This window comes from unidentified bacterial endosymbiont (assembly GCF_918320885.1).
Lineage (GTDB): Bacteria > Pseudomonadota > Gammaproteobacteria > Enterobacterales.
Genome location: NZ_OU907312.1, coordinates 1,036,529 through 1,092,616, shown reverse-complemented (window position 1 = coordinate 1,092,616; position 56,088 = coordinate 1,036,529). Strand labels below are relative to the sequence as shown.

Genomic DNA, 56,088 nt, shown 5'->3' with positions numbered 1-56,088 from the left:
TGCGCTACCGGGCGCCCAATGGTCCGGTGTTTCGGCGACTGACTCCGAAATCAGCCCGCTATGGCAACGTTACAGTGGCCTGGTCTAGTGCCGGAGAAGCGGCCTTTACCGCGGCCGCCCGCCAGCTCCGCCCGCGCCTGTTGACCGTTTTGGCTCAAGAGGTGAACTATGCGATCCACCAAGCATTGGCTAAAACATGAATCACCCCACGACGCTGATCTCCTTGGCCAGTTTGCACCAAGCCATTGTTCATGGCCTACAGTGCAAGTTAACAGCCCCCGTGTGGATTGCCGCCTATCCAGTGATTCAACGCACGCTAGCCTTGCCAGCCGTGCTGATCGAACTGACTGAACTAGAGCCTGGCGACGATCCGGGTACCGGTGAAACGGCGCTAGTCGCCCACCTACAGGCGAGAGTGATGGTCGATCCTAATCGGCCGCAGGCAGCGCTCTCCGTGCGCGAGCTCGCAGCTCAAGTAGTCGTCGCCCTAACCCATGAGCAGTGGGGTTTGCCGATCACCCCAGCCAAGCTGAGCCGGATGGGTGAGGCGCTGATTAAGCCTGATTTAGAAGGCTATCTGGCCTGGAGTGTGGAGTGGTCGCATGAACTGCATCTAGGGACGGTAGTCTGGCCCTACAGGGATGAGAGTGAATTGACCCTAGCAGTGGGGTTTACTCCGGATGCCGGGCCTCCTGTTGATCACCAGCTGATTAAGGAGCGGGCATGCTAGCAGGATTTGTGGTGGCTGAGCTGGATCGACGGCTAGCAGCGATGATTCAACCAGGCACTATCGCGGCTATCGACTATACCACCGCTCGCGCTCGGGTACGAGTCGGTGACTGGATCTCAGCTTGGCTGCCTTGGCAGAGCCGTGCCGGTCAAGTCACCAGCTGGTGCCCGCCAACAGTCGGTGAGCAGTGTCTGCTGCTCTCTGCCTCTGGCATGCCTGAGCTCGGCTTTATTTTGACCGGATTCTACACCGAGACCTATCAGCCAGCCGATCAGCAGCCGCAAACGATAGCGCTCCGTCTGCCCGATGGTGCCCAACTGCTGTATGACTGGCAAACCAGCACTTTGGAAGTGGCGGGGATCCAAACCATCAAGATCAGCAATGCACAGATGATCACAGTGGAAAGTAGTGACACTGTCACAATTAAAGTCCCGCAACTGCTCCTTCAAGGGGAACTGCGGGTAGAGGGCTCAATCCAGGCGACTGGGGATATCCAAGCGGATGGCATTAGCCTGCAGCAGCATCGCCATCAAGCCCAGGGCAGTAACGCCGAGACCAGTCCACCACAGTGAAAACCAGATATTTTAATAGTGATATCGGCATTGGACGATAGTAGTGGTTTTATCGGAAAATTTGTAAACCAGTCGATGTTCACGATCAATTCGACGTGACCAGTAACCAGCCCACTGGTGCTTCAACGGTTCGGGATCGCCTATCCCTTGGAAAGGCTGCCTTTGGATCGCCGTTATCAGCATGTTGATTCTTTTGAGCAGTTGTTTATCCTGTCGTTGCCAATAGAGATAATCCTCCCACGCGGCAGCTGTCCAGGCGACGATCACGCTTCGATTAACCCCTGCTGAACAGCATTTCCAGCCTCTGCTTCAGCAATAGATTGACTCAATCTTACCGCATTTTTAGGACTGGCCATTAAATAGGCTGTTTCCTCATAAGATCTAAAATCTTCGAGAGACATCACAACTGCTGGCTTACCAGTTTGTCGCGTGATCAGTACGGGTAAATGGTCATCGTTCACTTTATCTAAGGTGCTTGCCATATGACTACGAAAAAAAGAGTAACTCAAACTCTGCATCAGGGTGATCTCTTGTTTACTATCGGTACTTATTATTGTACCTATATTTTTTGATTGTACCAATGGAATTAACTGGCATGCATCGCAGTAGTGGTGCCCCGCTGTCTGGGATCGCCCATCTGCAGCAATCCATTAAAGATATTTTGACCACCCCGCTCGGCAGCCGCCGCATGCGACCAGAGTATGGCTCAGAGCTACCACGCTATGTCGATTTACCAATTAACCGCGGCTGGATCTCCGCGGTGCAGGCAGAAGCTGCCCGGGCCATCAGCCGCTGGGAGCCGCGGCTCAAACTCACGGCAGTCCAGGTGGAAGCCATTGTTGAGGGCTCCATTCATTTTAATATCCGGGGCCACTATGCGGCGGCGCCAATCGTTTTAGTGATGGCCTGGTGATCGATCTGGCACAACTGCCACCCCCTGAGGTGGTGGAGTCTCTAGACTTTGAGACCCTTTATCAGCAGCTGTTAGCGCTGTTTCGTACTCTGATGGGCGAGCGCTGGGAGGCCCCACTGGAATCCGATCCCGTGATCAAACTACTAGAGCTGGCCGCCTACCGGGAACTCCAGCTGCGAGCCCGCATTAATGATGCCGCCTGCTCCGTGTTATTGGCTTTTGCCGTCGGTGCCGATTTAGAGCAGTTAGCGGCTAACGTCAATGTCTCCAGGCTACTCGTGACTCCAGGCGATCCTCAGGCTAACCCGCCCGTGGCGCCCTGCTATGAGAGCGATAGCAGCCTGCGCGCTCGGGTACCGCAGGCGTTTGAAGGGCTATCGGTGGCTGGCTCCCGCGCCGCCTATCGCTATCGGGCCTTGTCAGCCGATGGCCGGGTGATTGATGCCAGTGTCGAGAGTCCTCAACCCGCCACCGTGGTTGTCACCCTGCTCTCCAGTGAGACTAGTGGCGCCGCTTCCACAGAGTTACTGACCACGGTTGAGCAGGCGCTCTCCGGTGAGGCGGTTCGACCAGTGGCCGATCGGCTAACCGTCCAAGCTGCCGAGATCGTCCCCTATCGCATCAACGCCGGATTATGGCTCTATCCAGGACCAGCCATCGAGCCCATTATGGCCGCCTCCCGGCAACAGGTGATCCAGTATACCCAGCAGCTGCAGCGCTTGGGGCGGGATATTCGCTGCTCAGCGCTGTTTGCCGCCCTGCATGTAGAGGGGGTACAGCGGATCGAGCTGATAGCGCCCACGGACGATCTAATTTTAAGTAGTCAACAAGCCGCTTATTGTGAACAGATTGACCTCAGCTACCAAGGTGCTGATGAGTAGCCAGCTGCTGCCACCTAATGCCACGCGCTTGGAGCGCGCACTAGCCGATACCCTCAATCAGCCCTGTCCGCTGCCGATTACCCAGCTCTGGAGCCCGGAACACTGCCCCTTAGCGCTGCTGCCCTATCTCGCCTGGGCCCGTTCGGTAGATCGTTGGGATCCCAACTGGCCAGAAGCTACCAAACGCTTGATGGTCAGCAACGCCTTCTATATCCATCAGCACAAGGGCACCCTCAGCGCCTTAAAACGGGTGATCGCCCCCTTTGCCGGGGATTTTAAAATTACTGAGTGGTGGCAAACCACGCCACCAGGAGCGCCCGGGACCTTTACTATTGTATTGTCTGTCATAGAGACCGGGATCTCTGAGGAGACCTATCTCGAGCTGCAACGGCTACTCGATGATGCCAAACCCGCCAGCCGCCCCTATGCGCTCACCATCGCTGTTAAATCGTTAGGTCATTGCTCCGTGCAACTGGGTTGTTTTGACGGCGATCTGCTGGTGATCCAAGCATTGCTAGGCCCCATCGACGATCCAGCCCTACCCGCTCTCTATTGTGCGACAGTAGGCTGTTTTGACGGTGATCTGCTGGTGATTCACCCCCTAGACTCACTTCATGGAGAATAGCAGTGTCACAACACTACGGGGCATTATTAACCGCGCTGGGCGAGGCTAAAATCACCGCAGCGATCGCTCATCATGCCCAGATACAACTCACCCACTTAGCGGTGGGCGATGGTGACGGCCAGCTGCCACCGCTTCATTCAGCACAAACTACCTTAGTGCACGAACAGTATCGAGTGGCTCTTAGTAGTCTCACCATCGATCCAGACAACCGTAGCCACCTGATCGCCGAGGCCATCCTCCGGGAAGAGGTTGGCGGTTGGTGGATCCGCGAAATTGGTCTGTTTGATGAGCACGGGGAGCTCTGTGCGGTGGCTAACTGCCCAGAGACCTACAAGCCCAAGCTAGAAGAGGGTGCCGGTCGAACGCAGGTGATCCGCCTGGTCTTGATCGTCAGCAGTGCGACTGCTGTAGCCCTCACCATTGATCCAGCTGTTGTGTTAGCCACCCGGAAAGAGCTTGTTGATGTGCTCAATCAACATGTCTCAGAGCCTGATCCACATCACCAATATTTAACTAGAATTGATCCTGTTCTACAAGGTCACCCAACAACCCCAACACCACAGCCATTTAGTAAAGATTCATCGATTGCGACGACTGAATTTGTGCAAACCGCCTTAGAAAATAATTCAGGAGTATTCTTTTTTGATAAAAGGAGAAATAGTTCAAATCAATTAGTAGATAATAAATATTCAGAAAATATTCTATCTGAAACAGAAATTGAGTTATCAGAAATACATGTTGGATCATTTATAATATTTTGGGTTGATAGTAAAATAAATATTAAACTACCCACTTCTGTCCCTAAAGGTTCTAAATTTTGTATTGCCAACCATGGTGCAAGTGGTGCTTCACTTGAAGTAGGCTCCAATTCAATATATTCACCTGCTCATGCTCATAATTCCGGTATATTCGAAATGCCCGCCGCTTCACATGCGGAATTTATTTATTGTGGTCAGGATACTGTATTAAGTTATTACTTTGTAATAAATTTCCTTGCTCAACATAATCCATTAGCATAAATAATTTTTCTGGTTATCTAAAAGAATATGAATTTCTTTAAAGATTAATAACTTATTGTAAACTTTTTTAGAGAGATACTGTTCATGACCAGTGCTTTTTTCCATGGGGTGACGGTAACGCTGATTGATAGTGGACCACGCCCGATAGCCACCCCCGCCGCTTCAATTATTGGTCTCGTGGACACCTATACCCCGGCGACCGCATTAGCCCCGCCACACCAACCGGTGTTACTCACCAACCAGCGGGAGGCAGTACAACAGTTCGGGGCAGGTAGTGCTATCGCTCAATCTGCTCGCGGCATCTTTGCCCAATCCGCCGCCGTGGTGGTTGCGGTGGGGGTACCCTTAAACCCTACCGAGCACGCCCCTGAAGCAGCAGAAAAACCCGCTCGCAAATCGACTGCCACTACAGAGACCAGCCCACTGATGACTGCTCTGATTGGTGGGATCGGAGCTGAGGGGCAGCGCACCGGGATGCAGGTGCTGTTGGATGGCAAATCAGTGCACAATGCCCAACCCCGTTTAATCCTCTGCCCGGGCCACTCAGCACACCCAGCCGTCGCCACGGCGATGCAGGCTTTAGCCGATAAGCTAAAAGCCATTGCCATTATTGATGGCCCCAATCGCGATGATCAGGCTGCTATTCAATATTTTGCTGAAATCAGCAGTCAACGGGTCTACGCAGTCGATCCTTGGCTAAAAATTTGGGATGCCGAGAGTGACACGATGCAGATCGTCCCCGCCTCCCCCGCGGTCGCTGGCCTGTTTGCTAAAACCGATCGCCAAGTTGGTTTTTGGGCCTCACCCTCCAATAAAGCGCTGCTAGAGGTGATCGGCACCGCCCGACCGATTGAATTTATTGAGGGCGATGACACCTGCCGCGCCAACCTGCTCAATAGCGCCCATATCGCCACCATTATTCGGGAGGGCAGCTATCGCTTATGGGGGAATCGCAGCTGCTCCAGCGATCCCAAGTGGGCCTTTATCACCCGCGTACGCACCGTCGATATGGTGATGGAGGCCCTTCTGTTGGGCCATCAATGGGCTGTCGATCGCTCCATCACTAAAACCTATCTCAAAGAGGTGACCGAAGGCGTACAAGCCTTTATGCGCGATTTAAGAGCCCAGGGGGCTATCATCAACTTCGAAGTCTATCCTGATGAAGCCCTCAACAGCCCTACTCAGCTAGAGCAGGGACGTGTCTACTGGACCATTCGCTTTACGGATGTGCCCCCAGCCGAGAACCCTAACTTTAGGGTTGAAGTAACCAACCAGTGGATTAGTGAGATCATCGACTTATGATTCCGCAAACCCTTTACAATATGAATCTGTTTATCGACGGCATCAGCTTTGCGGGTGTCGCCACCCAAGTCACCCCACCAAAGCTCAAAATCAAAGCCGAAGAGTATCGCGGCGGCGGCATGGATGCGCCGATCAAAATGGACTTAGGCCTGGAGATGTTAGAGGCCAACTTCTCACTATCCACCCTAGCCCCGCAAGCGCTGCAGTGCTTTGGTGTCGCCGATCAAAGTGCGTTTAATGGTGTCTTTAGAGGGGCGCTGCGCGACCACAAAGGCGCCGTACAGGCCTGTATCTTAACGATGCGTGGGATGCTCACCGAAGTCGATATGGGCGACTGGAAACCTGCGGAAAAAGCTGAAAGTAAATTTACGCTGGCCTGCAGTTACTACAAATTCGAATTGGATGGCGCCCTCCTCTATGAGATTGACCCCCTAGCCTCGGTACGAGTCATTGATGGCCGCGATCAATTAACCGCTATTCGAGTGGCCTTAGGCCTTTAAGGAGTTACTGGATGGAACAGTTAACCGTCACCCTAGAGTACCCCGCCCCCTTTGATGGCGTGCTGCGCGATCGCCTAAGCCTGCGAGCACCAAAAGTGCGGGATATGCGTAGTGCTGCCAAACAGGCGCCACAAGATATTGAAGAGCGCGAGCTGATTCTGTTTGGGCTATTAGCGGAGGTATCGCCCAAAGAGTTAGAGGGACTGCACTTTACCGACTATCGGCGGTTGCAGGAGGGCTATTTTCGCCTGGTCTCCCCTAGCACAGCTGCCAATCCAGTCGCTGTGCCGACTGATGAAACGGCTCGCCCGCGAGCTGCACTTCCAGCCCTCGGAGATTGACCAACTCACCCTAGAACAGGCCCTGTGGTGGCTAGAGGAGTAACCGATGGCACGTGATATCGCAATGGGATTGGTCATCGGCGGTGCGGTCGATGGCTCACTTGGCAAAGCTGTCAAACAGGCAGGCTCACAGCTTGAGGCGCTACAGCAGCAAGCCGCCAAACAGCGACTCTGGCAACAGACCATTGGGGAGACCCAACAGCTACAGCGCGATTTCCAGCGGCTAAAACTCAGTGGGGATGATGCCGCTACCGGCATCCAGCGGCAGCTGGAAAGCAACCTCCTCACGCTAAAAAAAGCGGGCATTGAGCTACAGAGCCTGGATCAGGCCTATCAGCAACTGGGGCGGACTGCCAAAGGATTAGAGCTGCGGGCCAGTGGTCATCAACTCATCAGCCAGGGGATGGCTCAGGGGAAACAGGCCCTTGGCGATGCCCTAAAATTAACCGCCACCGTAGCGGTACCGACCCTGTTATCAGCCAACTACCAAGATTTGATCCGCGATATCGTGATCAAAGCCGGGCAGGCCGGCACGGCTGAGGAGGCCCGCATTGGCCAATTGATTGCTAAGACCGCCTCAGAGGTTGGGATAGCGCGCAATGAACTGGCCGAAGCGCTCAACCAGATGGTCGGGGCCGGGATGGAATTGCAGCAAGCAGTCCAATTGGCACCCAGTCTGGCCAAGTTCTCCGTCAGCCAACGCTCGGAGAGCAGCGATACCGCCCGCATGATGACCGCCATGGTGCAGAATGCCGGCATTGTCGATCCGCAACAGATGCAACAGGCGTTAGAGTCAATTGCCTATTTGGGCAAAGAGGGCTCATTTGAGGCCTCCGATATGGCCAAATGGTTCCCACAAATCTTAGCGGAGACCAAGAAGCTAGGCATTACTGGCGTTGAAGCCATAGTCAAAGCCGGGGCTGCCTTACAGGTGATGATGAAGGTCTCTGGCTCCAGTGATGAAGCGGCCACCATCCTGAAGAACTGGATGTCCAAGATGGGTGCCATGGAGACCAAAGAGCGCTATACAAAGGTTGGCATTGACTACCCAGCGGTGATGCAGCAGTTTATTCAGAAAGGCTGGGATCCCCTACTGGCCTCCTTTAAGCTCGTCCAGCTGTATATTGAGAAAAGCGATCCCGAAGAAGCTGCCAGGATGTCCAAAACCCTGGCAGCGATCGACCAAGAGAGCAATCAGGCGAAAAAGCAGGCGATGCTGAAAGCCTTCGCTGAATCGATGAAAGCGGGCGATCTCTTTACCAACCAATACACCAAAGCCGCTCTCACGGCAGCGATGCAAAATGAGGCCCTGCTACATCAACTGGTAAAGGGAGCAAGCGGGGTGAGCGGTGAACTAGACAAAGATTTACGCGATCGCCGCGTGATGTCCAAACAGATCTGGGCTGAGGTTGTGCAAGCCTGGGATGAAGCCGCACGACAGGTGGGGGATGCCCTACGCCCCCTGACCGACACCGTTGGCAGCCTGCTGAAACAGCTCGGCCTAGGGCTAGCTAACCTAGCAGAAAAAGCACCGCTGGCGATAGCCGCCATCACCACCTTAGCTGGTGGCTTTATCGGCTTAAAAGCCCTACAAGCCAGCTGGAGTATCGGCAAAGGCGCAATGGCAGTCGCCAAGGGCACCTTATTAGGAGGGATAGCTAAAGTCCAACCAGGGGGTATCAGCAATTTAGGCAAATCCACACTAGGTAAAGTGGGAGGTGCCCTTGGCAAAGCTGGCGGCTATCTGGGGGGTGCCTTAGCTCTCGGGAGTACGGCTTATCAAATCTATGACACTGCTCAGCACGCCACCACCAGTGCCGAAAAAGGGGCCGGTTACGGCGATGCCGTCGGCGGCTTAGCGGGGGGGCTTAGCTGGTGCTAAATTAGGCGCCTTAGTCGGCGCCTGGGGCGGCCCCATCGGTATCGCCATTGGCGGGGTACTCGGTAGCGTGGTGGGCACCCTAGGCGGTGGTCAATTAGGTGGCTGGTTAGGGAAATCACTATTTGGCAGTGAATCCCCGCTGCCAGAGGCAGCTCATCCAGCTATCAGCGTACCCGATAAGCCGCCAGCAGCGGTCAATCAGCAGCTACAGTTTTCACCAACGGTACAAGTCACCGTGCAGGGTGAGATGAAAGATCCCAAGCAACTCGCCAACGATCTGATGCCCCACTTGCACAGCCTATTCGAACAATTTCACCAGCAGCAACAGCGCACCGCATGGTATGATACCGCTTACTAGTGAATAGGCACACTGTGTTGTAAACTGCTATCGTGGTGAGAACAACTGAATGTCAGAAACAAAAATAACACACCCCCACGACCGGCTGTTTAAGCGGTCAATGCAACAAATTAAGATCGCCATTGATCTCTTTCGCTCCTGCTTGCCCCCAGCGCTGGTCAATGATATTGATTGGTCAACCCTGACGCTGATTAATAGTGAGTACCTGCTTCAAGGGCTGGAAAAATTACAGAGCGACTGTGTTTACAGCTGTAAAATCAGGGGAGAAGAGGGTTATATCATTTTTGCCAGTGAGCATCAAAGCACTGAAAAGGCCATGATGAGTTACCGCATGCTGCGTTACGGTGTAACTATTATGGACCAACATCTTGCCCAAGGCCATCAGAAGCTACCCATCGTATTGCCCATCGTGATGTACCACGGCACAGTGTCGCCTTACCCCTATTCCTGTGAGATATGGGACTGTTTTAGCCATCCAGAGCTCGCTAAACAGTGGGCGCTTAAACCCTTTCAACTGATCGATTTAACGGTCCTATCGGATGAAGAGATTGAGCAACATGGCCTGGCCAACGTCCTAGAAATGCTGCTTAAGCATTCGCGTCAAGAGCGGGTATTGGGGTGGCTGAAAAAGATGATTGCTGCGGGCAAACTGACTATAATCTACTCAGAGATTGGCCCAGATTATGTTAGGGACATTGGAAAGTATATTATCAAAGCGTGTGGTGATGAGAAATACCCCGAAGAGCGTGATCAGGCCATAGCGCTACTGGCCAGCGCAGTACCAGAAGTAGGAGAGGATATCATGACTTTTGCACAACAGTTTAAGCAAGAAGGGATTCGACAGGGTATGCAGCAGGGTATGCAGCAGGGTGTTCAACAAGAGAAGCATGAGATTGCCAAGCGTCTGTTGGAGAGAGGGATGTCACCAGAGGATATCGTGCAGATCACTGGACTTGCTAAGAAAGAGTTAAAAGCGCTGCATTGATGCAGCCGCAGTGCTATCAAACTCAATGAATCGCGGGCAACCAGGCCGCGAGGTGTTGTATGCCAAACACCTCGGTTATTAACCTTATCTCTCAATCGACCACCGCCATTGCCGGCGCTGCCGGCCAGACCCATCGTTTTAGTGAGCTAGTCACGCAATCCCACGCCGAGGGCAGTGCACTACGGGTGGCTGCCCAGAGTAGCTCAGCACTCTCTGGAACTGCTGGTCAATTATCCACACTGGCTAAGCTGGTCTCAGCCGGGGGGAGCTCTTCGGCTGATCGGAACGCCATCACGCGTGGGATCGCACGGATGGGCGCTGGATTAGCGGAGATCGACCGCAGCCTGCGGCAGGTAAATCAAGGGATCAACACCGCGGTCAACGCCAACAGCCAGTTAAGTGCCTCTGCCCAATCAATCAGCCAAGCTAAACAGGCTGTCAGCAGCAGCTTACAGGCCCTGCAGAGCAAGCTGGGGAGTGGCCAAGAGCTGGGCCAACGGCAGAGCATCGTTCAACGGAGCTCAACTTTAATGCCCACGCTGACCGGGCCTCGCTCCCATTTGCTGGTCTTGATCGCTGAACAGGGACAGCGCTACTTTTTTGGATTAACGACTGCCGCCTTTGACAAATTACAGCGCAAAATTAGCTATAACGTGATCGCACAAGAGCGTTTGGGGAGACCTGATGCCTTGCAAGCGGTTAATCAAGGGGGTGAAACTATTACCTTGAGTGGCGTGGTCTTTACCCAGTTTTCTGGTATTGCTCAGTTAGATGCGTTGCGAGAGATTGGCTTCCAAATGAAGCCGGTCGAATTGGTGATGGGCTATGGGGATGTCTTGGGACGCTGGTATCTCACGGCCATTGATGAGGAACAGCAAGCGCTACTAGCGAATGGCGTGCCCCGCAAACAGAGCTTCAGCGTGGAGTTTAAACGCTATGGCGACGATTATACGAAGTTCTGAAGGGGATCTCTTAGATACCCTGTGCTACGCTCATTACGGCCACTTAAACGGCACGGTAGAAGCGGTACTGAGGGCGAATCCTGGGTTGAGTGCCCTACCGCAACCCTACCCAGCAGGCGTCACCCTGCGCTTCCCTGAGCTGGCAGCTGCACGCAGCGAGACCATCCACCTCTGGAGCTGATCGATGCGGCCCCTATTTCAAGTCATCGCGGATGCCCAGGATATCACCCCCCTACTTCAAGATCGGCTCCTGAGCTTGCAGGTGATCGATCGGGTCGCTTTGGCGGCAGATAGCTGTGAAATCAAACTAGATGATCGTGATAGCAAGATTGCTTTTCCGCGCAAAGGTGCTTGCTTAACCCTCTCCTTGGGCTGGCAAGGCAGCGGTTTAACAGTAATGGGCCACTATACTATCGATGAAATTGAACTCACGGGCCCACCGCGTACAGTAACACTACGGGGCACCTCGACCGCGATGGCGGGGACCGCTAAAAACAGTCGCTCGCAAGCTTGGGAACAGGTGACATTGTCACATATCGTCCAAGCGATTGCCGCCCGCCAAGGTTGGATAGCCACTTGCCCGATTGAAACCCTGGTGACCCGTGCTGATCAAGTGGGGGAATCTGATTTAAATTTTTTAAGCCGTTTAGCCCGCCAATACAACGCCACCGCCACCCTCAAGGCGGGAAAATTGCTGGTGCTACCCCGGGCGGCTGGCAAGCAGGCTAGTGGCGGAGAGTTACCGCTGGCGAGCTTAACCCTCCATGAGGTGGCTAATTTTCGGTTGCTGTTTCCTAATCGAACGAGCGTCGCCAAGGTCCTTGCCAAAGCCCATGATAGCCAAACCGGACAGCAGGTGACCATTGAAATCCCCAATCCAGAGGCTCCCATCACTTCAGCAGGGGCAGTACATGCTGAACGGCATACCTACGCGAATGCCAGCCTAGCTACCGCAGCGGCCCAGGCCGCCCTCGCCCGCTTAAATCGAGAGACTGCCAGTGGCACGCTGGAGCTGCGCGGCCGTGGAGACTTAGTGGCAGAGAAGTTCATCAAACTAAGTGGTTTTAAAACAGAGGCAGATGGAGTTTATCTCATCGAATCAGTGACCAACCACTTTACACAGCGCAGTTGGACTACCTCAATTGAGATTTCAGCAGGTCAATCAGGGAAAGCAAACCTGGGGCAGCCCTCAAAACCACAACCACCCCTGCTGATTGAGATCCCTGAAGCGCCTCAGTAAGGATCGCTGGCCATCATCGCTTGGTAGACTATATAGTTGCCCTAGGGATCTATTTGAATAATATGATCAAAGACTTTCAAAAAATAAAGTCTATAGGAAAATAGAAACAATTTTTATAAGTTATTTAGACGGGTTTTAAGTAAATCTTTTTAATACAATTGATATTCCATCAAACGGTCGATTGTTGTAAACATGCCTTGCAATTTGGCCAATTTCATGAGTGCGAAAATTGTGATTAAAGCAGATTTAGCGGTAGGCCATTACAGCCAAGGTTTCCCCAAACCAGCAATATACACATCCACCCTCACTGGCTATTATCCATTGTGGAGAGCGGGTTGGTTGCCGGCTGCCGCTGCTCCACCAATCTCCAGGCCTCAGCCGTTCTCTGCTGAGGTTTTTTTTTCGCCCAACCCCGCGCCATTGGGCACGCGCTGCTGATCGTTCCGGACTTTGCCTTCCAGCTCCCCTACCCCGTTAAGCCCTTATTTTGCTCTCTGAGGACCGATGTTCTCCAAAACGAGAGCGCCGAGAAATGTCGAAGTCCGGACGCACCTATTTTTTTATCCCTTTAAAAACAACCGATTACTTACAGACTCAGCGATGCCATTTATTCCCAGCATTGCCTAGCAACCCAAAATCACTAACCATCCATTAATATTGTTCAATCATTAATTTTATTGTCACACCAAAATATTCCAGCTAGAATTTCACCTCATTACGAACTTTTCGGTTTATCACCAGGGAAGGTATTTAGTTGTTATCTTCTAGCCTGACTACACTTTGGCGACACCGCTTATTTGGCCTTAACGCCATCAGACGCTCCCTTATCTCACTGATCCTGAGTGCCCTGCTAGGCACCTCACTACCAGCCTCTGCGGTAGCGCCCGAGCCTGCTGCCCAACAGCAACAAGCGCGTGAACAGGAGCGTGAACTGCGGCAACAGCAAGAGAGCGTCCCTGATGTACACCTACAGCCGACCCCCTCACCCGAGCTGCTGCAGCGCCTTCCTGCTGACGAAACCCCTTGCTTTAAGATTAAACAGCTGCAACTCCAGGGCGAGGCCGCTCAGCAGTTTCAATGGGCCTTAGCCGCCGCTCACCGCGCGGGGAGTGCTCCAGATAGCCCGCTGGGTCGCCGGCTGGGGGCTAACGGCATCAACTTGATCCTCAAGCGGGTGCACCATGCCATCGTGCAGCGCGGCTTTATCACCACTCAGGTGGTGGCAGAGCCACAAAACCTGGCCAGTGGCACCTTGGTGCTCACACTCATTCCTGGACGCTTGCATCGTCTCTATTTTTCAGAAAAGTCTGATAAGCAGGCTAGACACTGGAACGCCCTGCCCGCCAAGCCTGGTGATCTACTCAATTTACGGGATATCGAGCAAGCCTTAGAGAACTTTAAACGACTCCCCAGCGTTACCGCCACCTTCCAAATTGCCCCTGCCAGCGATCCAGAGGCTCCAGCGGGCACCAGCGATCTGATAATCACCTGGCAACAGCAGCTGCCGCTACGCGGAACGCTCTCTTTAGAGGATTCTGGCAATCCGCTGACTAAAAAACACCAAGGGGGCTTTACCCTAGCCTACGATCAACCCTTGGGGTTCAACGATCTATTTTATATCAATCTGCATCAAGGCTTCGGTGGTTGCTCGGTAGGCCGGGGGATCACCCGCGGGCATACCCTGCACTATGGGCTACCCTGGGGCTACTGGTTCTTAGAGTTCACCCACACGCAAGAGGCCCATGACTACAGTCAACGGCCCGATCGCCTCGATCTCCGCAGCGGCGGCAGTGCTCGCTCAGAGGCCAAGCTAGCCCGCCTGCTCTACCGCGATGCCCGGCGTAAAACCACCCTCTCCTTCAAAGGCTTTCGCCGGAACAATCACAGTGGCTATAAACTTTTAGGCATCGACTCACCTCTCCAGCGGCACGCGCTCGGCGGCTGGGGCAGCACACTGGCGCATCGGGAATTTATTGGCAAGGCGATCCTCGATGCCAGCCTCAGTTATCAACGGGGCACCGGTGCTTTTGGTGCCCAAGCGGTTCCTGAGAACACCCGGGAGGGAACCCCGCGCTTTAAAGTGATCACTCTAGAGCTCTCCTGCAAACTGCCGGTGCAGATTGCACAGCTGGCCTGTCACTACCACGGCAATTGGAACGCACAATACAACCGTACACCATTGCCTCCCTCAGAGCGCTTTAGTATCGGCAGTCGCCACACCGTCCGGGGTTTTGGGTATAGTGATCCGCTGCTCCCACTCTCCTCGGAGCGCGGTTGGTGGCTACGCAATGAGTTTGGTGTCGCCTTGGGTCACACCGGCTCTGAGCTCTATCTGGGGCTGGATTACGGCCAAGTCAGCGGCTCCCTCGCCCACGATTTAACAGAGGGCCGCCGCCTCGCCGGTGCTGCCCTCGGCCTGCGAGGCAATTTAAAGGGCCTAAGCTATACGCTGTTTACCAGCTGGCCGCTGAAAACAACCCGAAACTTTACCGGCTCCCGCAATCTCTGCGGCTTTAGCCTGCTCTACAACTTTTAGGAGCACGGTGCCCAATAGCGTGGTCCAGTCATAAATACCCTTGATAGGGACATTAGGAGTCAGGTATGAATCAGCGCTGTTTTCGGGTTATCTTCAATCGACCACGCGGCCAAGCGATCGTCGTCGGCGAACTGGCGCGGACGCCAGGTCACGTGAGTAGCGCTGGCAGCGTGCCCAGACAGTCCCGGTGGCGCTGCTGTACCCTGCCTCTCGTTTTGATCGTCACCCTCGGCTGGATGCCTGGAGCGGACGCCACTATCGTCGCCGATGCCAACGCCCCAAGCGCCCAACAGCCCAACGTCGTCACCGCCCCCAATGGGGCCTCACCCCTGGTCAATATTCAAACACCCAATGCCGCCGGGATCTCACATAACACCTATAGCCGCTTTGATGTCGAGCCAGCAGGGGCCATTCTCAATAACAGCCGCCAAGCGGTGCACACCCAGTTAGCCGGCACTATCGCTGGCAACCCTCACCTCACCACTGGCCCCGCCCAGATCATTCTGAATGAAGTCAACTCCAGCAACCCCAGCCTGTTGCGGGGCTTTATCGAGGTGGCCGGGCAACGAGCCCACGTGGTCGTAGCCAATCCCTCAGGGATTTATGTCAAAGGGGGTGGCTTTATCAACACCAGTGGTGTCACCCTGACCACCGGTACCCCACAATTGCAAAATGGGCACCTCGACAGCTATCGGGTGATCGGTGGTCTCATTAAGATTGATGGTGAGGGGTTAGATGCCCGCTCCGCCGACTACACCCAAATCTTTGCCCAAGCGGTGCAACTGAATGCGGCAGTGCACGCCAAAAAACTGATGGTCACCACCGGCAATAACCTCGTTAAAGTGGATAACGAGAAAGCTACTCCAATCGCCAGTAATACTGAAGCACCTGAGTTTGCGCTTGATGTCGCTAAACTGGGTGGTATGTATGCCCATCATATTTTCATCGTGGGTACTGAAAACGGCGTTGGCATGCGTAATAGCGGCACACTGCAGGCAACTTCTGGCAACCTGAAAATTGATAACCAAGGCTGGTTAACTAACCATGGGAATCTACAGAGTTACGGTGATCTGCAAATAAAACTGAACGGTAATGACCATACTCAGAGCTTCTGTGATCCACAAGTAAGAATGGCCGGTAGTAAACGGACTGTCCGTACCACCATTGCTGCCGATGCTACTGCACCAAAAACGCAACAGCCAAGTGTATCAATGGCAGTTAATAAGGTGCCGCTGGTAGATATTCAGACACCTAATGCCGCTGGGGTCTCTTATAATATTTACAGCCGCTTTGATGTAGAACGACAAGGTGCTGTTCTAAACAACAGCCGTGATACAGTAGAGACGCGCTTAGCGGGCACCATTGCTGCTAATGCTAACCTGACTAACGGCCCCGCCCGCCTCATTCTTAATGAGATCAATTCAAGTGATCCTAGTTATCTGCGTGGTGCCCTCGAGGTAGCGGGTCAAGGTGCTCAAGTGATTATTGCCAACCCCTCAGGGATTTATGTTGAAGGGGCTGGCTTTATCAATACCAGTGGCGCCATGCTCATGACCGGTAAACCACAGTTCCGAGAGGGTCATCTGGATAGTTACTGTGTAACTGGTGGTATCGTTCATATCAGCGGGAAGGGATTAGATACACGGGGTACCGACCATACTCAGATCTCGGCACAAGCTGTGCAACTGAATACTAAATCACATGCGGAAAAGCTAACGATTACTACCGGCAACAACCTTATTAAAACAAACAATGGCCACAATACCCCGATTGCCAGCAGTAACCAGCCTTCTGCCTTTAACCTCAGTGTGCTTAGACAGGGGGGGATCTATGCCAAACAGATTTTTATCGTTGGCACCCAGGTAGGAACGGAGATTCGCAATGACGGTATTTTGCAGACCAAGAACGGTGATCTGAACATCACTAACCAAGGATGCTTAACCAGCCGTGGTGTCCTACAGAGTGGCCGTGATCTGAAAGTAAAAGTGATCGGTCGTAACCACACTTTCAGGATCACCTCGTCGGAACTCCGTGCTGCCAGCGAACTAGAATTAGATACCGAAGGCAAGCTTGATATACGTGATAGCAAGATAATTGGTCATGCTAAGGGTGAGGTCACATTGAGCAGGAGCGATTGCTGCCCGGGATTACTGGTCATCCCGCTCTTGGACCACAACAACATCAATATTAAACGGTTGCAAACCGACAGTACCTCTCTAGCAGCTCCCAGAGGGCTGAATAACTTTGGGCTGCTACAAGCAGGCCACCAGTTAACTCTGCAGGCTAACGCTATCCGCAATCATGCCGAAGGCGTTATCAACGCTACCCATACCCGGGTGCTAACGGATAAAGGCGAGAGTGGCTGGTTAAATAATCGCGGGCTGATTGATGGTCAAACCACCGAGGTACGCGCCCACAGTCTAAATAATCTCGGCAGTGGGGTCATTTACGGTGACCAACTGCTGCTAGGTGCACACACCCTGACCAATCATCGCGGACAGGTCAATGCCAATAATAAAGCGATCATCGCTGCCCGTCAGCAATTGACCATCGGTGCCCAGCATATTCTAAACCAGGAGGGAGCCCTTATCATGAGCGCCGGCCCGATGGCAGTCGGTGAACGTCTTGATGAGCAGCAACAGCTGGTAGGCCAGACTCTAGAGCTGAATAACAGTTCCGCCACCATCGATGTCCAAGGCGATGCTCACTTTAATATCACTACCCTGAATAACAGTGATATCCATTTTAAGACCCACGAGGTACAAGTGAGCCATACCCAGGGACATCGACGTGTGGAGCGCAGCCCGCATATTGACAGACCGAATGACTACACCGCCTACGATTACAATACCACAATTACTGAAACCAGAATCGCCCAGCAAGATCCCGCAAAATTATTAATTGGTGGCAACCTAAGGCTGGAGGGTCATTGTCTTAACAATGATAAAAGTCAGGTCATCATGGGAGGAAGCATGACTGGCCCTTTGAAAACCATCAACAATCTCAATGAATCAGGCACTCGAATTATTGAAGATAGTGGTACAGCGCAATGGACTTATACTCGATGGCGGGGAGGCTTTAGACAATATACTCAACGCTACTGGGATAACGCAGTACCCTACCATGCCCGCAGTCAGGAGCCTATCCAGATAACAGTAGCCCTAGAGCAGCGCAATACCCGGCCCCTTGGCAGTGGAGTAAAAATAACTGACCGCCCAGAGATTGTATTAGTCCAACCGACCGTAATCAGCGTGGCCGCTCTGAACCCTCGGGAGCAGGATAGCTCTCTCAACACCAATAACACTGAGGCGGTGCCTACCCCAAATGATTTATCCACTGCACGACCCATTGTGCTTGAGCAGCCAAGTCTGCCTGCTGATCTTGAGGCGGATTTGGCGACCATGTCCCACTAAAATCATTATTCTCAGGTTGAAATCGATGCAGATTTCACTGACCATTTCAATCAATAGAAGTTATTACAGGACTAATCACTAGTCTATAACCAGTAGCTAGGGATCTCAGGAGCATCATATGAATCAGGGCTGTTACCGGGTAATCTTCAATCAAAAACGTGGCCAAACGATGGTGGTGGGCGAACTAGCCAGAACGCCAGGCCAAGCAAGCCGTTCGAGCACTCCAACCGCCCGGTGGCTACGCTGTGCCCAGCCCCTGGTGTTTACATTCATCCTCGGTTGGAGCGCCCTCACCCAGGCAGCCATCGTGGCCGACAGCAACGCCCCAGCCGCGCAACAGCCCAGCGTCGTGACCGCCCCTAACGGGGCCCCGGTGGTCAATATTCAAACCCCCAATGCCGCAGGTGTCTCCCACAACACCTATAGCCGCTTTGATGTTGAACAACCCGGCGCAGTCCTCAATAACAGCGCCGCCGCCACCCAAACCCAGCTCGCGGGAGCGATTGCCGGCAATGCTCACTTGGCCAACGGCACCGCCCGCCTCATCCTCAACGAAGTCAACTCCAGCGATCCCACGGTGCTGAGCGGGATGATTGAAGTGGCGGGACAAGGCGCCCACGTGGTGATAGCCAACCCCTCAGGGATTTATATCAATGGGGGCGGCTTTATCAACACGACGGGAGCCACACTGACGACCGGTCAACCACAGTTTAAAAACGGGCAGCTCGACAGCTATCGGGTGACCAGCGGTACCATAAAGATTGAGGGTCAAGGCTTAAATAGTCGCGATACCGACTATACGGCGATTATGGCACGAGCGGTTGAGGTGAACAGCCACCTCCAGGCCAAAAAATTAACGATAACTACCGGTAGCAACCAGGTGCAGGCCGATAATAACCAAGCAACGCCGATAACCACGACTGAAGCTGCCCCCACGGTAGCGCTGGATGTCGCCCAGCTGGGTGGTATGTATGCCGAGCATATTTTTATCGTCGGCACGGAGGCTGGTGTTGGCATCCGCAATGCGGGGCGACTGACAGCCTCTACCGGCTCTGTGGTGGTCAATAGCGACGGCTGGTTGACACACACCGGTCTAGTGGTCGCCAGAGAGAACGTCAATCTACAGGCCCAGCAAACGCTCACCCTACAGGGAGAAATAAAATCGGGTGGCACACAAAGCTATCAGGGCAGCACCCTAGAGGGGATGGGGGTTACCTTAAAAGGCCAATCGCTCACCCTGCAAGCCACCCAGGGCGCGCTGCAGCTACCCGGGGCCACTCTGGAATCCCAGCAGACCCTAACCTTAACCACCCCAACCGTCCTGAACACGGATGCCGCCACCCTGAGAGCCGAAAAACTACAACTGAGTGCCCGGGACTTAAGCAATATTGGGGGTAACTTAGTTCAGCATGGCCCAGAAGATTTGCCATTGAAAATGACTGGGACCCTGGATAATAGCAACGGTCGGATTGCCAGTAACAGTCACCAGCTGACTCTCCAGGCACAAACGGTGAACAATCAGGGCGGCCGAATCGAGCATGCCGGGCAGGGTGATCTACAGATAGAAGCACAAACACTTTTAGGACAGCGGGGTCATTTTGGCAGTAACAGTGCCGTCGTCCTTCGCACCGCACAAGCCGAGCTGCAGCAGGCCACCACCCAGGGCACCCAAGTCACCCTCAACGGCAAGCCTTGGCAGCCCAGCCACGAGGCGCTAGCAACGCTAGGCAACCAGAGCCTGCAGCCCTACCCGACCGCTTTACGGGAACGGGTCTCCACTCTGCCGTTAGCGCTGACGTTGCCGACTAGCGGCCTGTTCTCGGTCAATACCCAGCCTGGAGTTCCCCTAGTCACCACCGATCCAAAATTTATACGGCAGCGGCAGTATGTCAGCTCTGAGCGGTTACTGAGAGCGCTCAAGGTCGACTTGAAAAACCTACCGAAGCCCTTTGGCGATGGCTTTTATGAGCAGCAGCAGCTGCGTGACGCCGTCATTCAAATGACTAGCCAGCGGTTTATCGGCGATTACCAGGATGATGATACGCAATATCGAGCGCTGATAGCCAATGCCATTAGTGCGGCTAAAACGCTGCAGCTACAGCCTGGCGTGCCGCTATCCAACACCCAGATGGCTCAACTCACCCGGGATATCGTCTGGCCGGTACAAGCCTCAGTCCAGGCACCCGATGGCAGCCAGGTGCAGGTTTTAGCACCACAGCTCTATCTAAGAGTTCCCGAAGGCACTATTGGCGCTGGGTACGGCTCACTGATATCGGCGAAGAACATCCTGCTTGATCTCAGTGGTAATTTCACCGGTAACGGGACGACGCTGGCCCGCGACACCCTATCCATCACTGCTGAAAACATCCACCATCAGGGCGGAACACTCTACGGTGGAAAGACCCACCTCAAGGCGCGCCAAGATATCAACCATCAGGGCGGCCTAGTGAGCGGCGACACGCTATTACAAGTTGAGGCGGGCAGAGACGTCACGGCGGAAACTACCACCGTCACCACCACTGGCGGCGATCCCAACGGCAGCAGTTATAGCAGCCATACCAATTTAGGCCAACGAGCAAAGCTGCTGGTCAGGCAAGCAGGCGGTGTGATGGCGGTCCAGGCGGGACGCGACGCTAACCTGGTGGCTACCCAGATATTGAACGCTGGCGAGGGCGGCCACACACAGATAAGGGCTGGCCACGATCTCAAGCTGAGCACTGCCCAGGTCGGACAACACGAGCAACTCATCTGGGATGAGAACAACCACCGGGTTGAAGGGGGCTACCGAGATGTCGGCAGCCAAATCAAAACCGTCGGCACCCTGCAGCTCCACGCGGGCAATAAACTCACCGCCACCGCTGCCCAGGTAGCCAGTGGAGTTTCCGCCCAGTCAGTCGCCGCGCTCGTTCAGGGGCCCCTTGCCCTAGAGCAGGAGGGCAGCGGTGCTGCCCCTCTCGTGTCGACCGAGCAGTCCCTGGAGGCACAACTCGCCGCCGGCACGTTACAGATGAGTGCTAAAAGCATTGAAATTCTTCCTGGTCAAGCCACTCGCTACTTGGATGAAGCGCACCAGAAAACCCATAGCGGGCTTTTTAATGATAAAACGACCACCTCACGCATCGTCCAGCAAGAGACCATCGCTTTGGGGAGCCAATTCATTGGCACACAAACGGAGATGGTTGCCACCGAAGGCGATCTGCGAATCCACGGCTCCAGCGTCCTGGGAGAGCAAGGTACTACCTTGATAGCCCAAGAGGGCAATATAAAAATCACCAGTGCTGAAAATCGCCAACGGCAAATCAGCTACCATCAGGTAGAAGAGAGTGGGCTACTCACCGGGGGAGGCGCTGCTTTGACCTTAGGCGAGCGCGAGAGCAGCCAGCAGCAAGAGCTCGAGGGCACTCAGCAGCAGAGCAGTGCGGTGGGCAGCCTGTTGGGTGATGTGCGCATCTGGGCCAAGCAGAAATTCCAGCAACTGGGCAGCCACCTGATCACCCCCCAGGGTGATATTAACGTCTCAGCGGCCACGATAGAGGTCCTAGACACCCACCACCAGCAGCAACTCACCCAGGAAAGTAGCAGCAGCACCAGCGGCTTCACCATGAGTGTCAGCAACCCGGCCGTGAGCGCTCTCCAAACCGCTCAACAGCTGCAGAGCGCTGTCGGCCAGACTAGCGACCCCCGGATGCACGCCCTAGCTGCCGCGGCCGGCGGCCTGGCCGCCAAGAACACCTATGATGCCCTGCAGTGCAATCCGCAACAACTAGGTGGAATTAACGTCACCACCACCTTCGGCAGTAGTGAAAGTCACAGTGAAAGCAGTGAGCATCACACCACCTCCCAGCGCTCGCTGGTGTCCGGCCGCAGGGTTATCATTCAAGCTAGAAGCGGAGATGCCACGATACAGGGCGACCTGCAAGCTCAGGAGCTAGCAAGGATAGCCGCCGCCGGCAATCTAAAACTACTGGCCAGTGAAAACCGCGGCCAGCAGGAGAGCAGCCAGAGCTCCAGCAGCCAGTCATTCGGTGTTGGCCGAGGCATCGTAGTGGGAATGAGTGAAGGCGAAGGCAGCAGCCAAGGGGAGAGCTGCCGGTACCAACTCGCCCAGGTACACGCTGGCCAGAAAGTCGAGTTAGAGAGTGGCGGCGATACCCTCGTGCAGGGGGTGGTGAGCGCCCCGCAAATCCAAGCGGCTATTGCCGGCAACCTCACGATTGAAAGCCTGCAAGACACCGACCACCAGGAGGGCGAACAGCAGCAGATTGGGATAAACCTAGATATCGGTCCCATGGTGAGTGGCAGCCTGAATTTCAACCAAAGTGACTACCGCAGCGATTTTAAAAGCGTCCAGCAGCAGGCAGGCCTCGAAGCGGGCGACCTGGGTTATCAACTGGATGTTAAAGGCAACTTCCACCTGGGAGCCGGCGGCCTCAAAAGCAGTGCAAAGGCAGTGACCGCCGGCCGCAATAAAGCCAGAGCCAGCACCTTAACCCAGAGCCAGCTTGACAACTATGACAAGCATAACGCCCAGAGCATCAGTGGCAGCATCGGTTTTAGCCAACATCCCCAGAAGCCAGGGCAGCCCGCCCTGCAGGATGGGGGTGTTGGCAAAAACCAGTCAGGGCAAGCCGCTCCAGGAGCCCTGCAGGTACCGGGCAGTGGGCTGCCGAGCCACCATGGCCTCTCCGCTACCATACCCATCGTCACAAACGCCCGCGGCAGCGCCAGCAGTACCACCCGCAGTGTGATTAGTGGCGCCAGGCAAGCCGTGACCATTACCAATCCCGCTGCTCAACTAGCACTCACCGGCCAAACTCCAGAGCAGGCCATCGCCGCCTTCGATGCCAGCGTCACCAGTGATAAGGACAGCAGCAACGCACTGTCCAACAGCTTCAACCTAGAAGAGATAAAAGCGGGCTTCCAGATTGTCGAGGCTCTCACCCGCGAAGTCGGCACTTTCCTAGACAATCGAGCTAAGGAGCAGACGAAAACGCAAACGGACTTAACCGAGGAGCAAGGCAAAGCGCTCGAGCAGCAAAATACCCAAAAAATAGCAGCGCTACAGGAGCGCTTACAAGAGAACCAGCTGTGGGAGATGGGCGGCAAAGGACGTATTCTGATGAGCGCCCTCTCCCTCGCCGCCGGCAGTAATATCACCGGCAGCACCGGCCAACTGTTGCAAGCGGCCACCGTGAACGTCATTCAAAGCTACGGCGCCCAGCAGATTAAGTTGCTAGCCGACAGCATGAATAGTGAAGTGGCCCGCACTGCCCTGCAGGGGCTACTGGCTGGCGCTGGCGCCGCCGCCCAAGGACAGAGCGCCACCCCAGCGGCCCTGGGGGCCAGTGCCAGCGTGGTCCTGAACAACCTCATAGACAGCGCCTATGGGGAAACCAGCAGCACTCTCAGCCTAGCGGAGCGCGAAGCCCGCAAAAACCTCGTCTCCACCCTCATCACCGGTACCACCCAGGCTATCGGCGGCGAGGCGGCACTGGCCAATGCGGCGGCCACGCTGGAGATGGAAAACAACTATCTAAGCCGGGCGCAATGCAGCCGGAGAAATCAGGAATTATCTGAAGGTGAAAATCTGCTTCATAAGGCCGCTATCCGGGCCAAGTGGGATTGATCTTGCTACCCTTTAACGGACACAACGAAGAGGAACAAAGCGTATAATTTTTTGTTACTTTTTGAGGTGAAGTTATGAATCAAGGGGAATCAAGGAGCTATGATAAGGAATTCAAGCTGAATGCGGTAAAGCTGTATCACAGCACTGGTAAAACGCTCTGTCAATTGAGCGAGGAATTGGGAGTTCCCAAGAGTACATTGGCAGGGTGGGTCCATCAGCATAACAAGGATGGTGCAGAGGCTTTCCCGGGCAAAGGATACCTGAAAGCGTCTGATGCTGAGCTCAGTCAATTGCGGAAAGAATTGGCGATAGCACGCGAAGAGAGGGATATCCTAAAAAAAGCCTTGGGCATCTTCTCAGTGGCCCGCAAGTAAAATACCAGTTTATGCAAAAGCATGCTGGGGAATTCAGCGTAGAGAGGATGTCCAACGTGTTAGGTGTATCCCGCAGTGGCTATTATCAGTTTATCAAGGCTGAGCCATCCAAGCGCTATTGTGAGGATGAGCGTTTAATATCTGAAATTAAAGAGGTTTATACCATAAGCAACCAAATTTACGGTAGCCCACGTATCCATGCTGAGTTACGAGCTAGAGGTGAGCGCTGTTCACGCAAACGGGTTTGTCGGCTAATGAAAGCAGCCCATATTGCGGCTAAGATGAAAAAACGATTTAAGGTAACCACAATAGTCGATCCAAAGGCCGCAGTGGCGCCTAATTTACTCAAGCAGAAGTTCACAGCCACTCGCCCTGATCAATACTGGGCAGCAGATATTACCTATATTCCGACCCAAGAGGGATGGTTGTATGTTGCTATCGTACTGGACCTGTTCTCTCGTAGTATCGTGGGGATGGATATGCAAGCTCACATGACCACCGAGTTAGTAGCCGCAGCATTACGCCAGGCAATAACACGGAGGAAGCCTGCTGCAGGTCTCATCCACCACTCCGACCGAGGCAGCCAGTATACCAGCAAAGGATTCAAGGCTGTATCGGCGCATCACCAGATAACGCTTAGCATGAGTAGTACGGGCAATTGTTATGACAATGCAGTAGCAGAGAGTTTTTTCCATACCTTAAAAACAGAGCACACCCACTTTGAACGTTTTGAGAGCAGAGAACAAGCCAAATTGAGCATTTTTGAATACGTAGAAGTGTTTTATAACCGACAGAGACGGCACTCAACGCTAGGCTATCTGTCTCCTGTAAATTTTGAAAAAAATTGGTTATCCCAGGTCGCTTAAGGTTTCTCTTCTCTGTGTCTAAAAAAAGGTGGCAAGATCAGATTTAATTGACACTGGACAGGATGTTAGCTTTAGAGCAGGAGAGATAGCTGGTATCCCTGACACCCTGTATGAGGCTGTAGAGGGGATAGTCAATGCAGCATTGAGCCCTCATGAAACTTACCTATCACTCAAGTCTCTGTTTGATAGCGATAATGTACTGGGGACCGTCTCTGAAGCCGTAAAACAATCTTATATTGCCCGCCTCGATAAAATGGACGCCGAGTTCGAAAAAGCAGGCGCCAGTGGCTCCTTCAAAGCGGGATTAGAAAGTACTAAGCTAATTGCCGATATCGCCTCCTTGGCTGCCAGCGGTATTGGGGTTGCTAAGGGGGGTGTTGCCTTAACCAATTTAGGCGTTAAAGCTGCCAAACAAGGCATCCAGTCTACCAAGACTGTCCGAGGACTAGCGACAGCCGCCAAACAAGGAACGACTGCTACAGTACCTAAAATTCCCTCGAAGGTTACTGGCGTCAGTGATACACTGGCAGCAGCAAATTCGCTGAGCAAGGCAGGACACGTAGCTGCGAAACCACCTGGGATTAGCTCCAATGCTGCCTCCTCTACACAACTAGGAACTGTAAATTTAGAGGGTGCAGCAAAGGGGACAATAAATATTATTGACTCAAGTAAATTTGATTATTTATTTGGTAAATCAAGTAGTAATGCACATAATGCAGCACGTTCTAATCAATTGGCTCTGGAAATGAAAAGACTAGGCATACATAATGATCAACTTGGCCGTGCAACATTAACAAACCACTTACAATCAATAACTCAAAATACAAAAAGTATAATTAATAAATTCTCTAATATACATGGAAATTTTGAGGTTAGAGAATCGTTACTTATGGGGCCATCAGGAAAAGCAGCGATGTTGCAGACAACTTTCCAGGTTATGTCTGATGGCTCTCATCGCTTTGTAACAGCCATTTCCTTCAGTGGAGCTAAATAATGTTTATAGAGACATATCCTGATGAGTTAGAATTGCTGAATTTTTTTGAAGTAGAACCTGAGTTTAGTGACCCTATAGAAGGAAAGTATGCATATCGTGTTTCTGATAATAACAATTTAACCTTAATATTCTCATTTGCAGCTGTAGAAGGATGGATTCAGACTGTATTAGAATATAAAGGAATAATAATTCATCAATGCCTCAGTGAAGGTGTTAAGAATTTTAATATAAAAGATATAGAGAAAAAAAAATATCTTTTTTCAGAAATAATAATTAATGGTATAAAAATAGAAGTTGAAATAACAATAAATCCTTTTATATTAGTTAAATGGAATACATTATTAACATAATCCTAAATTTTCAAATTAGACAACCGAGATACTACTTACGGCATCAGCAGCACCTGCTGCCGCTGCTCCTCCCACAGTAGCGGTGTATTAGAGGCTAGCATGAATAGGGTGACGGTGGATGGCAAAGTTTCATCAAGGATAGCTTCGACGATGTCTGGAGCCAGGGTGGGGGCCAGTGCCAGCGTGATACTGAACAATCTAATAGACAGCGCCTATGGGGAAACCAGCAGCACTCTCAGCCTAGCGGAGCGCGAAGCCCGCAAAAACCTCGTCTCCACCCTCATCACCGGCACCACCCACGCCCTCGGCGGCGAGGCGGCCCTGGCGAATGCGGCGGCCACGCTGGAGATGGAAAACAACTATCTAAGCCGGGCGCAATGCAGCCGGAGAAATCAGGAATTATCTGAAGGTGAAAATCTGCTTCATAAGGCCGCTATCCGGGCCAAGTGGGATTTAATTGACACTGGACAGGATGTTAGCTTTAGAGCAGGAGAGATAGCTGGTATCCCTGACACCCTGTATGAGGCTGTAGAGGGGATAGTCAATGCAGCATTGAGCCCTCATGAAACTTACCTATCACTCAAGTCTCTGTTTGATAGCGATAATGTACTGGGGACCGTCTCTGAAGCCGTAAAACAATCTTATATTGCCCGCCTCGATAAAATGGACGCCGAGTTCGAAAAAGCAGGCGCCAGTGGCTCCTTCAAAGCGGGGTTAGAAAGTACTAAGCTAATTGCCGATATCGCCTCCTTGGCTGCTAGCGGTATTGGGGTTGCTAAGGGGGGTGTTGCCTTAACCAATTTAGGCGTTAAAGCTGCCAAACAAGGCATCCAGTCTACCAAGACTGTCCGAGGACTAGCGACAAACGCTAAACAAGGAATGACTGCCACAGTACCTAAAGTTCCCTCGAAGATTGCTGGCGTCTGATCTTGCCACCTTTTTTTAGACACAGAGAAGAGAAACCTTAAGCGACCTGGGATAACCAATTTTTTTCAAAATTTACAGGAGACAGATAGCCTAGCGTTGAGTGCCGTCTCTGTCGGTTATAAAACACTTCTACGTATTCAAAAATGCTCAATTTGGCTTGTTCTCTGCTCTCAAAACGTTCAAAGTGGGTGTGCTCTGTTTTTAAGGTATGGAAAAAACTCTCTGCTACTGCATTGTCATAACAATTGCCCGTACTACTCATGCTAAGCGTTATCTGGTGATGCGCCGATACAGCCTTGAATCCTTTGCTGGTATACTGGCTGCCTCGGTCGGAGTGGTGGATGAGACCTGCAGCAGGCTTCCTCCGTGTTATTGCCTGGCGTAATGCTGCGGCTACTAACTCGGTGGTCATGTGAGCTTGCATATCCATCCCCACGATACTACGAGAGAACAGGTCCAGTACGATAGCAACATACAACCATCCCTCTTGGGTCGGAATATAGGTAATATCTGCTGCCCAGTATTGATCAGGGCGAGTGGCTGTGAACTTCTGCTTGAGTAAATTAGGCGCCACTGCGGCCTTTGGATCGACTATTGTGGTTACCTTAAATCGTTTTTTCATCTTAGCCGCAATATGGGCTGCTTTCATTAGCCGACAAACCCGTTTGCGTGAACAGCGCTCACCTCTAGCTCGTAACTCAGCATGGATACGTGGGCTACCGTAAATTTGGTTGCTTATGGTATAAACCTCTTTAATTTCAGATATTAAACGCTCATCCTCACAATAGCGCTTGGATGGCTCAGCCTTGATAAACTGATAATAGCCACTGCGGGATACACCTAACACGTTGGACATCCTCTCTACGCTGAATTCCCCAGCATGCTTTTGCATAAACTGGTATTTTACTTGCGGGCCACTGAGAAGATGCCCAAGGCTTTTTTTAGGATATCCCTCTCTTCGCGTGCTATCGCCAATTCTTTCCGCAATTGACTGAGCTCAGCATCAGACGCTTTCAGGTATCCTTTGCCCGGGAAAGCCTCTGCACCATCCTTGTTATGCTGATGGACCCACCCTGCCAATGTACTCTTGGGAACTCCCAATTCCTCGCTCAATTGACAGAGCGTTTTACCAGTGCTGTGATACAGCTTTACCGCATTCAGCTTGAATTCCTTATCATAGCTCCTTGATTCCCCTTGATTCATAACTTCACCTCAAAAAGTAACAAAAAATTATACGCTTTGTTCCTCTTCGTTGTGTCCGTTAAAGGGTAGCAAGATCAGTCAGTGATACACTGGCAGCAGCAAATTCGCTGAGCAAAGCAGGACACGTAGCTGCGAGCCCGTCTGCTTCTAGCTTTGCAGTTTTAAAACAGCCGCCCAAATTGACCAGTATAGCACCCTCAAAAAATTCGAACATTTCTCAAGTATTGCCAAAAACAAGAGCTGAATTATATGCTGATCTTAAGTCAAAAGGATTTGTTCCTCCTGATAAAACTAGTGCAGGAGGATATGAAAGATGGGTAGGGCCTAATGGTGTTAAGATAAATATAAAACCGACAGGAGAGGTCATTAGAACCCAGAAGATTTGGGCTGCTGATAAAAGCAAGAAGTATGGAGAAAGACAAGATTATTTTGGAAACCGTTTACCAGATCAATCCCATTCAACTGGCCATTTTGTTGAGTAAAATATGTTTGGAGATAAAATGCAAGCTGATGATTTTTGTTTAGAAAGTTTTACTTTTTTGAATTCTGCAAAAGATTTTATGATAAAATTTTGTAGCACATATAACGGAAATTTTCTTGGATATATTCATTGCAGAAACGTAAGTCATTTTTTATATCAAAATAATTTTCTTGAGGATGATGATGCTTTTGGTTGTTATGTGTGTGACTTACAGTTGAGAAGAGCTGTCAAGGAAGACCCCCCAGGATGGCTGACGTCAGAAAATGATTCTCTAATAAATAATAGTGATTATTTTCTTACTTTAGAGTCTGGAGATATCTTAATGCAGATACGTTTTTCTCAAATAGAACAAAACTTTTTCAAATCACTTGATTTGTAGAAAAATATAGGAAAATTAAGGAAGTAAGGGGTGGGATGCCGCCCACCAGCTTGCCCAAGTGAACGATGGCTGTGAATCAACTGAGGCGTGTCCTGACTCTGGCTGCCGCCGGCAACATCACCGGCAGCACCGGCCAACTGCTGCAAGCGGCCACTGTTAACGTTATTCAAAGCTACGGCGCCCAGCAGATTAAGCTGCTAGCCGACAGCATGAATAGCGAAGCAGCCCGCACTGCCCTGCAGGGGCTAGTGCCAGCGCCGCCGCCCAAGGGCAAAGCGCCACCCCTGGGGGCCAGTGCCAGCGTGGTCCTGAACAACCTCATAGACAGCGCCTATGGGGAAACCAGCAGCACTCTCAGCCTAGCGGAGCGCGAAGCCCGCAAAAACCTCGTCTCCACCCTCATCACCGGCACCACCCACGCCCTCGGCGGCGAGGCCGCCCTGGCCAATGCGGCGGCAACTATTGAAGCAGAGAATAATGCCGTTTTTGCCCCGTTAATTCCTGTTGCCCTGGGGACCATGTGGGTAGCTGATAAGGCACTGACTGCTTACTACATCCACCAAGATGTTACTGCTCTACGTAGTGGTGAAAAGCTGGATTCACGCAATAAGTGCAACACGGCAGCCGGTATAAGCTTCTAGGGGAGTTAGACCCAGGAGTACTTTTCTGGGAGTCATATTAAGGCGTAATTCCATATCCCTAATCTCCTGTTTACTCAGAGCCCCCATACACATTTTTTTAGGCCAGCAGCGTCGAATAAGACCGTTTGTGTTCTCATTAGTGCCTCTCTGGTAGCTGGCATAAGGGCGTGCAAAGAATATCTGGGACCCAGTGGCTTTTGTAACCTTCTCGTGCTGAGCAAATTCTCCACCATTATCCAGGGTAATGGTATGTACAGTATCAACGCGATTTAGCATATTAATCATCATATTAGATACTGTTTCCGCTGTTTTATTGGGGACTTTTCCTATCAATGTCAGCCGGCTCTTACGCTCAACCAGCGTCACTAAACTGGCCTCTTGTCCATACACTGTATCTCCCTCCCAATCTCCTAAACGCGAACGCTGCTCAACTGATCTTGCTACCCTTTAACGGACACAACGAAGAGGAACAAAGCGTATAATTTTTTGTTACTTTTTGAGGTGAAGTTATGAATCAAGGGGAATCAAGGAGCTATGATAAGGAATTCAAGCTGAATGCGGTAAAGCTGTATCACAGCACTGGTAAAACGCTCTGTCAATTGAGCGAGGAATTGGGAGTTCCCAAGAGTACATTGGCAGGGTGGGTCCATCAGCATAACAAGGATGGTGCAGAGGCTTTCCCGGGCAAAGGATACCTGAAAGCGTCTGATGCTGAGCTCAGTCAATTGCGGAAAGAATTGGCGATAGCACGCGAAGAGAGGGATATCCTAAAAAAAGCCTTGGGCATCTTCTCAGTGGCCCGCAAGTAAAATACCAGTTTATGCAAAAGCATGCTGGGGAATTCAGCGTAGAGAGGATGTCCAACGTGTTAGGTGTATCCCGCAGTGGCTATTATCAGTTTATCAAGGCTGAGCCATCCAAGCGCTATTGTGAGGATGAGCGTTTAATATCTGAAATTAAAGAGGTTTATACCATAAGCAACCAAATTTACGGTAGCCCACGTATCCATGCTGAGTTACGAGCTAGAGGTGAGCGCTGTTCACGCAAACGGGTTTGTCGGCTAATGAAAGCAGCCCATATTGCGGCTAAGATGAAAAAACGATTTAAGGTAACCACAATAGTCGATCCAAAGGCCGCAGTGGCGCCTAATTTACTCAAGCAGAAGTTCACAGCCACTCGCCCTGATCAATACTGGGCAGCAGATATTACCTATATTCCGACCCAAGAGGGATGGTTGTATGTTGCTATCGTACTGGACCTGTTCTCTCGTAGTATCGTGGGGATGGATATGCAAGCTCACATGACCACCGAGTTAGTAGCCGCAGCATTACGCCAGGCAATAACACGGAGGAAGCCTGCTGCAGGTCTCATCCACCACTCCGACCGAGGCAGCCAGTATACCAGCAAAGGATTCAAGGCTGTATCGGCGCATCACCAGATAACGCTTAGCATGAGTAGTACGGGCAATTGTTATGACAATGCAGTAGCAGAGAGTTTTTTCCATACCTTAAAAACAGAGCACACCCACTTTGAACGTTTTGAGAGCAGAGAACAAGCCAAATTGAGCATTTTTGAATACGTAGAAGTGTTTTATAACCGACAGAGACGGCACTCAACGCTAGGCTATCTGTCTCCTGTAAATTTTGAAAAAAATTGGTTATCCCAGGTCGCTTAAGGTTTCTCTTCTCTGTGTCTAAAAAAAGGTGGCAAGATCAGGGCGACGTTGGAAAGAGTCGAAGATTAAGGAGTTGACTGGGGGCGATCGTATTTCAGCCCGCTTTATGCGCCAGGACTTTTTCAGCTACCTACCGCAGTTCAAGCTGGTGATTGCCGGCAACCACAAACCCGTGATCCGTAACCTCGATGAGGCCATGCGCCGCCGGCTGCATTTGATCCCTTTTACCATCACGATACCCCCTGAGCAGCGCGATAAACACCTACAGAGCAAGCTGCTCGCCGAGCGGCACGCTATTTTCGAATGGGGTGTACAGGGTTGCTTGGCCTGGCAGCGTGAAGGGCTAAAACCCCCACAGTGTGTGTGCGATGCTACGGATGAGTACTTTGAGGCTGAAGATATCCTCGGGCGGTGGCTGGAAGAGCGCTGTCTACAGAGCAGTAGGGCGACCTCCTTGACCGCAGAACTGTTCAATGATTGGAAACACTGGGCTGAAGCGGCTAGCGAATTTATCGGCTCGCAACGCCGCTTCTCTGATCTATTGCTCACCCGTGGCCTGCAAAAGTGGCGTAATAACCTGGGGTTACGAGGATTTAAAGGTATCAGCTTGCGAAAGCAATCCTGGGATAGCTACTGATTTTATTGGTCATTCAGTCAAAGCACTGCCCTTGACTGCCACAACTGGCGCAAAAGACATTAATATCTCTATATAGATGCTTACGCGCTTACGCGTAAACCTTATAAGAAACTATCACTCTTTTGTGGCAGCTGTGGCAGTCATTCCTTCAAAAGCTTTAGATATTAAGGGGTTAGCCACTATGCAGCCATGGACCATTGAGCAGATAGCCATACGATTCGAACAGGCCGCTCAAGTAGCACGCTGTTTACCCACCCCGCGAGCCAAAGGATTCACCGGCTGTTGGGAGTTGATTTTACAGCAGAAAAGCTTACCCGAGGGGAGCGAGGATTCCAATCACTATCACCAGCCGCCCCCGGAGGCGGTGGAGCTGATGCTAGAGAGCTGCCGCTGGGTGGTGGGATTGGCAACCGAGCAACGCAGACTGATCTGGTTGCGAGCCAAGGGCTACTCCTGGCGCCACATCGCAGAGCGGGTGGGCTGTCACCGGGTGACTGCTAAACAGCGTTGGCTGCAGAGCGTGCTGTGTGTGGCTAAACAACTAAACAATATCCCCAAGTTTGACAGCAGGGAGTCCGCTTAATTCGGGTAAAACTCACTGTCTACGAGCTGCTCAAACGTCCATGGGCACTGCTTTGGAAAAGTTTTTTCACTCATACCAGTCTCCCTGGCCGCAGCTAGGATAGCGTCCCCATAGGCGTATAGGGTAAGCTCAACCAGCTCGCTCTTAAGGCTAGGGCTTTTTAACAACCGGCGTTCTATTTTTCGTCGCTGTTCTGCTATCGTCAGTTTCCAACTCTGACCACGGTGTGAGGGCTGGAACGACCATTTCAACAAATGGAGAAACAGTACTTCAAGCCGTGATTCCAATTCGTCTCTTTGGCTGCTTCCCATGCTCTCTATTTCCTCCAGCAGGTTCTGCGTATCTAACTGGTTTAGGCTGCCAGCCCGTAGCAAATTAGCCTGTTCCTGAGTCCAGCCGTAAAAATCGCTATCGTAACGGATAGTCATCGCTCCTCCAGATCTTTTGGCTCTAGTCCTACTATAGAGGATCCCACTACAACAGTGTAATAGAAATTACCTGAAATTCAGGGTTATAAACCGCTAAATCAGCACGCTGTGGCCATCTGAGGAAGCTTGCAAAAACCGCCCCACTAACCAATTTGCCAAAATAAGGGTATGATTTACAGTAAGCTTGGAACGAGCTCTCCCCTTCCCCTTTTTTCCAGAGTAAACCGCCGGTGCAGATTGAATACCGCTGCATTGCAGCGTTAATTCCCGATGGCTATCTTCACTAGGGCCTGTTGAGGTTTCACATGGGCAGCCATAGATAACTACAAGCCATGTCTAGCATACTTTGATAATTGCGCTTCAATTTATCAAACCTGGTGGCAATGGCTCGAAAATGCTTTAGCCTGGCGAAGGCATTTTCCACAAGATGTCTGAGTTTATACAGATGCCTATCTAGGTTAGCGTTCCCTATCATTGAGTTTTTCTTTCTGGGACTATTCGGAACAGTGCCTTTCTCAGAGATTTGTTGGCGTATTGACTTGCTGTCATAACCTTTATCAGCCGTCAGAACTTCAGGGGGTGGAAAGGATTCTATCAAGCTCGGAGCCGCTAAACAGTCGTGAACTTGTCCGTCGGTAATTTTAAAAGAAATGGGTAATCCATAGCTGTCTACTGCCAGGTGAATCTTACTGGTACGGCCTGCCCGGCTGATGCCAATGGCCTCACAAGCCTTACCAGCAGCCCCTGCACTATGTTGGTGGGCCTTTACATAGCTTCCATCCATGAATACCCATTCCAAATCAGGATCTTGGACTACTGCTTTAAAAATCCTTAACCACTTGCCAGTCATCGACCAGTCATTAAATTTTTTGTAGAGGGAGGCCCATTTGCCAAATTGCTTAGGCAAGTCACGCCAAGGGCACCCTACGCGCATTCGATAGAACATTCCCTCAACTTCCAATCGAAGATTGAGCTTGTCATAAATTCCTTCTTGAAGCATGATCGTTTTTAGCTTCGACCACTGCTCATCACTGAGCATTAAGCGGGGCATTGCAAACTCGTTTTTTTGTTGGTATCACAACGACAATATTACGAGTTTGCTCTTATATTTCAATAAATTATAGCGAAACCTCAACAGGCCCTAACAACCCGTAATAGAAATTACCTGAAATTCAGGGTGATAACCCGCTAAATCAGCCAGCTGTGGCCATCTGAGGAAGCCTGCAAAAACCGCCCCACTAACCAATTTGCCAAAATAAGGGTATGATTTACAGTAAGCTTGGAACGAGCTCTCCCCTTCCCCTTTTTTCCAGAGTAAACCGCCGGTGCAGATTGAATACCGCCCCATTGCAGCGTTGATTCCCTATGCCGGCAATAGCCGCCAGCACTCTGAGGCTCAGGTGGCGCAAATCGCCGCCTCTATTCAAGCCTTTGGGTGGACCACCCCTATCTTGGTGGATGGGGCGAACGGCATTATTGCCGGCCATGGCCGGCTGTTGGCAGCCCAGCAGCTGGCATGGCAGCAGGTACCGGTGATTGAACTGCAACAGCTCACCGATCCGCAGCAACAGGCCTATCGGTTAGCCGATAATCAGCTGGCTGCCAATGCCGAGTGGGATGAAGCGCTGCTCAAAGTTGCTTTGCAGACCTTGCAAGCCGCTGATTTCGATCTGTCCTTAACCGGTTTTTCCACGGCAGAGCTCTCAGCGCTATTGACTGAACTCAGTCAGGAGGAGTCACCGACTGCTGATGAGGAGCTGCCCACTCCCCTGCCCTCGCCAGTTAGTCAACTGGGCAATTGCTGGCTATTGGGAGCACACCGGCTGCTTTGTGGCGACGCCACCGATCCCGCGGTGTTAGCACAGCTGATGGAGGGTGGACAAGCGGCCATGGCCTTTACCGATCCGCCCTACAACATCAATTATCGGGGCCGCCAGAAGCGCCACTCCCCCCGGCCGATTATCAACGACAACCTGGGGGAAGCTTTTACCAAGTTCCTCACCATCAGCTGCCGCCAGCTGCTGCAGTACACCGAGGGCGCTGTCTATATCTGTATGGGCGCCAAGCAGCTCGACCAACTGCAACAGGCCTTTCAGCAAGCTGGCGGCCAATAGTCCACCTTTATCATCTGGGTGAAAAACCGTTTTACTTTAGGACGGGCCGATTATCAGCGCCAATATGAGGTAGCCCTCTATGGCTGGCGGGCCGGCGCTAAGCACTTCTGGTGCGGTGATCGCGATCAAGGCGATGTCTGGTTCTTTGATAAGCCGCTGAAAAACGATCTCCACCCCACCATGAAACCACTGCCCCTGGTGGAGCGGGCCCTGAACAACAGCAGCAGCCCCGAGGCCACCCTGCGCTACCAGCGGGTTGGGGCCATCACTGGCGAGATTTTTGATGCCGATGGGAGCCGTAAGCTGCTCGATCTCTACCAAAGTTTTAACATCAAACAGAATAGCGTCACGATGGGCTTCAGTGATGCCAATAGCGAGGTGCAAAAAAAGGTACTGGAGGCCAAACGTAGAAGTGAAGATGCCCTGGGTGATGCTGGAGTCATCACCGGCTGGTTGGCCATTTGTGGGCGGGGCTTCTATGATGCCTTGATCAGCCACCCTTCGGTCCAACAGGCCTTTGCCCGCTGGAATGATGGCCAATTTTTACGCGACGATCTGCGAAAAGGCTTCACCTTTTGTGAGGTGATGTGGAAGGAGTTTTATGGCCGCGTGGGTAAACTCTCCTTTATCAACGACCAGGAGGGTTATTTGATCCCCGTCGGCATCAGTGACTTTCTCATTACCCGCTATGCCCCGGCCGATTATGTGGAGACAGTGAATACCATTGGCCTGCTCTTCTACGCCAAGCCGGAGCGGCTGCGGCTGGACAAAGGGATTGAGCTTGAGGCGCAATCTAATCCGCTCAATCTCTGCACCAAGCCCCGGGCCATCATTAAACTCACCGCCAAATGATCACCGGACAACCTTTTCGTGATCTGGTCACTGCCCAGGATGCACGACTCTTTGAGTTACTCTCCGATACCGTAGAGATGGCTGGGAAGCCCTGCCAAGGGATGTTTTCCGCCCCCTGGCTAGCCCCACAGTTGGGCCAATTAACTACCGGCCTCCTTGAGCCACACCTGGTGATTAGAGAGGAGGATGCCCCAACCATCAGCACCGGCACGCTGGTGAGCTTTAGCGCCCTTGATTACACGGTGGTGGGGATTGAGCCCGACAGCACTGGACTGACGGTCCTGTTATTAAGGCCGCTTGATTGACCACGTTAACCGTCACCCTGGATGTGGAAGCAGTGATGCGAAAACTGCGCCCCTTGGGGGCCCAAGCCTGCCAAACAGCCTAGCGCCGCACGCTGAAAAAGAGCAGTCGCTGGATCGCCACGCAAACGGCCAAAGCGATCAGCCAACAGACCAAAATCCCGCAGAAGCTGATTAAAAAACGGCTCTATTTTTTCCCAAAATCAGCTCGCTATGGCACCGTTACACTGGCCTGGTCTAGTGCCGGAGAAGCGGCCTTTACCGCGGCCGCCCGCCAGCTCCGCCCGCGCCTGTTGACCCTTTTGGCTCAAGAGGTGAACTATGCGATCCACCAGGCATTGGCTAAAACATGAATCACCACACGACGCTGATCTCCTTGGCCAGTTTGCACCAAGCCATTGTTCATGGCCTACAGTGCAAGTTAAAGGCACCCGTGTGGATTGCCGCCTATCCGGCGATTCAACGCACGCTAGCCTTGCCAGCAGTACTGATCGAACTGACTGAACTAGAGCCTGGCGACGATCCGGGTACCGGTGAAACCGCGCTAGTCGCCCACCTACAGGCTAGAGTGATGGTCGATCCTAATCAGCCGCAGGCCGAGCTCTCCGTGCGCAAGCTCGCAGCCCAAGTGGCGGTGGCCCTAACCCATGAGCAGTGGGGTTTGCCGATCACCCAAGCCAAGCTGAGCCGGATGGGTGAGGCGCTGATTAAATCTGATTTAGAAGGCTATCTGGCCTGGAGTGTGGAGTGGTCGCATGAACTTCATCTAGGTAGGGTAGTGTGGCCCTACAGGGATGAAAGTGGCATGAGCTTAGTCGTTGGTTTCACCGCAGATGAGAGCCTGCCCTCTAGCTATCAACTGATTGAGGAGCGAGCATGCTAGCAGGATTTGTGGTGGCTGAGCTGGATCGACGGCTAGCAGCGATGATTCAACCAGGCACTATCGCCGCTATCGACTATACCACCGCCCGCGCTCGGGTACAGGTCGGTGACTGGATCTCAGCTTGGCTGCCTTGGCAGAGTCGTGCCGGTCAAGTCACCAGCTGGTGTCCGCCAACAGTCGGGGAGCAGTGTCTGCTACTCTCTGCCTCTGGCATGCCTGAGCTCGGCTTTATTTTGACCAGCTTCTATACCGAGACCTATCAGCCAGCCGATCAGCAGCCGCAAACGATAGCGCTCCGTCTGCCCGATGGTGCCCAACTGCTGTATGACTGGCAAACCAGCACTTTGGGGGTGGCGGGGATCCAAACCATCACGATCAGCACTGCATAGACGATCACCATTGAGAGTAGTGACATCGTCACAATTAAAGCCCCGCAACTGCTCCTTCAAGGGGAACTACGGGTGGAGGGCTCAATCCAGGTGACTGGGGATATCCACGCCGAGGGCATTAGCCTGCAGCATCATCGCCATCAAGCCCAGGGCAGTAACGCCGAGACTACGCCACCGCATTAACTGCCTTTTACGAACTGGCTGCTAGGCATTTAAGATGACCCAATGTACCAAAATCTAGCAAACAGCGGTCAGCTGTTACCAAAGTAGCCCCTAGATGACGTGCAGTGGCTACAATAATCCGATCAGCAGGATCAAGGTGAAGATTGCCGGGTAGACAAGTACTGGCCACTGCTATTTCTACAGAGAGTGGATGAAGGCAGATCCCAGGAAGTGCCAACGCGGTTTGCAGCCACTCCTTGACCTCTCTATTAAGGACTAAACGATCTTTTCTAACCAGCATAGCGATCTCCCAGGGAGTGATCGCAGATACAAACAGAGCATCATTATTGGAGGCTTTTTGAATGACGCTTCGTGAAGTTGCTTTTAGTCGTTCACTGCCCTCCAGCAACCAGACTAAGACATGGGTATCTAACAACACTGCTTTCATAAAGAAGCTGCCCACTCATTTTTAAGGGGTGAAACAATATCTTCCTCTCGCAACACGCTGCCAGCTAAGGCACCAAAGAGTTCCGTTGGGGGCGGCATAGGAATCAGCTTAGCCACCGCTTTTCCATGTTTAGTAATGATCAGCGGTTGCCGAGTATCCGCGACCACATCCAATAGTTTTAGGCATTTTGTTTTGAAATCTCCGGCCCCGATCGTGGTTTGTAGTGTCATATAATTATAACCATAGTTGATATCCATGGTTGTAATCATAGCATATCTGCAGGGTAGGTATAGGTATGGAATTAACCGGCATGCATCGCAGCAGTGGTGCCCCGCTGTCTGGGGTGGCCCATCTGCAGCAATCCATTAAAGATATTTTGACCACCCCGCTCGGCAGCCGCCGCATGCGACCAGAGTATGGCTCAGAGCTGCCACGCTATGTCGATTTACCAATTAACCGCGGCTGGATCTCCGCGGTGCAGGCAGAAGCCGCACGGGCCATCAGCCGCTGGGAGCCGCGGCTCAAACTCACGGCAGTCCAGGTGGAGGCCATTATTGAGGGCTCCATTCATTTTAATATCCGGGGCCACTATGCGGCTTCCCCTATCGTTTTAGTGATGGCCTGGTGATCGATCTGGCACAACTGCCACCCCCTGAGGTGTTGGAGTCTCTAGACTTTGAGAACCTTTATCAGCAGCTGTTAGCGCTGTTTCGTACTCTGATGGGCGAGCGCTGGGAGGCACCACTGGAATCCGATCCCGTGATCAAACTACTAGAGCTAGCCGCCTACCGGGAACTCCAGCTGCGAGCCCGCATTAATGATGCCGCCTGCTCCGTGTTATTGGCTTTTGCGGTCGGTGCCGATTTAGAGCAGTTAGCGGCTAACGTCAATGTCTCCAGGCGGCTCGTGACCCCTGGAGATCCTCAGGCTAACCCGCCCGTGGTGCCTTGCTATGAGAGCGATAGCAGCCTGCGCGCTCGGGTGCCGCAGGCGTTTGAAGGGCTATCGGTGGCTGGCTCCCTCGCCGCCTATCGCTATCGGGCCTTGTCAGCCGATGGCCGGGTGATTGATGCCAGTGTCGAGAGTCCTCAACCCGCCACCGTGGTCGTCACCCTGCTCTCCAGTGAGACCACTGGTGCCGCTTCCACAGAGTTACTGATCACGGTTGAACAAGCGCTCTCTGGCGAGGCGGTTCGACCCGTGGCCGATCGGCTAACCGTCCAAGCTGCCGAGATCGTTCCCTATCGCATTAACGCCGGATTATGGCTCTATCCAGGCCCAGCCATCGAACCCATTATGGCCGCCTCCCGGCAACAGGTGATCCAGTATACCCAGCAACTGCAGCGCTTGGGCCGGGATATTCGCTGCTCAGTGCTGTTCGCCACCTTGCAGGTGGAGGGGATACAGCGGGTCGAGCTGATAGCGCCCGCGGGTGATCTAATCTTAAGTAGCCAACAAGCCGCTTATTGTGAACAGATTGACCTCAGCTACCAAGGGGCTGATGAGTAGCCAGCTGCTGCCACCCAATGCCACGCGCTTGAAGCGCGCGCTAGCCGATACCCTCAATCAGCCCTGTCCGCTGCCGATTACCCAGCTCTGGAGCCCAGAACACTGCCCCTTAGCGCTGCTGCCCTATCTCGCCTGGGCCCGTTCGGTAGATCGTTGGGATCCCAACTGGCCAGAAGCTACCAAACGCTTGATGGTCAGCAACGCCTTCTATATCCATCAGCACAAGGGCACCCTCAGCGCCTTAAAACGGGTGATCGCCCCCTTTGCGGGGGATTTTAAAATTACTGAGTGGTGGCAAACCACGCCACCAGGAGCGCCCGGGACCTTTACTATTGTATTGTCTGTCATAGAGACCGGGATCTCTGAGGAGACCTATCTCGAGCTGCAACGGCTACTCGATGATGCCAAACCCGCCAGCCGCCCCTATGCGCTCACCATCGCTGTTAAATCGTTAGGTCATTGCTCCGTGCAACTGGGTTGTTTTGACGGCGATCTGCTGCTGATCCAAGCATTGCTAGGCCCTATCAACGATCCAGCCCTACCCGCTCTCTATTGTGCGACAGTAGGCTGTTTTGACGGTGATCAGCTGGTGATTCACCCCCTAGACTCACTTCATGGAGAATAGCAGTGTCACAACACTACGGGGCATTATTAACCGTGCTAGCAGCTTATAGTGCTGTAGGCTAAGGTTGAGCCTGCTGCAAGAACTGCGTGAGCACCAGCTTCACCGCTGGTTGATGGAAACAACCGCACAAAATAGGGAAAAAGCCTCACCCAGAAGGGCTGTTCAGAGCCCCCCTCAAGCCCAGCTGCGGTGGCCCGCAGCTGGGCTTGAGGGGATCACACTCACCCGCCGCAGCTAACCTCGCGGTGGTGGCCTCCGGGCCTCAGCCATCGGCGGGCACGCCTAACTTAGGCCGCTGAACTCACGGGGGAGAGCTGCTTAGCTGCGAGCTGGTGGGGATGAGTAGGCTGCTGGCGTTGGTCAACAGGGCGATCGGCGCGGCTTGTCCGGCGGCGCTATAGTAGTAGAGCTGCCGCTGGCGGATGCCGGGGACCTCGCTGCTCTCTTCGGCAGAGAGGGCTTGCGTGAGTTGGTGAATGGTGGTGGTCTCTGGCATCTTCTCCTCTGCGGGAATCAGGGTGAGCTGGGCACTGGCGGGTGTCTTTAAGCTGCCACTGGCATCACTGATCAGCCGAATCGGGGCTCCCTTCTCTTCGGCCTGGTAGGCCCAATGACGGCCCGCAGGAAAAGCAGCGATATCGACGTTTTTCAGATCAAAATCGATTGCTAGATCGCTGCCAGTGATCTCGATAATCGGCGCCGATGCGATAGTGCTGGACTTTGGCAGGACAAACTGGCCAATCTTTAGCTGGTTTTTGGGGCTGAGGTGAAACGCTAACTGTGCCGGGGATTTGGTGGCGTTATCGAGATCAAAGATCACGCTGCCAATCGCGACTTGGTAATCGCCGTTAATATTGAGGCGTGAGCCGGGGCTGCAGTGGAGTGTATCCAGCTGCAGGGTGCCAGCGCCGTTTAAGGTGAGGCTGCCGCCCGTCGTTGAGGTGAGATCAATCACGCCATGGACGCTCAGTTGTGGGCTGTCGAGGATCACGGTGGATCCAGCCTGCTGGGGTTGAGGGGCGCCGGGGTTGGCTAGCATGATGCTGTTGATGGTGAGTGGGTGATTCACCTTCAGAGTGGCGCTGCTGGCGTTGGTGATGGCTAACACACTGCGCATGCCGGCGGTATGCGTTTTGCCTTCAATGGCCAAGGCTGGCGCTCCATTGAGGCTGAGGGCTCCATGATGTTCTAAGTGTGCCCCATCCAGTTGCACGGCAACCGCTGCCGGGGTATTCATTGCCAGCGCCCCCTCGACCACCACCCGCCCCGCTTTAGATAATGAAATCCCCTTTCCTTGGCTGCTCAGCGTCAACTGACCTCGATGGTTGAAGCTGCCCGCTTCAACCTGTAGGGCGGTCTCTTCACTGACGATCTCACTGATCGCCTCTCCAGTTCCTTGGATATCAACGATCGCCCCGGCGGCCAGGTGCAAACCGTTTTTTCCTTTAATACTTAGAGAACCTTGGTGTTCAAATTGAGCGGATCCAACATCAAGTGCCGTGCTAAATGGACTTTCTAAAGACAAGTGAGTACGGGAATTCCAAGTAGCACCTGAGGCAAGATTAATGCTAGACGATCGTTTGGATCTAATAGTGGTTGGCCCTTTAAAGGTAATCAAGCTCTGCTCACTTAACTTAACGCCTGATTCTGTTTCGGATTCAACAGTCACCGCCTTAGGCGCCGTTAATTGACTGTTACCACTCATACTAATCCCGACTGTTCCAGCGTTGATCTCTAAGGGGCCATTCAGGATGAGTTGACCTCCTTTACTTAAAGAGAGACTAGCACTCCCTTTGCTATTGACTGTAGTATGGCCGGTTATGGTAGCTAAGGTACCCGATAGTGACATCCCAGATTGATTACTTTCTGCTAACAGTGTGCCTTGATGATTAAAAGCCTCAGCATCACTAATAGATAGAGCAGTTCCTTGGGTAGAGTGCAGAGTCATGGGCCCTTCCGAACTAAAGCGGCAGAGATTACCCACGGATAGGCCGTTGTCTTTTCCAGAAATAGCTATTTTCCCCGGACTCTTAATAGAGCATTGGCTAATGGACGCAATGGTAACGCCAGTATTACCCTTAACCTCCAAATCCCCATCCAGCACTAGTTCGGCCCTATTTATTAAGGAGATGCCCCCACCGGTCTCTCCTTGAGAACTAACATTGCCGTTGATAGTTGCCGAACCCCCTTTCATCGTGAGCCCCCAACTTGCGCCTTGAATTATCAGGTCGTTGTGGTGGTTGAATACAGCCTCTTCAATAGCAATTGCAGTTTTGCCATCCGCTATTAGCACACTTTCTGAAGACCAATTGGCACTTAATCCTAGAAATAATCCTTCAACGCTTCCTCCAGAGAGCGTCGTTTTACCCTTAACTGCAACGTGAGCGCTTGAACTCATATAAACACCACGTTGTTTCCCACTGGTTACTAAATAACCTTTGATCGTTAATTGAGCCCGATCTGCTAAATTAATACCGTACCAAGTTTTTGCATCAGTGGTCGTATTGCCGTCAATGGTAGCACCCCCCCCCTCCCCGATCGACAAACCGTAATAGTTACCAGTAGCATCAATATCCCCATAATGTTGCCAACGGCCTGTAGAGGTTACTTTAATGGCCTCAGAGGCGGTGGTATCGATCACCAGATCACCCGAGGTGGTTTGCTTATCGTTGATAATTAACGGCTGATCACTGGCGGCTTTGGAAGCGGTGGCGGTAGCGGTTTTTTCAGCTGGATCGTGGTTCATAGTAACCTCCTAGCAAGGGGCCCCTCACGGTGAGGGCTGTCAGCGATTATCGGGCCGTCTGCTCCAGCGGCGAAAGCGGTGTGGCCAATTTTTATCAGTTATTTATTTGGGCTTAACTCACCCAGCTCTCTCTAACGGCCGCTCCGTTGCGTCCAGAAGGACAACTTGTACTTCTCAATAACCTTTCATCAATCAGGAAAGAGCATCGCTTCTCCAAGGTGATAGTGTTTGATAACACCTTCCATCGAAAAATAACAAGCAAACTCTATAGAAAATCTGGAATAGCTTAAAAACTGAACTGTAATATACTTACTCGGTAAACAAAAAAACCATCTCAACGGCATTCTTACCTGTTGTACCCCCTGATGCTTCTTTTGATCCACTACATGCAGTTATTATTTGTTCTACCGTACTATTTTCGTTAAGAGGTACTTCCTCAACTGTAATTCCATTAAAATTTCCAGAATGAATTAAATTTTGTGATAATTTTAGACAAGACTTAGTGGGAACACTAGGATAAGTGATATTAAATCCACTGCCAGCATCTCCCGCAATAGCCTGAATTTTAATTATACCTCCCCACTCATTTTTGACACTTGTACCATCGTCATTTAGTCCTTTAGGGATCATTTTTGCTTGCCTAAGAAGTTTAAAAAGATCACCACCACCCTCACTGGTATAACCAGTAGCGCCTCGTAATGAGCGGGCTGAACTATAAAGCTCTAAAATAGAATTCATAGCCGCTACTGTGCTAGAAGAAGAAAAAAGTTCACCCATTTTACTAGCAGATAATGCAATAATAGAGAAGCCAACGACCAGTACAATAATCAATTCTAAAGCTGTAAAACCACGCTGTAGAGAACTTTTTTTTGAATAGCGCATGTGATGAACCCCTTGATTAACCCACTGTAATTACTGACCAACCGACGATTGAACCGCATCTTGTAGCCCCCCGGCACCGGCAATCACCAACAGCATAGTGACCCCTACCGCCAGCACCCCGAACACCAAAATCAACTTAGCGATGCGTTGAATATAAGCCACCGTATCCTCCAGCCAACTGTTACCAAACTTCGCCATCGCCACATCGAGACCACTATAGGCGGCGATCACCGCCAAAAAGCGGTTCGCCTTTTTATCGGGAAAGTGGTACCCCGTATCACTTAACGCCTCCCCGAAGTTTTTACCGGCCGCCAACTCCTCCGCTACCGCCTCCAAACGGGTGCGCAGCCAGGGGTTGGCGTGCTCTAGCAGCTTGTTTAACGCCATATTCAGCCGCATCCCCGACTTAATCAGCGCCGAAATGTTCAATAAAAAAGTGGCCCCATGCACCATGCGGTAAATGGACCAAGGCGGGATCCTATCTAACCAGATCCGCAGCGGTGTGCCAAACCAGCTGAGGCTGCTTAAAGAGGCTACCACGATCACCAGCAAGACGATCACCGTCAACGGCCCGTAGTGCTGCACATAGTTGGCCAAGTGATAGAGCATCGCCGCCGGGCCGGTCCACTTGGCCGGATCAACCACTTGGGCTAACTTCGGCACCAACTCCGTAGCAATCATGTTCAGCAAAAAACCGGTCAGCAGAAACAGCACCAAGGGATAGGCTACTGCGCCGGCAATCGCGCCGATAATCTGCTTTTGCGCAATCATAATGCGCTCAGCATCCGCAAAGGCCTCATCCAGCTTGCCCGAGGCCTCACCCGCCTGCAGCAACATCCCCTCCTCCATCGGCACCCAGCGGGAGAGCGCCTCGGTAAACGGCAGCCCCTCATTCATGCTATCGATACAGTCCTGGATCACCATCGCGACCGGCTGGTAGGGCTGCTGGCCATCATTGCTGTAGACCCGATGCAGTTCGTTTAACGCTTCGTTTAACCGCACCTGATTGCTAATCAGCAGCATCAAGGAGCGATAGAAATCTAAACGCACACCGCTGCCAAAAGAGTACTTCGCCAAATAGGCATTGAGTCGGAAATTGAACTGTTGCCAATCTTCTAGCGCTAGCTGCATGGACTCTCTCCTCTGCGAGCGGTTAAGATCTCATCATCATCCAGCATGCAGACATCCTGCTCACCATCCGCTGGATCAACCGCCCCGCTATTGATCAGCTGAATCAGATTGTGGTTTTTCGTGATCCCCCCCAACTGCTCCAACCAGTAGCGGCGCGCGCCGTTTTTACCCGAGTGAATAAAGGCCTCCATCAGCCCAGCATCCGGCTCAATCACTTCGGCCACCACCGTGCGGCCATGTACCCCGCTATCGTTGCACTGAGCACAACCAGGGCCACGAACGTAGACTTGATCGGGCTGGCAGTGGTGGGCCACCCGCTCTTGCAGCTCCGCGCTGCAGAGGCCGCTCTGCTGCAGGTAGGGCTGTTTACAGTGATCGCATAACTTTTTAGTTAATACTTGGTTGATCAAGCCGGTGATCAAGGCGGAGTCGCCTAACAGCGACCCTGAGATCCCAATATCTTGCAGCCGTACCAAAATAGATAAAGCATCATTGGCATGCACGGTGGTCCAGACCCCATGCCCAGTCATCGCCGCCCGAAAGGTGGCCACCGCTGAGGAGGCATCGCGAATTTCACCACACATTAAAATATCGGGATCGAGTCGCATAGCGTTGGAGATGGCGCGGGCCCACTCCCGGCTCACCGCATCATCGTCATCTTTATCACAGAGTATCGGCGTCTGCACCGCGCCATCAATCCGATATTCCGGTGGATCTTCTAACGTCAAGATATGCGCCCGCTGCTGCCGCTGTTCAATAATGCGCTTTAAGATACACTCCAGCGTGGTGGATTTTCCCGAACCAGTGGGGCCTGAGAGGATATTGATGCCAAAGCGGCGGCTAGCCATATGGTTAATCACCCGTACCTGCTCGCTCAGATAACCCAGCTGCTCTAATTGAAGATTGGTGCTGCCGCGATCGTAGAGCAGCCGGATCACCATCAATAGGCCACTATCGGTCGGTCTGGTGGCCACCCGGCCGCCATACAGCCCACTATTTTTTAAAGCGGTGACCATCAGTCGAGCATCTTGGCTGCGGTTTGGATTGAAGACTGGCTCGGCGACATCACACATGGTTTGATAGATGGTGGCACAGATATCCTGGCCATCTTCTCGAGAGAGCTCTGAGGAGGTGATGAGTTCACCATGGACCCGAAATTTAATCCGGGTGGCAACTTCGCGGACAATAATGTGAATATCGCTGACCTGCGATTTAATCGCCAGGCGCATTATCTCCAGCACCTGCTCTTGGCGGTTTGAGTGCTTATCGCTCCCCAGCTCAGTCGCCGCTTTGCTATACAGCGCTGCAATAAATTCCATACTGGCGAGTGTGATTTTAAACTTAAACTGCGCCCGCCGCAGTTTATCAATGAAGGCTAAGACCCAGTAAGAGCGTTCATGCGAATTGGAGACATAGAGATCACCCCGCTCAGTGAGACAGATAATCTTTCTGGCCTCAGGCGCCAGCTCATACTCCTGCCCCGCGGCCGTTAAACACTTGACTGCTGTTAAATCATCTGCCATCACTACGGACTCCCCGATCGTTTTAAAGCACGCGGCCACTCAGCCTTATTGAAAGAGCGTTGGTGAGATGGTTTTTAAGGGGGTGAAGGGGACGGCGGTGACGGAGCCAGCGACGGTGTAGCGCTTGCCGGCCTTGATCACCTCGACTTTATCTAAACTGATGGCGATCACTTTTTCACCACAGAATAGGGTATCGCCGGTTTTGGCATCTACTTGTGTAGATTGATTATAAGAAAAGGTGGCAAAGCGCTGTTTTTTGACCCCATACACCGCATTGAGCGTTAAACTGCCAACCCCTTGTTGGCTACAGATTTCATTGGTGATCCCTTTCACTTCACTCATCTCATTCAGCTCCCGCTGTAGCTTGGCGTGCTCTAGGGCGACTTTCAGTAACAGGGATTTTTGTTGCAGCGTGCTGATATCGCCAATCCGGCCATCCTCAGCACCCAGTAACGGCGCCCTACACACCAGTAGACTCAGTGTCATGATTATGAGAGCGGTAAACGGTTGTACAGCGCGCTTATTGACCATAAATCACTCCAGCAATTTTCCAGGTTAATAACCCTTCCAGGCTCAATGTGGCGGTTAAATGGTTGATGACGACACCATCCAAGTTGAGATCCTGCAGCAGCAGCAGCGGCGATGTTTGGCTGATCAGCTCAAAATTAGCGCTTCGCTTGTTGCCGCTGAGCACGTCATCGACGCGGCCGGTCGCCACCCCCTGCTGTATTTTTCTTAAGATATCTTGGGCCAGGGTGAACAGCGGTTGCAACTGCTCTTGCTGGCGTTGGTTATCAATCCGGATCGGTTGATTAATCTGTGCACTATCGCCATTTTTTAAAAATTGATAGTGCTCTTGATAAACTTCCGGTAGCGCGGCTAAAAACTTTTTGACGGTACTCATCGGTCGTCGTTGGTAGACCGCCTTCGCACTCTTGGCATCGCAGAGAAAGCCAACGGCCTGCCAGCCGCCAATGCTAATTGGATAGCGGGTGATGGCTTGGACACAATCGCGCACTAGCTCCGCAGCTGGCGCCTGCTGGCGCCAAACCTCTTGTACGACCAAGGCTTTTTTAGCCTGTTGCGCTTGGAGCTCACGTAAGCGCGCTTGCCTGGCGGCCTCCTCTTTTTTTTGCTGATAATGCTGCCAACCAATTATTGCCGCGATGGCGAGCACGACTAAAATCGCAATCCGTAACCCGAAGCGCTTGGATTGTTGATTGAGCTCTCGGGTATACAGCAATCGCCGGTTCGCTTTCGGTGTTGTCCCTTTTAACAGGGATTCAATGGTTAATGACTCACCCCCCAATGAGAGTGCTGCGGGGGCATAAATGGTTTGCCAGTTAAACAGTGCTCTATAATTCTCAAAGTGTTCCAGCACTGATTCAGCGCTGGAAAACAGCGCATCACAGCCGGGAACCACCTGTCCGCCTTCAATGCCTAATAGGAAATAGCGATTTTCGCTCACTTCAAAAATTCCTAGCCAATCACTCCCAAGCTTATCAATCAACAGTAAGGCAAGGCTGTAGTAGCGCTTACTGTTCGGCAGTGACTTCATTAGGCCACATTGGGCTTTTTTACTCTGTTGATGAACAATAAAGTAGTCACACTGCTCTTTTTTAACCAGCTGTTTGGTCTCCTGCTTTAAATTTTTCAGGGAGGTCAATGGTTGCCAAATCAGGCCACCGACAGCACAATCATTGGCCCGCAAGGGGAGTATTAGCACAGGATTAGTCGTCGATGGCTGCTGCATCATTACTCCATAACCACTGGGGTGATCATAATGACAATAATGCTTCGTCTGTTTTCAGCATTGACACCTCCGCCCAATAACCAGTTGCTAGCCATGCCAGTGCCATGACGGTTGGAGGAGGTATTGGTTTGTTCAAAGCCCGATAACACTAAGGTCTGTCCCGATTTTAATTTGACCTTTTGCGAAAAGATGCGATTATCAATTTCAGGGATCTGTATTTGATTATCACCAGACGAAACAGTTTTAATGCTTTTTAATTCACTGAGATTAATCGAGTATTGCAATAATAATTGATTATCTGGCATCACAAATGGTAGCAAGTTCATATTAAAGCCGCTGGTCACTGTTCCTGGGGTCAGTGAGCTCGTCTGGCCTACCCCGGAGGTGCTGCTGTTTTCTACTCGGGCTAAATAGCTCGTCTCAGTCGCCACTTGGACCGGCACCGGTTGCAAATTCAGCGTAGTCACCGAGGGAGAGGTGATCAGTGAGACCTCCCCTTGCGTGGCTAAAGCATCCAGCAATAGATTTGAGGTGTTAAAATTACCGTCCAGAATATTCACCGTGGTACTCAAGCCACTCCCTGCCTCGATGCCGCTTAATGCCCCCTTGAGCCCTGCTGCTACACTTTTAGTTTGGTAGATTAAGTTCCAGTTGATATCAAATTGATTTTTATCATTCAAGGCCACAGTAATCACTTTAACATTCAGTAAGACCTGTTTAGTAATTGACCGATTTTCTGCATCAATATAGTGTTGAATACGATTCAGCACCTCCGGCGTATCGGTTACGGTAATCGTTCCCGTGGCGCTAGAAGCCGATAAACGACCAAAACCAGGGGTCAACATCGATTCAATACTTTTACCGATATCTTGCACCATGGCGCTCTTGAGTGAGACCGAAGTGGTTTGCGAACTTTTACCTTCGCCACTACTACCACCGCCTTGGCTGTCTCCTTTGAGTCCAGCATCCACCCCAGACTGTACTACAGATTTCATTTCGGTTACTGAAGGAATGGCATAAATATAAAAAGTTCGAGAATCTAAATAGTAGAGATTAATTTCACCATCACTGTACTTCCAAGATAACCCCAGTGAGGCAGAGACGACATCTAATAATCCATCCAGTTTACCTTCCCAACGGATCCCAGTAATTTTTTGCGATTCACTACCATTTTTATTCGATCCCGACCGCCGATCCTGTTTGCCACCGCTCACCCCGGATAGCTTCTCCTCAGCATCTGGCGTTATCCGGACCGGTAGTCCACACAATTTATTGATTAAAGTGCTAAATTCATTTAGAGCCATCGGCGTTCCCGTGGCAAAGGTGATCTCACAATTGATGGCCTTTGGAATACGCTCTGTAATAATCTTAATCGCTTTTTTAGAGACCCAGGGTTGGCTATGCACCCGAGTCTGTTGTCGGTGTGCATGCTGGAGTTCTTTGATCAACTGATCATTCTGCTGTTGGGTTTCATTGATCTGTTCGGAGTTTTTTCTAGCGTGGTAAGCAGCAGTACAGCCGTTTAATAGCAGTACTAGCCACGGCAATAGAAAACGGGTTAATGACATAATGACTCCATCAAACAGAAACATTAATGGGAAATAACAGTCAACTGCTGCGGCGGGTAAATATCTAAATAGAGGGGATATTCAGCCTCTTTATACACATTGATCATCGCCTCCATCGCTTCCTCGAAAGAGCCTTTGAAACAGACTTCAACCAGAACAGGATAGTCATACTCTGCATTCCATTTTATCGACCAACCAGAGGTTTTACCCCAAGCGATCACTGAACTCTTTAAAGTTTTTCCCGATGGGGCACACCAGGTTTTCTTTGGGGCTGATTGAACCCGCATTACTTTTTTTTGTTCATTCAATGATGGCTGAGATAATAATCTCTCTGCTAACGCATAAGCTTGAGCTGCTAAGATCTCCGCACGCTGCCTAATGTCATTATCTGATTGTATAGAGTTTGTAGTAGCTTCTCTTGGTAAGTTGTTTTCATCAGACGTTGGGTAACCAGCTTGCAGGATAGGAGAGGCAAAGAGTAGTAGTAACAATAACATGATCAGAGTTTTTTCTATTCGTATCAGCATGAATTTATCCTCTATCGGTTTAAATACAAAATAGAAAATCATAGTGGTTTCACTGATCGATGATTAAATTCCTCTCTGCCCCAGGAATTTTAATAGCTTTTAATAATCATTTGGGATCCTGCACCTGCTGATAAACTAGGGCCCTCATAACAGCCCCGCATCAGATTGCATCCGTAATCGTTTGTTAAATTTACGGGACGGGCGGAAACACATGACTGTTCTTTCTGGTACTAACATGGCTTCTCCAGTGCGTGGATTACTCATTGAACGGCTATTTTTCTTTTTTAAAAAGAACGATCCAAAGCGATAGAGGCAGACTTTGTTTTTTTTCAATAGCAGTGTCCAAATCATATCTAAAACATCCGTTAATAGATGATTTGCTTGCTCTTCAGTGAGATGATGTTGAACAGCTAACGCGCGGGCGATATCTTTTTTCTTTACTGATTTTTCTAGCATGATTTTATCCGCTCTTTTAAAAATTTTAGAATAATTTTAAATTTGTGGAGTCGGCCTACTGAGCAGGCAAGACCAGAGCAGTTGCCCTTTATCTTGTGATTTTTTTGCTCGCACCCCCGGAAGGGAGGGTAAAATCACTACCGCGCGTTTTTTCTTTTTTTCTTCTAGAACATCATGAATCAACATATAGTTTTTAGCAATATTTCCTTTGCCTGATTTAACACGTTTAATGGAGCAGATAATGTCTTGATGCTTTCTATAGATAGAAGAAATAATCCCAGAAGCTTGCCGTAAGGAGATGCCAAAAGCGGTTGTAATATCATCTCTACAGACATAATTTTTTTTCTGCAACCCCCAGTAAGAGACTAAACGGTATAAAGGAACATTACGAATGTGCCCCACCTCTTGGGGTATGAAGTAGGTGTCATAATTACTTTGCTTAGGATGAATTATTTCGCTTTTAACAGCATTATTTTCCATTGTTCCTCCAACAGTATTCATGGATAGATTTTGATAACTATACAAATGTTCATCAACGCTACCAATATAACAGTCAGCTCCCTACAAGGACGCTTGGCAAGCGTCGGCAGTATGTTGATTTTTTATTTCTATTTATGATTTATTTTGTTTCTATAAAAATCTGCCTATTAACAAAATGGGCTAAAATGTTAATAACAACGATCGTTTTTCTGTGTGATAAATAAACAAAAAGTTGTTTTATTATACTTAATGGTTAAAAATGATACTTTTTATGATTTAAAATGGGTTGTTTAATGTAAAATAAAAAGGTTCAAACTTCTATAAAATAGCAAAACGCAGAGGATAAAAAACAATCAAAAGAAAAAAAATAGGAAAAAAATCATTAATAACAACAGGTTAAACCAAAGAATTTCTTATAAAAATGGCAGTCGACTTCCTTTTTTTAATGAGCTAGAATTACTTTACCTTATAGCCCATTTTGTTAAGTTCTAAATAAAAGTAAATGGTGAGCTTAATTAAGCTGAAGGGGTTGTTCGACCTTAAAAAGTCTCAACTAACCAGAAGGGCTAGTACACTTGATACCGGAAAGGGTCGACGACTGTTTATAGTTTTCTGCCAATTGGTGAGATCACTGTTTGCCGAGTCGATCGTGCTCTGATGATGCCGCTGTTCAATGCTCAGGGCTCAATTAAGCTGAAGCCACTGGGTACCCCGGGCGTTTCAGCTGAGGCCATGCCTTGAATAGCCCAACCTTTCACTATCGGGCCCAGCAATAACCATTTTCTAACGGCTGATCGCTTCACAGCATCCCTGATACCTCGCTATTACTAGCTGATCCGGTGATAATACTCCCTAGAAATGTACTCTCCAAGCCATCCGATCGAGAGGTGTTGATTCCTGATGTTATTACAACGCGTTGCTGAAACACAACTCCCAACGCCCTGGGGGAAGTTTCAGTTGGTGGGTTTTCATGATCCGAAGCGGAAACAAGAGCTTTTAGCCTTGATCATCGGTGATGTGACCACGCCAGAGCCGGTGTTAGCTCGCCTGCACTCCGAATGTTTAACCGGTGATGCCCTGTTCAGCCTACGGTGTGATTGCGGTTTTCAACTACACACCGCCATGAGGACCATTGCAGAGAGTGGACGGGGGGTGTTACTCTACCACCGTCAGGAGGGTCGCGGGATTGGTTTATTAAATAAACTCCGTGCCTACGCCTTACAAGACCAGGGTGCTGATACGGTGGAGGCTAACCACCAACTCGGATTTGCCGCGGATGAACGCGATTTTAGTCAGTGTGCTCAATTATTTAGGTTGTTGGGTATTGGCAGCTTACGTCTATTAACGAATAATCCCCATAAAGTAGCGGCTTTGCAGCAGGCAGGCTTGAAGATTATCGAGCGGGTGCCGCTACACGTAGGCCATAATGCTCATAATCAACAGTACTTGGCGACCAAAGCCACTAAGTTAGGCCATTGGCTAGAGCAGTCACTGCACCACCCCAACCACACCGCCTGTGAATAATTTCTCTTCAGGACCCTTGCATTATTCTTCAACGACCATACCATTTGTCAATAACCAAAACGGGCTAAACGATGCCCCCTCGCCAAGGTTGGTGAGGCTGGAGTGTGTCAATGAAAATTATTATCACCGGCGGGGCGAGTTTTTTAGGCCAGCGCTTAGCTCAGGCGCTATTGACCTCCCAGGAGTTTCCCGATTTTAAAGAGCTCTATTTGATCGATGTGATTCCACCAGTACGTCCTACGGCCGATCGGCGGGTCCGTTGCCAAGTCGCTGATTTAGCAGCCCCAGGAACCATAGAGGCTCTCCTGTATCAGCCGGTAGATATTCTGTTTCATTTGGCGGCCATCGGCTATCAGCAAACTGCGGCGGATTTTGAGTTCGGTATCAAGATTAACTTCGATGCAACCCGCCAGATTCTAGAAGCCAGCCGTCGTGCCCTAAAACCCTGCACCCTGATTTTGACCAGTTCAACGGCTGTCGGATCAGCCACGGTAACCGACGCTACTGCACTCCATCCACACTCTGCCTTTGGTACTCAAAAAGCTTTGAGTGAGTTGCTGATCAAAGATTATTCTCGTCGGGGGCTCATCGATGGACGGATCGTACGTCTGCCTCTGCTACGGCTTGAACCTGCCAGTGGCCAAGAGCATATCACCACCTTTCTTGCTCCGCTGATCCAGAACTTACTGGCCAATAAAGAGGTCTCCTGGCCCATTGATCCCAGGCTGCCGCTCTGGCTGGCTAGCACACACGCTATCGTGAATAATTTACTACACAGCGCGCTGCTGCCGAGCAGCAGTTGGGGGGATCAGCGCGTGGTGACGCTACCTGGGATCACCACCACCTCTCATTCACTCATTGAGACGCTCAAGCAGCGGATGACCCGTGATTCACTGCCGCTGATTCACTATGCGGTCGATGAATCGCTGAACGCTATTCTCGCTGGCCAACCCAGCCAGTTTGAGCGCTCACCCGCTGAGGCTCTGGGCTTCCGAGGAGATAGATCCCTATCAGAGCTCTTCTCCTGTTTTTTTGAGTCCTAGGCGTTAACAACTGGTGATGCAAATAACCGGCTCGCAGTGGCGTTGGCAGCTGTTAAAACCCCGTTATTGGGGCCTATGGTTGGGTATTGGCCTACTGTGGCTACTAGTGCAACTGCCCTACCCCCTGCTCTATCGCTTGGGGCGACGCTTAGGGCGGTGCTCTATGCGATTTGCCCACCGTCGGCTCCACATTACCCGCTGCAATCTACAGCAGTGCTTTCCAAACCTGACGCTTCAGCAGCAGCAGCAGCTATTAATCGACTCTTTTGAATCGGCTGGATTAGGAGTGATAGAGTGCGGTATGGCCTGGTTTTGGTCCAATCGACGGATTAACCAGTGGTGTACGCTCAGTGGTACTGACGCTATCAGCAACCTGCAACAGATCCAGCAAGGGATCCTCTTGATTGGGATCCATTTTTTTAGCTTGGAACTCGGCGCCCGGGTTTTCGGGCTGCGGTTTCCTGGCATTGGGGTCTACCGTCCACACAATAACCCTTTACTAGAGTGGTTACAGGTGCGGGGGCGCTTGCGATCTAATAAGGCCTTGATCAATCGCAAAAATATTAAGGGGATGGTCAAACAGCTGAAACGGGGGGCGATATTGTGGTACGCCCCCGATCATGACTACGGCCCTAACAACAGTGTCTTCGTCCCCTTTTTTGCGGTAAAACAGGCGGCTACGACGCTAGGAACTCACTTTTTAGTTCGTCATGCCAATCCTGCTGTGGTCCTGTTCACACCGCTGCGGCATCCAGAGGGACAAGGCTATTCGGTCATGCTACAACCACCATTAGCTACCCCGCTGCCCGCCGATCCAGTGGCAGCCACCACCCTGATGAACCAAGCGATTGAAACAGAAATTTTACGAGCGCCCGGGCAATACATGTGGCTACACCGGCGATTTAAGACGCGTCCAGTCGGTGAGCCCTGTGTTTATTAACAGCGTTGAGTGAAAGCGCGATGATGGGAGGTTCGGTTGATCATTGGAGGCGCGTCCCGGAATCGAACCGAGGTACACGGATTTGCAGTCCGCTACATGACCACTCTGCCAACGCGCCAAAACCATTCAACGGGAGAGCATCCTAGCGGGGATCTGCTCTCTATCGTTTGCAGTCAAGGCGGCAGATCCTACCCGAATCTTCGACGAAGTCAATGTTATTATGCGCTTAATCCGCCCTGCCCCTCCTGCGCGGCTGCTATAAACTGGCGTACCCTCTGCAACACCGCCTCGGGCTGCTCACTGGCTAACCAGTGGCCTGCTTGTGGCAGGCGATGAATCTCCGCACGCGGGAATTGTTGCTTCACCTGGGAGTGATAGGTGGGTAGTAGATAATCTGAGCACTCACCACCAATAAAACAGGCAGGTCCGCCCCAGGATCCCGGAATATCCCAACCACTAATAGCCGGATAGCCTCTCTGTAGTACCGGCCAGTTAAAACGCCACTGACCCTGATGAAACGACTTTAATAAAAAGTGCAGGGTGGCCTCTTCAAAGTTTAAGGCGCGTAACACCTGCACTGCTGCCGGACGCTGCACAACCTCAGCATCCACCACCGCCTGAATCCCCTTAAAAATAGCGTTATGACGCTGTTGGTCATAAGCGACCGGGGCGATATCTAACACCAGTAACTGTTTGATCGGCTGCGGCGCCAGCAAGGCCATTGCCATCGCTACTTTGCCTCCCATGGAGTGACCTAACAGAATCACCGGCGGCAGCGACAACGCTGCTAGCAGCGCTAACAGATCCT

The 56,088-nt window shown here is 51.5% G+C and carries 60 protein-coding genes, 1 tRNA gene and 3 pseudogenes (2 of these 64 only partly in view); 42 read left to right on the top strand and 22 right to left on the bottom strand.

The features are described 5' to 3' along the window. The 3 genes in view from NL324_RS05600 to NL324_RS05590 are tightly spaced (each overlapping or abutting the next) and all read left to right on the top strand, a layout consistent with a single transcriptional unit that may run on beyond the window. Positions 1-200, top strand: partial view of a phage tail protein gene (locus NL324_RS05600; protein ID WP_253306672.1) — the final stretch only. It extends 328 nt beyond the left edge of the window; only the last 200 of its 528 coding nucleotides appear in the window; its start codon lies off the left edge, out of view; the stop codon is at positions 198-200. Then, complete coding sequence (locus NL324_RS05595; protein WP_253306671.1) at positions 197-730, top strand: hypothetical protein; 534 nt, start codon at positions 197-199, stop codon at positions 728-730. The genes NL324_RS05600 and NL324_RS05595 overlap by 4 nt, the downstream gene beginning before the upstream one ends. Then, positions 724-1,302: a phage baseplate assembly protein V gene (locus NL324_RS05590; protein WP_253306670.1), complete on the top strand. Its 579-nt coding sequence runs from the start codon at positions 724-726 to the stop codon at positions 1,300-1,302. Before NL324_RS05595 ends, NL324_RS05590 begins: the two co-directional genes overlap by 7 nt. Before the next feature lie 12 nt (positions 1,303-1,314). Here NL324_RS05590 and NL324_RS05585 read toward each other — a convergent pair whose 3' ends face one another. Next, the gene (locus NL324_RS05585; RefSeq protein ID WP_253306669.1) at positions 1,315-1,569 is read right to left on the bottom strand and encodes a Txe/YoeB family addiction module toxin; all 255 of its coding nucleotides are present in this window, start codon (positions 1,567-1,569) and stop codon (positions 1,315-1,317) included. Beyond that, the gene (locus NL324_RS05580) at positions 1,566-1,820 is read right to left on the bottom strand and encodes a type II toxin-antitoxin system Phd/YefM family antitoxin (RefSeq protein ID WP_253306668.1); all 255 of its coding nucleotides are present in this window, start codon (positions 1,818-1,820) and stop codon (positions 1,566-1,568) included. Before NL324_RS05580 ends, NL324_RS05585 begins: the two co-directional genes overlap by 4 nt. Positions 1,821-1,897: 77 nt before the next feature. Here NL324_RS05580 and NL324_RS05575 point away from each other — a divergent pair, with 77 nt between their 5' ends. From NL324_RS05575 to NL324_RS05480, 20 genes are all read left to right on the top strand, one after another. After that, complete coding sequence (locus tag NL324_RS05575) at positions 1,898-2,215, top strand: GPW/gp25 family protein (RefSeq protein ID WP_253306667.1); 318 nt, start codon at positions 1,898-1,900, stop codon at positions 2,213-2,215. After that, positions 2,209-3,096 (top strand): baseplate assembly protein, encoded by an 888-nt coding sequence (locus tag NL324_RS05570; RefSeq protein ID WP_253307137.1) that lies wholly within the window; start codon positions 2,209-2,211, stop codon positions 3,094-3,096. Before NL324_RS05575 ends, NL324_RS05570 begins: the two co-directional genes overlap by 7 nt. Then, positions 3,089-3,721 carry a phage tail protein I gene (locus NL324_RS05565; RefSeq protein ID WP_253306666.1) on the top strand — a complete coding sequence of 211 codons (633 nt, stop codon included), beginning with the start codon at positions 3,089-3,091 and terminating at the stop codon, positions 3,719-3,721. Before NL324_RS05570 ends, NL324_RS05565 begins: the two co-directional genes overlap by 8 nt. Positions 3,722-3,723: 2 nt before the next feature. After that, complete coding sequence (locus NL324_RS05560) at positions 3,724-4,740, top strand: phage tail protein (protein ID WP_253306665.1); 1,017 nt, start codon at positions 3,724-3,726, stop codon at positions 4,738-4,740. Between the two features lie 84 nt (positions 4,741-4,824). Next, positions 4,825-6,042: a phage tail sheath subtilisin-like domain-containing protein gene (locus NL324_RS05555; protein ID WP_253306664.1), complete on the top strand. Its 1,218-nt coding sequence runs from the start codon at positions 4,825-4,827 to the stop codon at positions 6,040-6,042. After that, positions 6,039-6,542, top strand: a complete 504-nt coding sequence (locus tag NL324_RS05550; RefSeq protein ID WP_253306663.1) for a phage major tail tube protein — start codon at positions 6,039-6,041, stop codon at positions 6,540-6,542. The genes NL324_RS05555 and NL324_RS05550 overlap by 4 nt, the downstream gene beginning before the upstream one ends. An 11-nt stretch (positions 6,543-6,553) precedes the next feature. After that, on the top strand, positions 6,554-6,883 hold the full coding sequence (locus NL324_RS05545; protein WP_253306662.1) for a phage tail assembly protein: 330 nt from the start codon (positions 6,554-6,556) through the stop codon (positions 6,881-6,883). 46 nt (positions 6,884-6,929) lie between these two features. Next, positions 6,930-8,765 carry a phage tail tape measure protein gene (locus tag NL324_RS05540; RefSeq protein WP_253306661.1) on the top strand — a complete coding sequence of 612 codons (1,836 nt, stop codon included), beginning with the start codon at positions 6,930-6,932 and terminating at the stop codon, positions 8,763-8,765. A gap of 67 nt (positions 8,766-8,832) precedes the next feature. Continuing rightward, positions 8,833-9,123 (top strand): hypothetical protein, encoded by a 291-nt coding sequence (locus NL324_RS05535; RefSeq protein ID WP_253306660.1) that lies wholly within the window; start codon positions 8,833-8,835, stop codon positions 9,121-9,123. 49 nt (positions 9,124-9,172) lie between these two features. After that, a complete protein-coding gene (locus tag NL324_RS05530; protein WP_253306659.1) occupies positions 9,173-10,108 on the top strand; it encodes an Rpn family recombination-promoting nuclease/putative transposase in 936 nt (311 codons plus the stop codon). Between the two features lie 59 nt (positions 10,109-10,167). After that, positions 10,168-11,070: a phage tail protein gene (locus tag NL324_RS05525; RefSeq protein WP_253306658.1), complete on the top strand. Its 903-nt coding sequence runs from the start codon at positions 10,168-10,170 to the stop codon at positions 11,068-11,070. After that, positions 11,045-11,251, top strand: a complete 207-nt coding sequence (locus NL324_RS05520; protein ID WP_253306657.1) for a tail protein X — start codon at positions 11,045-11,047, stop codon at positions 11,249-11,251. Before NL324_RS05525 ends, NL324_RS05520 begins: the two co-directional genes overlap by 26 nt. A 3-nt stretch (positions 11,252-11,254) precedes the next feature. Further along, on the top strand, positions 11,255-12,310 hold the full coding sequence (locus NL324_RS05515; protein ID WP_253306656.1) for a phage late control D family protein: 1,056 nt from the start codon (positions 11,255-11,257) through the stop codon (positions 12,308-12,310). A 754-nt stretch (positions 12,311-13,064) separates the two neighbouring features. Further along, positions 13,065-14,846 (top strand): ShlB/FhaC/HecB family hemolysin secretion/activation protein, encoded by a 1,782-nt coding sequence (locus tag NL324_RS05510; RefSeq protein ID WP_253306655.1) that lies wholly within the window; start codon positions 13,065-13,067, stop codon positions 14,844-14,846. Positions 14,847-14,911: 65 nt separating this feature from the next. Next, complete coding sequence (locus NL324_RS05505) at positions 14,912-18,259, top strand: two-partner secretion domain-containing protein (RefSeq protein ID WP_253306654.1); 3,348 nt, start codon at positions 14,912-14,914, stop codon at positions 18,257-18,259. Between the two features lie 118 nt (positions 18,260-18,377). Next, complete coding sequence (locus NL324_RS05500; protein ID WP_253306653.1) at positions 18,378-23,885, top strand: two-partner secretion domain-containing protein; 5,508 nt, start codon at positions 18,378-18,380, stop codon at positions 23,883-23,885. Positions 23,886-23,959: 74 nt separating this feature from the next. Beyond that, positions 23,960-24,259, top strand: a complete 300-nt coding sequence (locus NL324_RS05495) for a transposase (protein WP_253305847.1) — start codon at positions 23,960-23,962, stop codon at positions 24,257-24,259. Further along, positions 24,175-25,125 carry an IS3 family transposase gene (locus tag NL324_RS05490; RefSeq protein WP_366516351.1) on the top strand — a complete coding sequence of 317 codons (951 nt, stop codon included), beginning with the start codon at positions 24,175-24,177 and terminating at the stop codon, positions 25,123-25,125. The genes NL324_RS05495 and NL324_RS05490 overlap by 85 nt, the downstream gene beginning before the upstream one ends. 28 nt (positions 25,126-25,153) lie before the next feature. Next, positions 25,154-26,119 (top strand): hypothetical protein, encoded by a 966-nt coding sequence (locus NL324_RS05485; RefSeq protein WP_253306652.1) that lies wholly within the window; start codon positions 25,154-25,156, stop codon positions 26,117-26,119. Further along, on the top strand, positions 26,119-26,469 hold the full coding sequence (locus tag NL324_RS05480; protein ID WP_253306651.1) for a hypothetical protein: 351 nt from the start codon (positions 26,119-26,121) through the stop codon (positions 26,467-26,469). The genes NL324_RS05485 and NL324_RS05480 overlap by 1 nt, the downstream gene beginning before the upstream one ends. Before the next feature lie 35 nt (positions 26,470-26,504). On the opposite strand, the gene NL324_RS05475 is transcribed toward NL324_RS05480, so the two are convergent. Then, positions 26,505-26,666, bottom strand: a complete 162-nt coding sequence (locus NL324_RS05475; protein WP_366516342.1) for a hypothetical protein — start codon at positions 26,664-26,666, stop codon at positions 26,505-26,507. Between NL324_RS05475 and NL324_RS05470 the strand changes: the two genes are divergently transcribed. Next, the gene (locus NL324_RS05470) at positions 26,653-27,396 is read left to right on the top strand and encodes a hypothetical protein (protein ID WP_253306650.1); all 744 of its coding nucleotides are present in this window, start codon (positions 26,653-26,655) and stop codon (positions 27,394-27,396) included. The two genes, NL324_RS05475 and NL324_RS05470, sit on opposite strands and share 14 nt — an antisense overlap. 37 nt (positions 27,397-27,433) lie before the next feature. Here the strand turns inward: NL324_RS05470 and NL324_RS05465 are convergent. After that, a pseudogene (locus NL324_RS05465) lies at positions 27,434-28,599 on the bottom strand (IS3 family transposase). Positions 28,600-28,778: 179 nt separating this feature from the next. On the opposite strand from NL324_RS05465, the gene NL324_RS05455 reads away from it, so the two are divergent. The 3 genes from NL324_RS05455 to NL324_RS05445 all read left to right on the top strand — a co-directional run bounded on the left by NL324_RS05455 (position 28,779) and on the right by NL324_RS05445 (position 30,100). Next, positions 28,779-29,081: a hypothetical protein gene (locus NL324_RS05455; RefSeq protein ID WP_253306649.1), complete on the top strand. Its 303-nt coding sequence runs from the start codon at positions 28,779-28,781 to the stop codon at positions 29,079-29,081. An 18-nt stretch (positions 29,082-29,099) separates the two neighbouring features. Next, entirely contained in the window at positions 29,100-29,459 is a 360-nt protein-coding gene (locus tag NL324_RS05450) for a hypothetical protein (RefSeq protein WP_253306648.1), read from the top strand. Positions 29,460-29,530: 71 nt separating this feature from the next. Continuing rightward, positions 29,531-30,100, top strand: a complete 570-nt coding sequence (locus tag NL324_RS05445; protein ID WP_253306647.1) for a hypothetical protein — start codon at positions 29,531-29,533, stop codon at positions 30,098-30,100. Here the strand turns inward: NL324_RS05445 and NL324_RS05440 are convergent. Continuing rightward, positions 30,059-30,532 (bottom strand): annotated as a pseudogene (locus NL324_RS05440) (IS30 family transposase); the annotation flags it as partial. The gene NL324_RS05445 and the pseudogene NL324_RS05440 sit on opposite strands and share 42 nt — an antisense overlap. A 77-nt stretch (positions 30,533-30,609) precedes the next feature. Between NL324_RS05440 and NL324_RS05435 the strand changes: the two are divergent. The 4 genes and pseudogenes from NL324_RS05435 (at position 30,610) to NL324_RS05420 (ending at position 32,995) form a co-directional block, all read left to right on the top strand. After that, a complete protein-coding gene (locus NL324_RS05435) occupies positions 30,610-30,909 on the top strand; it encodes a transposase (protein WP_253305847.1) in 300 nt (99 codons plus the stop codon). Beyond that, entirely contained in the window at positions 30,825-31,775 is a 951-nt protein-coding gene (locus NL324_RS05430; protein WP_366516351.1) for an IS3 family transposase, read from the top strand. Before NL324_RS05435 ends, NL324_RS05430 begins: the two co-directional genes overlap by 85 nt. Positions 31,776-31,815: 40 nt before the next feature. Next, positions 31,816-32,412: pseudogene (locus NL324_RS05425) on the top strand (phage/plasmid primase, P4 family); the annotation flags it as partial. 181 nt (positions 32,413-32,593) lie between these two features. Next, a complete protein-coding gene (locus NL324_RS05420; RefSeq protein ID WP_253306645.1) occupies positions 32,594-32,995 on the top strand; it encodes a DUF6362 family protein in 402 nt (133 codons plus the stop codon). On the opposite strand, the gene NL324_RS05415 is transcribed toward NL324_RS05420, so the two are convergent. Together NL324_RS05415 and NL324_RS05410 are read right to left on the bottom strand one after the other, a co-directional pair. After that, complete coding sequence (locus tag NL324_RS05415; RefSeq protein ID WP_253306644.1) at positions 32,992-33,423, bottom strand: DUF29 domain-containing protein; 432 nt, start codon at positions 33,421-33,423, stop codon at positions 32,992-32,994. The genes NL324_RS05420 and NL324_RS05415 overlap by 4 nt on opposite strands. Positions 33,424-33,724: 301 nt before the next feature. Beyond that, positions 33,725-34,474 (bottom strand): IS5 family transposase, encoded by a 750-nt coding sequence (locus NL324_RS05410; protein ID WP_253306643.1) that lies wholly within the window; start codon positions 34,472-34,474, stop codon positions 33,725-33,727. Between the two features lie 274 nt (positions 34,475-34,748). Between NL324_RS05410 and NL324_RS05405 the strand changes: the two genes are divergently transcribed. From NL324_RS05405 to NL324_RS05395, 3 genes are read left to right on the top strand one after another with little or no spacing between them, the layout of a single operon-like run. Next, entirely contained in the window at positions 34,749-35,537 is a 789-nt protein-coding gene (locus NL324_RS05405) for a ParB N-terminal domain-containing protein (protein WP_253306642.1), read from the top strand. Between the two features lie 18 nt (positions 35,538-35,555). Beyond that, on the top strand, positions 35,556-36,389 hold the full coding sequence (locus NL324_RS05400) for a major capsid protein (protein ID WP_253306641.1): 834 nt from the start codon (positions 35,556-35,558) through the stop codon (positions 36,387-36,389). Next, complete coding sequence (locus NL324_RS05395) at positions 36,386-36,694, top strand: head-tail joining protein (RefSeq protein ID WP_253306640.1); 309 nt, start codon at positions 36,386-36,388, stop codon at positions 36,692-36,694. The genes NL324_RS05400 and NL324_RS05395 overlap by 4 nt, the downstream gene beginning before the upstream one ends. A gap of 5 nt (positions 36,695-36,699) precedes the next feature. Here NL324_RS05395 and NL324_RS05390 read toward each other — a convergent pair whose 3' ends face one another. Beyond that, on the bottom strand, positions 36,700-36,840 hold the full coding sequence (locus NL324_RS05390; protein WP_253306639.1) for a hypothetical protein: 141 nt from the start codon (positions 36,838-36,840) through the stop codon (positions 36,700-36,702). A 200-nt stretch (positions 36,841-37,040) separates the two neighbouring features. Here NL324_RS05390 and NL324_RS05385 point away from each other — a divergent pair, with 200 nt between their 5' ends. Both NL324_RS05385 and NL324_RS05380 read left to right on the top strand, forming a co-directional pair. Then, positions 37,041-37,574, top strand: coding sequence for a hypothetical protein (locus NL324_RS05385; protein WP_253306638.1), 534 nt, complete (start codon positions 37,041-37,043; stop codon positions 37,572-37,574). Further along, positions 37,568-37,963: a phage baseplate assembly protein V gene (locus NL324_RS05380; protein ID WP_253306637.1), complete on the top strand. Its 396-nt coding sequence runs from the start codon at positions 37,568-37,570 to the stop codon at positions 37,961-37,963. Before NL324_RS05385 ends, NL324_RS05380 begins: the two co-directional genes overlap by 7 nt. Positions 37,964-38,153: 190 nt before the next feature. On the opposite strand, the gene NL324_RS05375 is transcribed toward NL324_RS05380, so the two are convergent. Together NL324_RS05375 and NL324_RS05370 are read right to left on the bottom strand one after the other, a co-directional pair. Then, positions 38,154-38,573 carry a type II toxin-antitoxin system VapC family toxin gene (locus NL324_RS05375; RefSeq protein WP_253306636.1) on the bottom strand — a complete coding sequence of 140 codons (420 nt, stop codon included), beginning with the start codon at positions 38,571-38,573 and terminating at the stop codon, positions 38,154-38,156. Continuing rightward, positions 38,570-38,842 (bottom strand): type II toxin-antitoxin system Phd/YefM family antitoxin, encoded by a 273-nt coding sequence (locus tag NL324_RS05370; protein ID WP_253306635.1) that lies wholly within the window; start codon positions 38,840-38,842, stop codon positions 38,570-38,572. Before NL324_RS05370 ends, NL324_RS05375 begins: the two co-directional genes overlap by 4 nt. Positions 38,843-38,868: 26 nt before the next feature. Between NL324_RS05370 and NL324_RS05365 the strand changes: the two genes are divergently transcribed. The 3 genes from NL324_RS05365 to NL324_RS05355 are packed head-to-tail and all read left to right on the top strand — an operon-like array spanning position 38,869 to position 40,707. Then, entirely contained in the window at positions 38,869-39,201 is a 333-nt protein-coding gene (locus NL324_RS05365) for a GPW/gp25 family protein (RefSeq protein WP_253306634.1), read from the top strand. Further along, positions 39,195-40,082 (top strand): baseplate assembly protein, encoded by an 888-nt coding sequence (locus tag NL324_RS05360; RefSeq protein WP_253307136.1) that lies wholly within the window; start codon positions 39,195-39,197, stop codon positions 40,080-40,082. The genes NL324_RS05365 and NL324_RS05360 overlap by 7 nt, the downstream gene beginning before the upstream one ends. Further along, complete coding sequence (locus NL324_RS05355; protein WP_253306633.1) at positions 40,075-40,707, top strand: phage tail protein I; 633 nt, start codon at positions 40,075-40,077, stop codon at positions 40,705-40,707. Before NL324_RS05360 ends, NL324_RS05355 begins: the two co-directional genes overlap by 8 nt. A 301-nt stretch (positions 40,708-41,008) precedes the next feature. Here NL324_RS05355 and NL324_RS05350 read toward each other — a convergent pair whose 3' ends face one another. The 10 genes from NL324_RS05350 to NL324_RS05305 form a co-directional block, all read right to left on the bottom strand. Further along, positions 41,009-43,453 (bottom strand): right-handed parallel beta-helix repeat-containing protein, encoded by a 2,445-nt coding sequence (locus tag NL324_RS05350; protein ID WP_253306632.1) that lies wholly within the window; start codon positions 43,451-43,453, stop codon positions 41,009-41,011. A gap of 309 nt (positions 43,454-43,762) precedes the next feature. Then, complete coding sequence (locus tag NL324_RS05345; protein WP_253306631.1) at positions 43,763-44,335, bottom strand: type 4 pilus major pilin; 573 nt, start codon at positions 44,333-44,335, stop codon at positions 43,763-43,765. Positions 44,336-44,365: 30 nt separating this feature from the next. Continuing rightward, positions 44,366-45,466, bottom strand: coding sequence for a type II secretion system F family protein (locus tag NL324_RS05340; RefSeq protein WP_253306630.1), 1,101 nt, complete (start codon positions 45,464-45,466; stop codon positions 44,366-44,368). After that, on the bottom strand, positions 45,457-46,989 hold the full coding sequence (locus NL324_RS05335; protein WP_253306629.1) for a GspE/PulE family protein: 1,533 nt from the start codon (positions 46,987-46,989) through the stop codon (positions 45,457-45,459). Before NL324_RS05335 ends, NL324_RS05340 begins: the two co-directional genes overlap by 10 nt. A gap of 45 nt (positions 46,990-47,034) precedes the next feature. Next, positions 47,035-47,520, bottom strand: a complete 486-nt coding sequence (gene pilP, locus NL324_RS05330) for a type IV pilus biogenesis protein PilP (protein ID WP_253306628.1) — start codon at positions 47,518-47,520, stop codon at positions 47,035-47,037. Beyond that, positions 47,510-48,742, bottom strand: a complete 1,233-nt coding sequence (gene pilO2, locus NL324_RS05325) for a type 4b pilus protein PilO2 (RefSeq protein WP_253306627.1) — start codon at positions 48,740-48,742, stop codon at positions 47,510-47,512. The genes pilP and pilO2 overlap by 11 nt, the downstream gene beginning before the upstream one ends. Before the next feature lie 2 nt (positions 48,743-48,744). Next, positions 48,745-50,310, bottom strand: coding sequence for a PilN family type IVB pilus formation outer membrane protein (gene pilN / locus NL324_RS05320; RefSeq protein ID WP_253306626.1), 1,566 nt, complete (start codon positions 50,308-50,310; stop codon positions 48,745-48,747). A 23-nt stretch (positions 50,311-50,333) separates the two neighbouring features. Continuing rightward, the gene (locus tag NL324_RS05315) at positions 50,334-50,879 is read right to left on the bottom strand and encodes a TcpQ domain-containing protein (RefSeq protein WP_253306625.1); all 546 of its coding nucleotides are present in this window, start codon (positions 50,877-50,879) and stop codon (positions 50,334-50,336) included. Positions 50,880-50,981: 102 nt separating this feature from the next. Then, positions 50,982-51,293: an HU family DNA-binding protein gene (locus NL324_RS05310; protein WP_253306624.1), complete on the bottom strand. Its 312-nt coding sequence runs from the start codon at positions 51,291-51,293 to the stop codon at positions 50,982-50,984. Between the two features lie 36 nt (positions 51,294-51,329). Further along, positions 51,330-51,773, bottom strand: a complete 444-nt coding sequence (locus NL324_RS05305; RefSeq protein WP_253306623.1) for a CaiF/GrlA family transcriptional regulator — start codon at positions 51,771-51,773, stop codon at positions 51,330-51,332. Between the two features lie 900 nt (positions 51,774-52,673). On the opposite strand from NL324_RS05305, the gene ribA reads away from it, so the two are divergent. The 3 genes from ribA (at position 52,674) to lpxL (ending at position 55,280) form a co-directional block, all read left to right on the top strand. Beyond that, entirely contained in the window at positions 52,674-53,297 is a 624-nt protein-coding gene (ribA, locus tag NL324_RS05300) for a GTP cyclohydrolase II (protein WP_253306622.1), read from the top strand. Positions 53,298-53,407: 110 nt separating this feature from the next. Beyond that, entirely contained in the window at positions 53,408-54,340 is a 933-nt protein-coding gene (locus NL324_RS05295; protein WP_253306621.1) for an NAD-dependent epimerase/dehydratase family protein, read from the top strand. Between the two features lie 16 nt (positions 54,341-54,356). Further along, positions 54,357-55,280, top strand: a complete 924-nt coding sequence (gene lpxL, locus NL324_RS05290; protein WP_253306620.1) for an LpxL/LpxP family Kdo(2)-lipid IV(A) lauroyl/palmitoleoyl acyltransferase — start codon at positions 54,357-54,359, stop codon at positions 55,278-55,280. 44 nt (positions 55,281-55,324) lie between these two features. On the opposite strand, the gene NL324_RS05285 is transcribed toward lpxL, so the two are convergent. Next, positions 55,325-55,398 (bottom strand) — tRNA-Cys (locus NL324_RS05285). A gap of 100 nt (positions 55,399-55,498) precedes the next feature. Beyond that, positions 55,499-56,088 carry the 3' portion of an alpha/beta fold hydrolase gene (locus NL324_RS05280; RefSeq protein WP_366516341.1) on the bottom strand. It continues 256 nt past the right edge of the window, so 590 of the gene's 846 nt are visible here — the last part of the coding sequence; its start codon lies off the right edge, out of view; its stop codon occupies positions 55,499-55,501.

What these genes read in the sequence shown, in the direction of transcription:
- NL324_RS05595 (WP_253306671.1), top strand. Translation starts at nt 197, where the DNA reads ATGAATCACCCCACGACGCTGATCTCCTTGGCCAGTTTGCACCAAGCC.
- NL324_RS05590 (WP_253306670.1), top strand. Translation starts at nt 724, where the DNA reads ATGCTAGCAGGATTTGTGGTGGCTGAGCTGGATCGACGGCTAGCAGCG.
- NL324_RS05580 (WP_253306668.1), bottom strand. Translation starts at nt 1,820, where the DNA reads ATGCAGAGTTTGAGTTACTCTTTTTTTCGTAGTCATATGGCAAGCACC.
- NL324_RS05575 (WP_253306667.1), top strand. Translation starts at nt 1,898, where the DNA reads ATGCATCGCAGTAGTGGTGCCCCGCTGTCTGGGATCGCCCATCTGCAG.
- NL324_RS05565 (WP_253306666.1), top strand. Translation starts at nt 3,089, where the DNA reads ATGAGTAGCCAGCTGCTGCCACCTAATGCCACGCGCTTGGAGCGCGCA.
- NL324_RS05555 (WP_253306664.1), top strand. Translation starts at nt 4,825, where the DNA reads ATGACCAGTGCTTTTTTCCATGGGGTGACGGTAACGCTGATTGATAGT.
- NL324_RS05550 (WP_253306663.1), top strand. Translation starts at nt 6,039, where the DNA reads ATGATTCCGCAAACCCTTTACAATATGAATCTGTTTATCGACGGCATC.
- NL324_RS05545 (WP_253306662.1), top strand. Translation starts at nt 6,554, where the DNA reads ATGGAACAGTTAACCGTCACCCTAGAGTACCCCGCCCCCTTTGATGGC.
- NL324_RS05540 (WP_253306661.1), top strand. Translation starts at nt 6,930, where the DNA reads ATGGCACGTGATATCGCAATGGGATTGGTCATCGGCGGTGCGGTCGAT.
- NL324_RS05530 (WP_253306659.1), top strand. Translation starts at nt 9,173, where the DNA reads ATGTCAGAAACAAAAATAACACACCCCCACGACCGGCTGTTTAAGCGG.
- NL324_RS05525 (WP_253306658.1), top strand. Translation starts at nt 10,168, where the DNA reads ATGCCAAACACCTCGGTTATTAACCTTATCTCTCAATCGACCACCGCC.
- NL324_RS05520 (WP_253306657.1), top strand. Translation starts at nt 11,045, where the DNA reads ATGGCGACGATTATACGAAGTTCTGAAGGGGATCTCTTAGATACCCTG.
- NL324_RS05515 (WP_253306656.1), top strand. Translation starts at nt 11,255, where the DNA reads ATGCGGCCCCTATTTCAAGTCATCGCGGATGCCCAGGATATCACCCCC.
- NL324_RS05505 (WP_253306654.1), top strand. Translation starts at nt 14,912, where the DNA reads ATGAATCAGCGCTGTTTTCGGGTTATCTTCAATCGACCACGCGGCCAA.
- NL324_RS05500 (WP_253306653.1), top strand. Translation starts at nt 18,378, where the DNA reads ATGAATCAGGGCTGTTACCGGGTAATCTTCAATCAAAAACGTGGCCAA.
- NL324_RS05495 (WP_253305847.1), top strand. Translation starts at nt 23,960, where the DNA reads ATGAATCAAGGGGAATCAAGGAGCTATGATAAGGAATTCAAGCTGAAT.
- NL324_RS05480 (WP_253306651.1), top strand. Translation starts at nt 26,119, where the DNA reads ATGTTTATAGAGACATATCCTGATGAGTTAGAATTGCTGAATTTTTTT.
- NL324_RS05450 (WP_253306648.1), top strand. Translation starts at nt 29,100, where the DNA reads ATGCAAGCTGATGATTTTTGTTTAGAAAGTTTTACTTTTTTGAATTCT.
- NL324_RS05435 (WP_253305847.1), top strand. Translation starts at nt 30,610, where the DNA reads ATGAATCAAGGGGAATCAAGGAGCTATGATAAGGAATTCAAGCTGAAT.
- NL324_RS05420 (WP_253306645.1), top strand. Translation starts at nt 32,594, where the DNA reads ATGCAGCCATGGACCATTGAGCAGATAGCCATACGATTCGAACAGGCC.
- NL324_RS05415 (WP_253306644.1), bottom strand. Translation starts at nt 33,423, where the DNA reads ATGACTATCCGTTACGATAGCGATTTTTACGGCTGGACTCAGGAACAG.
- NL324_RS05410 (WP_253306643.1), bottom strand. Translation starts at nt 34,474, where the DNA reads ATGCCCCGCTTAATGCTCAGTGATGAGCAGTGGTCGAAGCTAAAAACG.
- NL324_RS05395 (WP_253306640.1), top strand. Translation starts at nt 36,386, where the DNA reads ATGATCACCGGACAACCTTTTCGTGATCTGGTCACTGCCCAGGATGCA.
- NL324_RS05385 (WP_253306638.1), top strand. Translation starts at nt 37,041, where the DNA reads ATGAATCACCACACGACGCTGATCTCCTTGGCCAGTTTGCACCAAGCC.
- NL324_RS05380 (WP_253306637.1), top strand. Translation starts at nt 37,568, where the DNA reads ATGCTAGCAGGATTTGTGGTGGCTGAGCTGGATCGACGGCTAGCAGCG.
- NL324_RS05375 (WP_253306636.1), bottom strand. Translation starts at nt 38,573, where the DNA reads ATGAAAGCAGTGTTGTTAGATACCCATGTCTTAGTCTGGTTGCTGGAG.
- NL324_RS05370 (WP_253306635.1), bottom strand. Translation starts at nt 38,842, where the DNA reads ATGATTACAACCATGGATATCAACTATGGTTATAATTATATGACACTA.
- NL324_RS05365 (WP_253306634.1), top strand. Translation starts at nt 38,869, where the DNA reads ATGGAATTAACCGGCATGCATCGCAGCAGTGGTGCCCCGCTGTCTGGG.
- NL324_RS05355 (WP_253306633.1), top strand. Translation starts at nt 40,075, where the DNA reads ATGAGTAGCCAGCTGCTGCCACCCAATGCCACGCGCTTGAAGCGCGCG.
- NL324_RS05350 (WP_253306632.1), bottom strand. Translation starts at nt 43,453, where the DNA reads ATGAACCACGATCCAGCTGAAAAAACCGCTACCGCCACCGCTTCCAAA.
- NL324_RS05345 (WP_253306631.1), bottom strand. Translation starts at nt 44,335, where the DNA reads ATGCGCTATTCAAAAAAAAGTTCTCTACAGCGTGGTTTTACAGCTTTA.
- NL324_RS05340 (WP_253306630.1), bottom strand. Translation starts at nt 45,466, where the DNA reads ATGCAGCTAGCGCTAGAAGATTGGCAACAGTTCAATTTCCGACTCAAT.
- NL324_RS05335 (WP_253306629.1), bottom strand. Translation starts at nt 46,989, where the DNA reads ATGGCAGATGATTTAACAGCAGTCAAGTGTTTAACGGCCGCGGGGCAG.
- pilP (WP_253306628.1), bottom strand. Translation starts at nt 47,520, where the DNA reads ATGGTCAATAAGCGCGCTGTACAACCGTTTACCGCTCTCATAATCATG.
- pilO2 (WP_253306627.1), bottom strand. Translation starts at nt 48,742, where the DNA reads ATGCAGCAGCCATCGACGACTAATCCTGTGCTAATACTCCCCTTGCGG.
- pilN (WP_253306626.1), bottom strand. Translation starts at nt 50,310, where the DNA reads ATGTCATTAACCCGTTTTCTATTGCCGTGGCTAGTACTGCTATTAAAC.
- NL324_RS05315 (WP_253306625.1), bottom strand. Translation starts at nt 50,879, where the DNA reads ATGATTTTCTATTTTGTATTTAAACCGATAGAGGATAAATTCATGCTG.
- NL324_RS05310 (WP_253306624.1), bottom strand. Translation starts at nt 51,293, where the DNA reads ATGCTAGAAAAATCAGTAAAGAAAAAAGATATCGCCCGCGCGTTAGCT.
- NL324_RS05305 (WP_253306623.1), bottom strand. Translation starts at nt 51,773, where the DNA reads ATGGAAAATAATGCTGTTAAAAGCGAAATAATTCATCCTAAGCAAAGT.
- ribA (WP_253306622.1), top strand. Translation starts at nt 52,674, where the DNA reads ATGTTATTACAACGCGTTGCTGAAACACAACTCCCAACGCCCTGGGGG.
- NL324_RS05295 (WP_253306621.1), top strand. Translation starts at nt 53,408, where the DNA reads ATGAAAATTATTATCACCGGCGGGGCGAGTTTTTTAGGCCAGCGCTTA.
- lpxL (WP_253306620.1), top strand. Translation starts at nt 54,357, where the DNA reads ATGCAAATAACCGGCTCGCAGTGGCGTTGGCAGCTGTTAAAACCCCGT.